40 protein-coding genes (2 of these 40 only partly in view) are annotated in these 57,671 nt (G+C 64.2%); 14 read left to right on the forward strand and 26 right to left on the reverse strand.

Translation table 11 applies throughout. The features are described from left to right. Positions 1-222, forward strand: the 3' portion of a protein-coding gene (paaX, locus tag CAF78_RS20695; RefSeq protein ID WP_177408555.1) for a phenylacetic acid degradation operon negative regulatory protein PaaX. Its footprint begins 702 nt before the window's first position; the window shows 222 of its 924 coding nt (coding positions 703-924); its start codon lies beyond the left edge, outside the window; it ends in the stop codon at positions 220-222. Between the two features lie 10 nt (positions 223-232). On the opposite strand, the gene fetB is transcribed toward paaX, so the two are convergent. Both fetB and CAF78_RS20705 read right to left on the reverse strand, forming a co-directional pair. After that, on the reverse strand, positions 233-1,027 hold the full coding sequence (gene fetB, locus CAF78_RS20700) for an iron export ABC transporter permease subunit FetB (RefSeq protein WP_085677524.1): 795 nt from the start codon (positions 1,025-1,027) through the stop codon (positions 233-235). Continuing rightward, complete coding sequence (locus CAF78_RS20705) at positions 1,024-1,719, reverse strand: ATP-binding cassette domain-containing protein (RefSeq protein ID WP_256573959.1); 696 nt, start codon at positions 1,717-1,719, stop codon at positions 1,024-1,026. The genes fetB and CAF78_RS20705 overlap by 4 nt, the downstream gene beginning before the upstream one ends. 183 nt (positions 1,720-1,902) lie before the next feature. On the opposite strand from CAF78_RS20705, the gene CAF78_RS20710 reads away from it, so the two are divergent. Then, positions 1,903-2,178 carry a hypothetical protein gene (locus CAF78_RS20710; protein WP_143515077.1) on the forward strand — a complete coding sequence of 92 codons (276 nt, stop codon included), beginning with the start codon at positions 1,903-1,905 and terminating at the stop codon, positions 2,176-2,178. 18 nt (positions 2,179-2,196) lie between these two features. On the opposite strand, the gene CAF78_RS20715 is transcribed toward CAF78_RS20710, so the two are convergent. The 11 genes from CAF78_RS20715 to CAF78_RS20765 form a co-directional block, all read right to left on the reverse strand. Further along, positions 2,197-3,789: a glycosyltransferase family 39 protein gene (locus CAF78_RS20715; protein WP_177408556.1), complete on the reverse strand. Its 1,593-nt coding sequence runs from the start codon at positions 3,787-3,789 to the stop codon at positions 2,197-2,199. Next, positions 3,789-5,162 (reverse strand): UDP-glucose/GDP-mannose dehydrogenase family protein, encoded by a 1,374-nt coding sequence (locus CAF78_RS20720; protein WP_085677527.1) that lies wholly within the window; start codon positions 5,160-5,162, stop codon positions 3,789-3,791. Before CAF78_RS20720 ends, CAF78_RS20715 begins: the two co-directional genes overlap by 1 nt. After that, positions 5,159-5,572, reverse strand: coding sequence for a 4-amino-4-deoxy-L-arabinose-phosphoundecaprenol flippase subunit ArnF (arnF, locus tag CAF78_RS20725; protein WP_085677528.1), 414 nt, complete (start codon positions 5,570-5,572; stop codon positions 5,159-5,161). The genes CAF78_RS20720 and arnF overlap by 4 nt, the downstream gene beginning before the upstream one ends. Beyond that, on the reverse strand, positions 5,569-5,913 hold the full coding sequence (arnE, locus tag CAF78_RS20730) for a 4-amino-4-deoxy-L-arabinose-phosphoundecaprenol flippase subunit ArnE (protein ID WP_085677529.1): 345 nt from the start codon (positions 5,911-5,913) through the stop codon (positions 5,569-5,571). The genes arnF and arnE overlap by 4 nt, the downstream gene beginning before the upstream one ends. Further along, positions 5,910-7,559, reverse strand: a complete 1,650-nt coding sequence (gene arnT, locus CAF78_RS20735; RefSeq protein ID WP_085677530.1) for a lipid IV(A) 4-amino-4-deoxy-L-arabinosyltransferase — start codon at positions 7,557-7,559, stop codon at positions 5,910-5,912. Before arnT ends, arnE begins: the two co-directional genes overlap by 4 nt. Continuing rightward, a complete protein-coding gene (gene arnD / locus CAF78_RS20740) occupies positions 7,556-8,440 on the reverse strand; it encodes a 4-deoxy-4-formamido-L-arabinose-phosphoundecaprenol deformylase (RefSeq protein WP_085677531.1) in 885 nt (294 codons plus the stop codon). The genes arnT and arnD overlap by 4 nt, the downstream gene beginning before the upstream one ends. Further along, positions 8,440-10,446 (reverse strand): bifunctional UDP-4-amino-4-deoxy-L-arabinose formyltransferase/UDP-glucuronic acid oxidase ArnA, encoded by a 2,007-nt coding sequence (arnA, locus tag CAF78_RS20745; protein ID WP_085677532.1) that lies wholly within the window; start codon positions 10,444-10,446, stop codon positions 8,440-8,442. Before arnA ends, arnD begins: the two co-directional genes overlap by 1 nt. After that, on the reverse strand, positions 10,443-11,465 hold the full coding sequence (arnC, locus tag CAF78_RS20750; protein ID WP_085677533.1) for an undecaprenyl-phosphate 4-deoxy-4-formamido-L-arabinose transferase: 1,023 nt from the start codon (positions 11,463-11,465) through the stop codon (positions 10,443-10,445). Before arnC ends, arnA begins: the two co-directional genes overlap by 4 nt. Then, positions 11,462-12,613 (reverse strand): UDP-4-amino-4-deoxy-L-arabinose aminotransferase, encoded by a 1,152-nt coding sequence (gene arnB, locus CAF78_RS20755; RefSeq protein ID WP_085677534.1) that lies wholly within the window; start codon positions 12,611-12,613, stop codon positions 11,462-11,464. The genes arnC and arnB overlap by 4 nt, the downstream gene beginning before the upstream one ends. 484 nt (positions 12,614-13,097) lie before the next feature. Beyond that, positions 13,098-13,628 (reverse strand): hypothetical protein, encoded by a 531-nt coding sequence (locus CAF78_RS20760; protein WP_085677535.1) that lies wholly within the window; start codon positions 13,626-13,628, stop codon positions 13,098-13,100. Between the two features lie 86 nt (positions 13,629-13,714). Continuing rightward, complete coding sequence (locus CAF78_RS20765; protein ID WP_085677536.1) at positions 13,715-14,620, reverse strand: transporter; 906 nt, start codon at positions 14,618-14,620, stop codon at positions 13,715-13,717. A gap of 126 nt (positions 14,621-14,746) precedes the next feature. On the opposite strand from CAF78_RS20765, the gene CAF78_RS20770 reads away from it, so the two are divergent. The 12 genes from CAF78_RS20770 (at position 14,747) to CAF78_RS20825 (ending at position 31,751) form a co-directional block, all read left to right on the forward strand. Further along, on the forward strand, positions 14,747-17,026 hold the full coding sequence (locus CAF78_RS20770; RefSeq protein WP_085677537.1) for a tetratricopeptide repeat protein: 2,280 nt from the start codon (positions 14,747-14,749) through the stop codon (positions 17,024-17,026). Between the two features lie 63 nt (positions 17,027-17,089). Further along, a complete protein-coding gene (locus tag CAF78_RS20775; protein WP_085677538.1) occupies positions 17,090-18,064 on the forward strand; it encodes a MoxR family ATPase in 975 nt (324 codons plus the stop codon). Positions 18,065-18,067: 3 nt separating this feature from the next. Next, positions 18,068-19,009 carry a DUF58 domain-containing protein gene (locus CAF78_RS20780; protein ID WP_085677539.1) on the forward strand — a complete coding sequence of 314 codons (942 nt, stop codon included), beginning with the start codon at positions 18,068-18,070 and terminating at the stop codon, positions 19,007-19,009. Next, positions 19,006-19,512 (forward strand): DUF4381 domain-containing protein, encoded by a 507-nt coding sequence (locus CAF78_RS20785; protein ID WP_085677540.1) that lies wholly within the window; start codon positions 19,006-19,008, stop codon positions 19,510-19,512. The genes CAF78_RS20780 and CAF78_RS20785 overlap by 4 nt, the downstream gene beginning before the upstream one ends. Further along, positions 19,499-20,479, forward strand: coding sequence for a VWA domain-containing protein (locus CAF78_RS20790; protein ID WP_085677541.1), 981 nt, complete (start codon positions 19,499-19,501; stop codon positions 20,477-20,479). Before CAF78_RS20785 ends, CAF78_RS20790 begins: the two co-directional genes overlap by 14 nt. Before the next feature lies 1 nt (position 20,480). Then, positions 20,481-22,073, forward strand: coding sequence for a VWA domain-containing protein (locus CAF78_RS20795; RefSeq protein WP_085677542.1), 1,593 nt, complete (start codon positions 20,481-20,483; stop codon positions 22,071-22,073). Then, on the forward strand, positions 22,070-23,371 hold the full coding sequence (locus CAF78_RS20800) for a BatD family protein (RefSeq protein ID WP_085677543.1): 1,302 nt from the start codon (positions 22,070-22,072) through the stop codon (positions 23,369-23,371). The genes CAF78_RS20795 and CAF78_RS20800 overlap by 4 nt, the downstream gene beginning before the upstream one ends. 29 nt (positions 23,372-23,400) lie before the next feature. Then, positions 23,401-24,396, forward strand: a complete 996-nt coding sequence (locus tag CAF78_RS20805) for an HAD family phosphatase (protein ID WP_085677544.1) — start codon at positions 23,401-23,403, stop codon at positions 24,394-24,396. Positions 24,397-24,532: 136 nt separating this feature from the next. Beyond that, positions 24,533-26,071, forward strand: a complete 1,539-nt coding sequence (locus CAF78_RS20810) for an arylsulfatase (RefSeq protein ID WP_143515082.1) — start codon at positions 24,533-24,535, stop codon at positions 26,069-26,071. Between the two features lie 73 nt (positions 26,072-26,144). Continuing rightward, positions 26,145-28,679, forward strand: a complete 2,535-nt coding sequence (locus tag CAF78_RS20815; RefSeq protein ID WP_143515078.1) for a fused MFS/spermidine synthase — start codon at positions 26,145-26,147, stop codon at positions 28,677-28,679. Positions 28,680-28,705: 26 nt separating this feature from the next. Then, the gene (locus CAF78_RS20820) at positions 28,706-30,106 is read left to right on the forward strand and encodes a DUF2252 domain-containing protein (protein WP_085677546.1); all 1,401 of its coding nucleotides are present in this window, start codon (positions 28,706-28,708) and stop codon (positions 30,104-30,106) included. A gap of 7 nt (positions 30,107-30,113) precedes the next feature. Then, a complete protein-coding gene (locus tag CAF78_RS20825; protein ID WP_085677547.1) occupies positions 30,114-31,751 on the forward strand; it encodes a mechanosensitive ion channel domain-containing protein in 1,638 nt (545 codons plus the stop codon). 2 nt (positions 31,752-31,753) lie between these two features. Here the strand turns inward: CAF78_RS20825 and CAF78_RS20830 are convergent, their stop codons facing one another. From CAF78_RS20830 to CAF78_RS20890, 13 genes are all read right to left on the reverse strand, one after another. Beyond that, positions 31,754-33,262 (reverse strand): TolC family protein, encoded by a 1,509-nt coding sequence (locus tag CAF78_RS20830; RefSeq protein ID WP_085677548.1) that lies wholly within the window; start codon positions 33,260-33,262, stop codon positions 31,754-31,756. 35 nt (positions 33,263-33,297) lie between these two features. Further along, positions 33,298-43,833, reverse strand: a complete 10,536-nt coding sequence (locus CAF78_RS20835; protein ID WP_085677549.1) for a VCBS domain-containing protein — start codon at positions 43,831-43,833, stop codon at positions 33,298-33,300. A gap of 53 nt (positions 43,834-43,886) precedes the next feature. After that, a complete protein-coding gene (locus tag CAF78_RS20840; RefSeq protein WP_085677550.1) occupies positions 43,887-45,977 on the reverse strand; it encodes an HlyD family efflux transporter periplasmic adaptor subunit in 2,091 nt (696 codons plus the stop codon). Next, positions 45,977-47,323: an efflux RND transporter periplasmic adaptor subunit gene (locus tag CAF78_RS20845; RefSeq protein WP_085677551.1), complete on the reverse strand. Its 1,347-nt coding sequence runs from the start codon at positions 47,321-47,323 to the stop codon at positions 45,977-45,979. Before CAF78_RS20845 ends, CAF78_RS20840 begins: the two co-directional genes overlap by 1 nt. Continuing rightward, positions 47,310-48,071 (reverse strand): efflux RND transporter periplasmic adaptor subunit, encoded by a 762-nt coding sequence (locus tag CAF78_RS20850; protein ID WP_085677552.1) that lies wholly within the window; start codon positions 48,069-48,071, stop codon positions 47,310-47,312. The genes CAF78_RS20845 and CAF78_RS20850 overlap by 14 nt, the downstream gene beginning before the upstream one ends. 96 nt (positions 48,072-48,167) lie before the next feature. Beyond that, positions 48,168-49,187, reverse strand: a complete 1,020-nt coding sequence (locus CAF78_RS20855; protein WP_085677553.1) for an AraC family transcriptional regulator — start codon at positions 49,185-49,187, stop codon at positions 48,168-48,170. Positions 49,188-49,260: 73 nt separating this feature from the next. Continuing rightward, entirely contained in the window at positions 49,261-49,929 is a 669-nt protein-coding gene (locus tag CAF78_RS20860) for a DUF3313 domain-containing protein (protein ID WP_085677554.1), read from the reverse strand. Positions 49,930-49,973: 44 nt separating this feature from the next. Then, positions 49,974-51,272, reverse strand: a complete 1,299-nt coding sequence (locus CAF78_RS20865; protein WP_085677555.1) for an OmpP1/FadL family transporter — start codon at positions 51,270-51,272, stop codon at positions 49,974-49,976. Between the two features lie 108 nt (positions 51,273-51,380). Further along, positions 51,381-53,126, reverse strand: a complete 1,746-nt coding sequence (locus CAF78_RS20870) for an alkyl/aryl-sulfatase (protein ID WP_256573960.1) — start codon at positions 53,124-53,126, stop codon at positions 51,381-51,383. 533 nt (positions 53,127-53,659) lie between these two features. Beyond that, positions 53,660-55,348 carry an aspartate-alanine antiporter gene (gene aspT / locus CAF78_RS20875; protein WP_085677582.1) on the reverse strand — a complete coding sequence of 563 codons (1,689 nt, stop codon included), beginning with the start codon at positions 55,346-55,348 and terminating at the stop codon, positions 53,660-53,662. Between the two features lie 222 nt (positions 55,349-55,570). Beyond that, positions 55,571-56,182, reverse strand: a complete 612-nt coding sequence (locus tag CAF78_RS20880; protein WP_085677557.1) for a class I SAM-dependent methyltransferase — start codon at positions 56,180-56,182, stop codon at positions 55,571-55,573. Between the two features lie 230 nt (positions 56,183-56,412). After that, complete coding sequence (locus CAF78_RS20885; RefSeq protein ID WP_177408557.1) at positions 56,413-57,588, reverse strand: MFS transporter; 1,176 nt, start codon at positions 57,586-57,588, stop codon at positions 56,413-56,415. Between the two features lie 81 nt (positions 57,589-57,669). Then, positions 57,670-57,671: a 2-nt sliver of an alpha/beta hydrolase gene (locus tag CAF78_RS20890; protein WP_085677559.1), read on the reverse strand. Its footprint extends 1,027 nt past the window's final position; just 2 of its 1,029 coding nucleotides fall inside the window; its start codon lies off the right edge, out of view; the stop codon is cut by the window's right edge — 2 of its three bases fall inside, at positions 57,670-57,671.

Consider the following 57,671-nt stretch of genomic DNA (forward strand, 5'->3'; position numbering starts at 1 on the left):
ATCCACGAGTACCGCCGCTTGCTGCTGCGCGACCCGCAACTGCCGGACGAACTGCTGCCCGGCGACTGGGAAGGCCGCGCCGCCCGCCAGCTGTGCCGCAACCTGTACCGGCTGGTGTGCGCCAAGGCGGAAACCTGGCTCGCCAGCGCCCTGGAAACCGCCGATGGGCCATTGCCCGACGTCAACGAAAGCTTCTACCGGCGCTTTGGCGGCCTGGCCTGACCTTGCCCGCTCAGCGGCGCCTGGCCAGCTTGTGCGCCATGAACTGGTGGGCCGGTGAAAACAGCCGGTTGAAGGTCAGCAGCACGGCGCTGACCGTGCCCAGCGCCGACGCCGCAGCGATCAGGAACATGATCACGATCTGGTAGCGCACGGCGTCGCCAGGCGCCTGCCCAGCCAGTATCTGGCCGGTCATCATGCCCGGCAGGCTGACGATGCCAACCACCGACATCTGGTTCAAAGTCGGCATCATGCCGGCCTTCAGCGCCTGGCTCGCCGCGGCGCGGGCCGCCTCCCAGCGCGTGCCGCCAAGCGACAGGATCATGTCCACCACCGGGCGCTGGGCGCTCAGTTCACGGGTCATGCGGTCGATGCCCAAGGCAACGGCGGTCAGGGTATTGCCCAGGATCATGCCCAGAATGGGGATGGCGTATTGCGGCTCGTACCAGGGGCGCACGCGCAGCACCACCAACAGGCCGATGGCGGTGACCAACCAGGCACTCAGCCCCACCGACAGCACGCTGTCGGCCAGCAGGCCGCGATGGCGCTGCTGGCCCCTGCCTGCCGCAGAATGGCCGGCGATCAGGGTCATGCCCAGCATCAGCGGCAGCACGATGTACCACTGGGCATGCTGGAACACCCAGCCAAGGATATAGCCGATGGCCAGCAGCTGGGCGATGGTGCGCAGCGATGCCCACAGCAACTGGCGCTCCAGGTGCAGTTTCAGCAGCAGCGAAAGCAGGCCGTTGACCAGGATCAGCGCAGCAGCAATCGCCACGTCGGTGTAGGCAAGGTTGTGGTAGTTCATGTCGACAAGGCGCCTTGGTGCAGGGTCAATGTACGCGTACTGATGCGCCGTGCTTGTTCAGGGTCGTGTGTAACCCACAGCAACGCGCGAGCCTTGGGCGATTCGTCAAGCCAGTTCATGACCAGCGCTTCAACGGCAGCCACCGATTGCGGGTCGAGGGCCGAGGTCGGCTCATCGAGCAACAGCACCTGGGGTGCCAGCAGCAAGGCCCGCACCAGCGCAACCAGCTGCGCCTCGCCGCCGGACAGGTCGAAACCGGCCTTGTCGAGAAAACCGCGTGGTTTGCCGGCCAGGTCCAGACAGCGCGCCGCCGTGGCGGCATCGAAGCGGTACTGGCGGTTGTGCTTGAGCGTGAAGGGCAGGCGCAGGTTGTCCAGGACACTGCCCTCGACCAGCGCGGCACGCTGGGTGAGGTAGCAGGCGCGGGAGCGAAAATGCGGGATCAGGGGTGGGGTTACCGGTTCGCCAAGCCACAGCACTTCACCTGAGCTGGGTGCATCCAGCAGGGCCAGGGCGCGCAGCAAGACACTCTTGCCCGAACCTGACGCACCGGTGAGCGCTATGCGTTCGCCAGCGAGCAGGGACAAGTCGGTTGGTTTCAGCAACGTGGCCTGGCGTTGCAGATCGACGCGGCCCAGTTGCCTGGCTTCGAGCAAGACAGCTTCGCCGCGAGCGTTCTGCAGGCCTTTCAATAGAGAGGTTCCTTGGCTTCGAATAGGAAAAACGACATTTTAAACGGCACAGGCATGAGGTCAGGTTTTTTTGACAGAACTTTCATGTTGAATGGCTTAAACCCACCGTAACGGTATGCGTCTACTTGAGCAGGGTTACCGAGCATGCACACTTCGATGTTCGTTCATCATTTAGTGTTCCTGATGTTGTTCATCGCCTCCGTGGTCAGCTGGCTTTACCTCTGGCTGGTGGGGTTTCTGCACCCGTCCGTGGCGAGCAGCGACTGCCCGGTGCTCAAGCCGGACGCCTTGACCATCCTGGGGCTGCTGTTGACCCTGGGCTGCGCCGTGCTGGAATTCTTCAGCCCGTTCGAAGGCATCACGCTGTTGCTCGTGCTGCTGGTGATCGGCCTGATCATGCCCTGGGGCGGTGCATTGGGCGGCCGCTATCACGAGCGCTTGCGTACCCGCAAGTCATAGGCAAACCCCCGCTGATCGTCAGTGCCCAAGGAACACCAGCACATAGTCGTTGTTGTCGAAGCGCCCGCGCAGGCGTGGCTGTAGCGTTTGCAGCGGTGTCCCTTGCAAGGCCTGGAAATCGTGCTCATCCATCATCAGCCAGGCAGGCCCCTGCATGGCCTGAAGTTGCGCGGGTGTTTCAGTGAACAGTGGTTGCAGGTCCTGGTCGAGGTTGACCATGAACTTGATGGCCTTGGCGTCCTGGCCCAGCCGGTGCAGCACCAGCGGGGCCGGTTGCTGCGAAACCTGTGCGAGCACGGCCTGGGTGAAGCTGCGGGTGTCATACAGGCGACGCTCCACCGGTTCGAACACCGCGACATACACCAGCCACAATGCCAGCACCGCGCAACCGGCCGTGACCTCGGCACGCCAGCGCGGCTGCACCAGGCGCGACAACGCCCACAGCTGCAAGGCCGCCAGCACCACCATCAGTACCGTGATGCTGCCGATGTCCTCGGGGAAGCGGCGCTGAGCCACCAGCAAGGCGACCATCATCAGCCCCGGCGTCAGCAGCCAAAGGCCCTGGATTGCCCCCCGCAACACGGCGAACAACCGCCCCTGAGTCACCTGGAACGGGTACGCGGCGATGATCGCCACCATCGGCAGCATCGGCAGCAGGTAGCGGGCCTTCTTGGCCAGCGGGATCGACAGGCCGACCATGACCAACAGTGCGCCCGCTGCACAGTAACCGACCAGTCGCAGCGCCGGCCCCTGCAGATGCGCACGGCCCAGCCAGGCGGCCAGCAGTGCCAGGATTGCCAGTGGGTAGGCCAGCGCGTAGTTGCCCAGCGCGCTGGTGAAGTAGTACAGCGCGCTGCTGGCGCCCTCGCTGCCGTCCATGCGCCCGATGAACTGCATGCGAATCACGTCATCCAGAAGCGCCTGGCCACCGCTGGCCTTCGCCATCCACAGCAACAGGCCGACACTGGCAACCAGCAGCAGGCTGGCCAGCGCCGCAAACAGCAACAACCGTCGCCATTGGCCGGTGAGCAGGTAGTAGCTGCACAGGATGCCGGTCGGCACCACCAGGCCAATCGGCCCGCGAATGCCGAAACCCAGCAGCAACAGGCCGAACACCAGCGGCCAGCGGCGCCCGGCGCCATGCTGGTCGTGGGCATAGCCCAGATAGAACACGCTGAAGGCGACGGCCGCCAGCATGAGGTCTTGCGACACCGCCCGGACTTCGCTGACGAAGGTGACGGTCAGCAGCAGCATGGCAATGCTGCTCCAGGCCCACCGCAGCGAAAACGTCGCCAGCAGCCGGTACATCAGGGTGATGATGAGCGCGCCGGCGATGGCGCTGGGCAGCCAGGCCGCCAGGCTGTTGACCGCGCCGAACGGCAGCGACAGCAGCCAGATGAACAGCGTCGAGAGCGAGGTGTAGTCGGCGTAGGGGTGCCCGTAGGTAGTCGGGAATACGCTTGGCCCATGGCGCAGCATTTCCTGGGCGAACAGCACGAAGCGCGAGTCGAAGCCGATCGGCGCCTGCCCGTACACCCCGGCGCAGAACAGCAGCAGCGCCAGCAGCCCTGCAAGCAGTGACTGCCGGCGCACAGTGACTGACAGTGTCATCACGCCGCTTTGGAACCCTGGCGAGGCAGTTGCGGGGCAACCGGCAACTGGCAGGAATCGCCGCGGCCGATCGGGAAGTACTTGAAGCCTCTGCGCGACAGGCGCTCGGCGTCGTACAGGTTGCGCCCGTCGAAGATCACCGCTGCCTTCAGGCGTTGCTGGATCAGGTCGAAATCCGGCGCCTTGAACTGCTGCCATTCGGTGCAGATGATCAGCGCGTCGGCGCCGGACAGCACCGACTCCGGCGTCCCCATCAGCATCAGCTTGTCTTCATCCGGGTACAGGTGCTGGGTTTCCTGCATGGCTTCAGGGTCGAAGGCACGCACGTGGGCGCCGGCAGCGAACAGCGCCTCGAGCAGCACGCGGCTGGGGGCGTCGCGCATGTCGTCGGTGTTGGGCTTGAACGCCAGGCCCCACACGGCAAAGGTCTTGCCGGCAAGGTTGCCGTTGTAGAACGCATTGATGCGCTCGAACAGCTTGTGCTTCTGGCGCTCGTTGATCGCCTCGACGGCCTGCAGCAGGTCGCTGGAGCAATGCACCTGCTCGGCACTGTGGATCAGCGCGCGCATGTCCTTGGGGAAGCATGAGCCGCCATAGCCGCAGCCAGGGTAGATGAAGTGGTAGCCAATGCGGGTGTCGGCACCGATGCCTTGGCGCACCGATTCGATATCGGCCCCCAGGTGTTCGGCCAGCTCGGCGATCTGGTTGATGAAACTGATCTTGGTGGCCAGCATGCAGTTGGCGGCGTACTTGGTCAGTTCGGCGCTGCGCAGGTCCATGAACATGATGCGGTCATGGTTGCGGTTGAACGGTGAATAGAGGTCGCGCATGACGTCGCGCACGTCTTCACCTTCGCAACCGATGACGATGCGGTCCGGCCGGCGGCAATCGGCGACGGCCGAGCCTTCCTTGAGGAACTCCGGGTTGGAGACGATATCGACACGCAGTTCGCGGCCATCGAGGGCGGCGTTGATGTGGGCGCGCAGGGTGTCCCCGGTGCCAACCGGGACGGTGGACTTTTCGACCAGGATCAGCGGTTGCTGGCGGTGACGGGCGACCGCGTCACCAACCGACAGCACATACCTGAGGTCGGCCGAGCCATCAGCGCAGGAGGGCGTGCCGACGGCAATGAAGGCGACGCGAGCATGCTCGACGGCGAACTGTTCATCCGTGGTGAATTGCAGCCGACCGCCGTCCAGGCCATCGCGCACCAGGCTCGAAAGCCCCGGCTCGAAGATGCTGACATGGCCTTGGCGCAACGACTCGACCTTCTTTTCATCGATATCCATGCACACCACATCATGGCCGACCTCGGCCAGCACTGCGGCTTGCACCAGGCCGACGTACCCGCTACCAAACACAGTAATTTTCATGGAGCACTCCTTAATGCAGGCGAACGGGCCGGACGCGTATTGATCGTGATGACGCCGAGCATGACCAGTGCCACGCCCAGTGTTTTGCTCAAGCTGAAGGATTCGTCGAACAGCGGCAGGCTGGCCGCCAGCAGGTAGACCAGGGCGTAGCTCAGGCTCAGCAGCGAGTAGGCCCGGCCCAGCGGCAGGTCACGCAGGGCCAGCAGCCAGCAGAGCATCGACAGGCCATAGGCGGCGATCGCCGCCAGCACCACGGCCACCGCGAGGGTATCGATGCCTTGACCGCTCAACGTCGACAGCCATTGGCCGGGCGGCGGCAGACGGGTCATGCTCCAGCGCATGGCCAGCTGGGCGGCGCTGGCCAGCAGCACGCTACCGAGCGCGAAGGTAATGCCCAGGCGCTGGTTCATGATTGCTGCCCCAGCAGGGCGACACCGGCGATGATCAGGGCTACGCCCAGCCAGTGGCGGCGATCGACCGGTTCATGGAAGCCGAAGCGGGCGATCAGGGTGATCACCACGAAGTTCAGGCTGAGCATCGGATAGGCGATACCCACCTCCATGCGCTGCAGTACCAGCAGCCAGACCAGCAAACCGCTGCCGAGGGCGAGCAGGGCCAGCCACAGCCAGGGCGAGCGCAACTTGCCGGCCCACGGCCCCGTTTGCCCGCGCCAGCTTTCCACGGCGAACTTCTGCGCCACCTGCCCCAGGCAGGTCAGCAGGCAGGCCGTCAACAGCAGCAGCCCGCTCATGGCGCAACCCTGGGCAGGATGAGGATCACCATCTTGCCTTGTTCGTAGCGGGTGCCATCGTCGGGCAGCAGGCCGAGTTCACGTTGCTCATCCGCCCCCTTGACCCGCATGACCACGGCGACCGTGCCACGTTGGCGAGCGTTGTCGACCCATTGGCGGACGTTCTTGTCGTTCAACCGGCGTCCCTGGCCTTCCGGGGTCGCCAGCCCGTACTTCAGCTCACCGACCGTGTTATAGAACGCCACGTTCGGCTGTTTCAGGCGCCAGGCCAGTGCCGATGCTGCACCGAGGTCGTTGCTCAGCAGGTGGGTGGCACCGGACAGCTCGTCAAGGTGCTGCAGGATGAACTGGTCCGGCATCTTGTTGCCCTCCACCGACTTGGGCAGTGCCGCCGGCAGCAGGGCCATCAGCACCAGGCTGCCCAGTACCGGCGCCGCCCAGCAGCGCAGCGGCGACAGGGCCTGGGCCAGGCTGGCGACCGTCCACCCCGTCAGTGCCACGCATATCAGCAGCAAGCCGGTCAGTTCGTGGTCGTACACGGGCTTTTTCAGTTGCAGCCAAGCCAGGGCGATCAAGGCGCCCACGCCCAGCGCCACGTTGATCCAGCCGTTGATGCCCAGCGCTCGGCCGTGATTCAGGCGTAGCCGTTCTTCCACTGCGTGGCCGATCAGCAGGGCCAATGGCAGCAGGCACGGGAAGATGTAGGTTGGCAACTTGCCCTTGCTCAGGCTGAAGAACAGCAACGGCATCAGCAGCCACAGCAGCAGGAACACGACCTTGGCATCGCTACGGCGTTGCCAGGCCAGTTTCAGGGCCGGCGGCAGTAGGGCGATCCAGGGCAGGCTGTAAGCCACCAGCAGCGGCAGGTAGTACCAGAAGGGCGCGCTGTGCTGGGCATCGTCACCGGCAAACCGGCGGATGTGCTCATGCCAGAAGAAGAACCGCCAGTAGTCCGGTTCCTGAACATGCACCGCCAGCACCCAGGGCAGGCTGACGACGATCGCCACCACCACGGCCACTGGCCCGTACACCAGCAGTTCGCGCCAACGTTTCTGCCAGAGCATCCACGGCAGCGCGACCAGCACCGGCAGCAGCCAGGCAAGGAAGCCCTTGGTCATGAAGCCCATGGCACAGGCCAGCCCCAGTACCGCCCAGGCTGCAAGACGCTGGCCCTTGCTGCGGCTGTCCACTGCGAACCACAGGGCCACCAGGCTGAGGTTGACCCACAGGGTGAACTGTGGATCGAGGTTGGCATAGACGGCCTGGCCCACCATGACGCAGAAGCTCATGTAGATCAGGGTGCAGACCAAGCTCTTGCGCGGGTCGTTCCACAGGCGGCGTGCCACCAGGTAGCAGAGGATCAGGCTCAGGCCGACGCTCATTGCCGAGGCAAAGCGCACACCGAACAGGTTCTGGCCAAACAGACCCTGGCTGAGGGCGATCATCCAGTAGCCGGCGGCGGGTTTTTCGAAATAGCGCAGCCCCATGAAGTGGGGCGATACCCAGTTACCGGTCAGCAGCATCTCTTGGCTGACCTGGGCGTAGCGGGTTTCGTCGGGGATCCACAGGCCATGGCCACCCAGTGGCATCAGGAAGGCCAGCACGAACAGGCCTAGCAGCAGCGGTAGCGTCCAGCGTCTGCTCATGAGCCTTGCACTCCCAGCCAGCCCTCACGGCCTTGCAGGGTGCCGCGCTGCACACTGGCAACGGGCAAGGTGTCGAGCGAGGCGGGGAGCAGCTCACCCAACGGTTTGAACGCAATCTCGCGCTGGCGTGCATCGGCCAGCAATTGGCGGAAGTCCTGGGCCATCAGAATCCCTTCTACCTCTGCATGGATGGTGTAGACGTTAAGTGCCTGCGGGCGAAATTGCCCCAGGATGAATTCGTTGAAGTGCGCGGCAGCCACCTGCGGGCCCACGACCTCGTCGAAGGTCGGCAGGTCCACTGGTATCTGCGGCGCCCCGAGCGAGCCGTCGGCCAGCCTGGGGCGGAACAGATGGGTACCTCGGCAATCACTGTTGTAGCGAAAACCAAACGCCTGCTTGGCCTCGATCACCCGCGCGTCCGCACGCCAGCCGGCGACGGCCGAACACTCGACCGGTGCGCCGAGGATGTCACTGAGGGTGTCGACGCCCTGACGGATCTGCTCGGTCAGCTGCGCCATGCTCCAGTGCCCGGCATTGGCCTGCCAGCCGTGGTGGTCCCAGGCGTGCAGGCCGACCTCGTGGCCGGCGGCCCGGGCCTGACGCATCAGGTGCCCGAGGTCGCGGCCAATCGGCTTGCCGGGCCAGGCGGTGCCGGCCAGCAGAATGTCCCAGCCGTACAGCCCGGCGGCATTGGAGCGCAGCATCTTCCACAGGAATTGCGGGCGGATCAGGCGCCACAGGTGGCGCCCCATGTTGTCCGGCCCGACACTGAAGAAGAAGGTCGCCTTGACCTGCGCCTCGTCGAGCAGCTCCAGCAGGCGCGGCACACCTTCACGGGTGCCGCGGTAGGTATCGACATCGATGCGCAACCCTGCCTGCATCAGCGTGCCTCTTCTGCCGGGCGGGCCTCGATTTCACGCATCGCTTCACGCAGGAAGAAGTCCAGCGTGTTGCCGATGGTCTCGCGCATCTCCACAGTCGGCTGCCAGTTCAGCAGGCGCTTGGCGTTGGCGATGCTTGGCTTGCGATGGGACACGTCCTGGTAGCCGCCGCCGTAGAACGCCTTGCTCTCGACATCGCGGAAACCAGCGAACGGTGGGAAGTGGCTGCGCAGCGGGTGGGCTTCGAACTGGCGCAGCAGCTCTTCGCCCAACTGGCGGATGCTGGCTTCGTTGTCCGGATTGCCGATGTTGATGATCTGGCCGTTGCAGGCATCGTTGTCGTTGTCGATGATCCGTGCCAGGGCCTCGACGCCGTCGGCGATGTCGGTGAAGCAGCGCTTCTGCGCGCCACCGTCGAACAGGCGAATCGGCGTGCCTTCCACCAGGTTGAGGATCAGCTGGGTGATCGCCCGGGAACTGCCGATACGCGCCGAGTCCAGGCGGTCCAGGCGTGGGCCCATCCAGTTGAACGGGCGGAACAGGGTGAAGTTCAGGCCTTTCTGGCCATAGGCCCAGATGACCCGGTCGAGCAACTGCTTGGACACCGAGTAGATCCAGCGCTGCTTGTTGATCGGGCCGACCACCAGGTTGGAGGTGTCTTCATCGAAGTTCGGATCCTGGCACATGCCGTAGACTTCCGAGGTCGACGGGAAGATCACGCGCTTGTTGTATTTGACGCAGTAGCGCACCAGGCGCAGGTTTTCTTCGAAGTCCAGCTCGAACACGCGCAGCGGGTTGCGGGTGTATTCGATCGGCGTGGCGATGGCCACCAGTGGCAGCACCACGTCGCACTTCTTGATGTGGTACTCGATCCACTCGGAGTGGATGCTGATGTCGCCTTCGACGAAGTGGAAGCGCGGGTGGCTGCGCAGGCGCTCGATGGCATCGCAGCCGATGTCCAGGCCGTAAACCTCGTAGCGCTCGTCGCTGAGCAGGCGCTCGGACAGGTGGTTGCCGATGAAACCGTTGACACCGAGGATCAATACCCGGGTGCGGCGGGTGCTGCGGCGGGCATCGGCACCGCGCAGCAGCGAGCCTTCGACCAGACCCAGCTCGTTGGCCAGCTGCGGGCCGCTCAGGTACAGGCCGTTATCGTTGCGCTGGCCGGCGCTGATCACCAGCGAATCCTCGCCACAGGCGATGCGCAGCGGGTCGGTGCTGATCACCCGGCCCGGGGCCAGGCCATCGTTGCCCTTGACCACCTCGGCGCTCCAGACGATCAGCTTGTGCTCGCCGACCTGGCAGAAGGCGCCCGGGTAGGGCTGGGTCACCGCACGCACCAGGTTGAACAGGGTTTCAGCCGGCTGTTGCCAGTGCAGGCGGCCATCGGCTGCGGTGCGGCGGCCGAATACCGTGGCCTTTGCCTCATCCTGTGGGGTTTCGCTGACCTTCCCCAGGCGCAGGTTGGGCAGGGTATCGCGCAGCAGGTTGGCGGCGGCGGTGCGCAGCTTGCCATGCAGGCTCAGCGCGGTGTCGCTGCGTTCGATGGCCACCCGCAGCTGGGCGACGATGGCGCCGGCATCGGCGCGCTTGACCATGCGGTGCAGGGTAACGCCGGTTTCGCTTTCGCCGTTGACCAGCACCCAGTTGGCCGGTGCACGGCCACGGTAGCGCGGCAGCAGCGAGCCATGCAGGTTGAACGCGCCCTTGCGGCCGGTGGCCAGCAACGTTTCGCTCAGCAGGTTGCGGTAATAGAACGAGAACAGGTAGTCGGGCTCGAGTTGGCTGATGCGCTCGACCCACAGCGGGTGGTTGACGTCCTCCGGCGCATGCACCGGGATGCCTTTGCGGGCACACAGCTGTGCGACCGAGGCGTAGAAGGTGTTTTCCTTGGGATCGTCGGCATGAGTGAATACCGCTGCAATGTCATAGCCGCTGTCGAGCAGGGCTTCAATGCCGGCGCAGCCGATGTCGTGGTACGCGAAGACAACTGTTTTTGCACTCATGAGTGAACCTGACCAGAAGTAGAAGAATTGAAACCATCAACGGTGACGTTCTGTGCCGGCACAGGCGGTGGGCCACTGCGCAGCACTTTTTCGATGAAGAATCGCGGGCGGGCACGCACGTCGCTGTACATGCGCCCCAGGTACTCGCCCAGCAGGCCCATGCCGATGAACTGGCCACCGGTGAACACGAACAGCACGGCGAACAGCACGAACAGGCCGTTACCGGCCCAGCCCGGGCCGAACGCCAGGCGCAGCACGATCAGTGCGAAGGCGAACAGCACACCGAGCGCGGCCATGCTGAAGCCGACGATGCTCAGCAGGCGCAGCGGCGTGGTGGTCATGCAGGTGATCAGGTCGAACATCAGGCTGATCAGGCGCATCGGGCTGTACTTCGAATCGCCGTGTTCGCGCTCGGCGTGGGTCACCAGGATTTCGGTGGTATGGCGCGCAAAGCTGTTGGCCAGGATCGGGATGAAGGTGCTGCGCTCGCGACAGGCGAGCATGGCGTCGATCACCGTGCGCCGGTAAGCGCGCAGCATGCAGCCGTAGTCGCTCATGGCCACGCCGGTGGAGCGCTTGACCGCGTAATTGATCACCTTCGACGGCCAGCGGCGCAGGGCCGAATCCTGGCGGTTGCTGCGTACCGTGCCGACCACGTCGAAGCCGCGTTCGGCTTCGGCGACCAGGCGCGGGATTTCTTCCGGCGGGTTCTGCAGGTCGGCGTCGAGGGTGATCACCACGTCGCCCTTGCACTGCTCGAAACCGGCCATGATCGCCGCGTGCTGGCCGTAGTTGCGGTTGAGGATGACTGCCACGAACGGGCTGTTGTCGGCCTGGGCGGCGTCTTCGAGGATTTGCGCCGAGTTGTCGCGGCTGCCGTCGTCGACCAGCACGATTTCATACGGGTGACGCAGCTGCTGGCAGGCCGCGCCCGTGCGGCGCAGCAGTTCGGGCAGGCTTTCCTGCTCGTTGTAGACCGGGATGACGATGGACACGCAGTTGATTGGGTAAGGTCTCACGGGCGTTTCCCCACAACCTGTTCAATGGCGGTGACGACCCGGTCGAGGTCCTGGTCGGTCATGTCGGGGAACAATGGAATGGAGCACAGCCGTGCCGAGTTCCATTCGGTGTTCGGCAGCGAGAGCTGCGGATCACGCTGGCGGTACCAGGTGTGCAGGTGGGTGGCGATGAAGTGGATGCCAGTGCCGATGCCGCGTTCCTGCAGGCCTTTCATGAAGGCTTCGCGGTCCAGGCCACAGCGCTCGCTGTCGATGCGCAGGATGTACAGGTGCCAGGCGTGTTGCTGCGGATAGGCAGTCGGCACGGCCAAGGGCTGTACTGGCAGGCCTTCGAAGCGTTGCTGGTAGCGCGCGGCCAGCTCGGTTCGGCGGGCGTTGATCGCGTCCAGGCGCTTGAGTTGCACCAGGGCGATGGCGGCGTTGATGTCGGCGAGGTTGTACTTGAAGCCGGGCTCGATGACCTGTGCCTGGGGCTTGCGGCCGTGGGTCATGCGGTCGTAGGCATCGACACCCAGGCCGTGGAACTTGAGCATGCGCACGCGGCTGGCCAAGGCTTCGTCGTCGCTGACGAACATCGCGCCTTCGGCGCAGGTCATGTTCTTGATCGCATGGAACGAGAAGATTGCCGTGCCACGGGCACCGACAGGGCGGCCCTTGTAGCGGGTGCCGGCGGCATGGGCGGCGTCTTCGATGACGGCGATGCCATGCTTGTCGGCAAGTGCGTACAGTGGGTCGAGGTCGAAGGCCGCGCCGGCGTAGTGCACCGGAATGATGGCCTTGGTCCGCGGGGTGATGGCCGCTTCGATGCGTGAGGCGTCGGTCATCAGGGTGTCGCGGTCGACATCGACGAATACCGGCGTGGCACCGAGCAGGGAAATCATGTTGGCCGTGGACACCCAGGTCTGCGACGGGGTGATGACTTCGTCCCCAGGGCCTATGCCCAGTGCCAGCAAGGCGATGTGCATACCGCCTGTGGCCGAAGACAGGGCAACCGCATGGCGGCAACCGACGTAGTGCGCAAACTGCTCTTCAAGTGCCTGGTTCTGTGGCCCGGTAGTGATCCAGCCGGAACGCAGGACGTTGGTTACAGCCGCAATTTCTTCTTCGCCCACACTCGGACGCGAGAAAGGGAGAAACGCCTCACTCATGAGCACCTCGGTGATACAAAATAATGACAGAACCCATTGATCTAATAGGTTCGATTGCCAGCGTAGACGCAAAATGAATGTGTGCATCAAGTGCACAGGAAAAAGCGGTGGCTATTGCTTCAAGTCAGGTTTTCTGCGGGCTTCCGCCATCCTTGCCGTTGTGATGGTCGGTGTCTTATTCAGTAAAGGTTATGCTCGTTTTTGTGAAAGAAGTATAAAAAATAGGTCGCCTTCTCATGACATTGCACACCCAGACAGCTGAGGTTCAGGTTGCTGTCGAAGTGCATGCCTTGTAATCAATTGGATATTGAAAACATCCATTCGGATGAACGTGCCAAGGTGTGCCGGTAGTTGACCGGAGAATAACCGTTACTTGCCGGTCTGCGGACGAGCAGCGGGGGAGCGCAGGCGCCAGGCAGCAACTGCACGAAGCGCAACGCGGCTTCTTTCAGCATGGAACGCCCTTGAACTGCAACCCTGTAGATCAGGCGTCTTCCGGGGCCCTGCTGTGCATGACCGGCAATGGGCCGATGAACATTCGCTTGAGGCGTTCACGGCCAATGACACGCGCGAGCTCATCGATGACGCAATACATGAAGATCAACATAATCAGCAGGATCTGAATCGCCCAGAAACGCGGCCAGTTCATGGACGACCACAGCAGGGCATTGGCATCGACAAACCCGGGCGCCTCTTTCCAGTAATCGTACAATCGCTCCAGGTAGTGAACGATCAGCGCGACCAAGGCATACATTGCGGTTTTCCATGCAACGTTCCAGATCAGCGGCTTGTCGGGAAACCGATTGATGAAGGGCAGCATGTCGGCAACGAGTACCGACTTGCCAAGGACCATGGAGGCGATCAGTACCGATGCTGAAACAGGCAGCTCGACCCCTGACCCCTTGATCATGAGTGCACGAATCAGCGCCACGATGTGCAGGATCACAAAGAAGAACAGGGTCGGGGGAAGCACCTTCATGAACTCATGTTTGATCTTTGGCATGACTGTTTTCATCGCGGCCTCCTTGAGTGAGCGAATCACCTGGAATGACGTCAATTCAATGGTGCTCTCGTGGCTGGCTGCTCCCGAACCCGCAACGGTTACCAGACATACTGCAGCCGCAGTGTCCAAGTATTCACATCCGGCGACCCGGTGCGTTCTGACACGGTGTCAGAGTAGGCCACCAGCCCCCCGAACTGCGGGGACAGCATGAAGCCCAGGCTGGCGCCCAAGAGCACGTTTTCCTGCTTGTTGTCCTGGCCATCCCCATCGATGCGGGTTTCCCCGCCGGTGCTGTAGGTGCTGTCCAGTGACACCCACAACGCCCGGTTGACCGTATAGCTGTAGTGGCCCTCGATCGCGTACAGCGGCTTCTGCTCCAGCTTGCTGTTGCCCTGGTACTCATCGTTGTCGCCGTACAGTGAGACATAGCCGTTGATCTCCAGCCAGGTCGGCCCGATCGGCGTGCCGAAGGCGATCTCAGGCTTGACCACCCAGCGGTTGGCGCCGATGTTGATGACCCGGTCCTTGTCATAGTCGCCAGTGGGCGCAGTCAGCCACAGGGCACCACTGAAGAAGGTGTCCGGTTTCCAGTTGGCAAACTCCGCGGCGGTCAACGCCGGGGCGCCGTAGAAGTTGTGTGCGAAGACAATCTGGATATCGCCCATGCCACCGTTGTGCTTGGTGCCGCTGAAGAACCGCCCGTTGTCGAACGAGGCCGCGACGTCGGCATACGGCTGCAGGACCTGGATCGCCGAGTTGCGCCCGTCCAGGCCGAACGAGCGGGCATAGCGGAGGATGTACAGGTCGGCATTGAGCGACAGGCCATCCAGCGGCAGCGAGGTGTCAATCGGCGTGTTGGTGTCGATCAGGCTGTAGTAGCCGAACACCATGTTCAGGTCGATGGGCGTGTTCTGCCAATCGCGGGCGTTATCGGCCAGGGCCGGCTGTACGCAACAGGCGATCGACAAGGGCACTAGCAGGCGTGAGCAAGGGTGGGGGCTCATGGTGGCTCCATGCGCAGGTTGTTCATCAGTGATAGCTCATGTTCGCAGCGTGTCCCGATAAATTTGCTAGCCTCAGATCCGCAAGGGTCCGGTACAGGGCCTATGGAACCGGCCGTGGAGCATGGAATGGGGAAGCCGATCAGAGGCGTTGTCCGTGGGCTGCTGGGCGCCGTGCTGCTGGCGTGGCTGGGGAGCGCGGCGGCAAACCGCCCGCCGGCCCAGGCGCAACCCGCCGAGGGCTATGTCGCTGCGCAAACCTGCCTCGGTTGCCATGCCGACCAGGCCAGGCAATGGAAAGACTCCGACCACGGCTGGGCCATGCGCGATGCCACGCCGGCCAACGTGCTGGGCAACTTCAGTGACGCCCGCTTCGATGAAGCCGGGGTGACGGCGCGTTTCTTCCGCAGGGGGCAGGGTTTTTTCGTCAACCTGGAGGGCGAGGACGGAAAACCGGCCGACTTTCAGGTGCGCCGGACCTTTGGTCATTATCCGCTGCAGCAGTATCTCGTCGACTTGCCGCGCGGGCGCCTTCAGGCGCTGACCATCGCCTGGGACAGCCGGCCCAAGGGCGAGGGCGGACAACGCTGGTTCTCGCTGTACCCCGGGCAGCGCTTTGCCCCTGACGACCCGCTGCACTGGACCGGCCGCTACCAGAACTGGAACGGCATGTGCGCCGACTGCCATTCGACCCGCCTGCTGAAGAACTACAACGACCGCGACGACAGCTACGCCTCGACCTGGCAGGAGCAGAACGTCGGCTGCCAGAGTTGCCATGGCCCGGGCAAGGCGCACGTCGACTGGGCCAAAGCGGGCAAAACCGGCGAGAACAACGGCCTGGCCGTGGACTACAAGGCGCTGGGCAGCCAGGGCCTGGTCGAGCAGTGTGCGTACTGCCACAGCCGGCGCCAGACCCTCGGCGTCGGTATGCTGCCGGGGCATCCGCAGCTGGATCAGAGCCTGCCGGCGACCCTGCGCACCGGCCTGTACCACGCCGATGGCCAGATCGACGGCGAAGTGTATGAGTACGGCTCGTTCACCCAAAGCAAGATGTACGCCGCCGGCGTCGGTTGCACCGACTGCCACAATCCGCACACCGCCAAGGTGAAGATCGAGGGCAACGGCCTGTGCCTGCAATGCCACAACAGCCAGCCACCACTGGCGCGCTTTCCCAGCCTGCAGGCCAAGGACTACGACAGTGAAGCGCACCATCACCACCCAGCCGGCTCGCCGGGGGCGCAGTGCGTCAGTTGTCACATGCCGACCAAGACCTACATGGTGGTCGACCCGCGCCGTGATCACAGCTTGCGCATCCCGCGCCCGGACCTTGCGGGCAAGACCGCCAGCCCCGACGCCTGCACCACTTGCCACCAGGACCGTCAGCCGCAATGGGCGGCGGCCGCCATCGACGGCTGGTTCGGTGCGCGCAAGCGACCGGCGCACTACGGCGAGAACTTCCAGGCGGTGCGCAGCGGCCACGGCATCGCCCTGAGCGAGTTGAACGCGGTCCTTGCCGACAAGGGCAAGCCGGCGATCGTGCGCGCCACCGCCGCGCAGCAGATGGCCGAACTGGGCACGCGGTCGGTAATCAGCCTGGGCTGGGCCTTGAAGGACAACAGCCCGCTGGTGCGTGCCTATGCGGTAGCCGGGTTCGCCAGTGTGCCGCCCGAACAACGCCTGCAACCGTTGTTGCCGCTGCTCGAGGATCCCGCCCTGACGGTGCGCGACGAAGCGGTGCGTGTGCTGGCCGGGGTGCCCGCTGCACAGGTGCCGGAGCAGGCCCGTGATGCGTTTGCCACGATGCTGGCCGATTACGAGCGCCGCCTGCGCGGTAACGCCGACCTGCCGGGCGGGCGCCTGAACCTGGCGGTGCTGCTCAGCCGCCAGGGCCGTGACGCCGAGGCCATGGGCGAGTACCGCCAGGCTTTACGGTTCGATCCGTACTTCGTACCGGCGCGGGTCAACCTGGTGACGCTCGCCAGTGCCGCGCAACAGTTCGATGAGGCCGAGCAGGTACTGCGCGAGGGCGTGGCGCTCGACAAGATGCCCGCCAGCGACCACGGCAACCTGGCCTACATGCTGGCCTTGCTGCTGGTCGAACGCGGCCAGCAGGACGAAGCGCTGCAATGGATGGAGCGCGCGGCCGTGGCACTGCCGGGCAATACACGGATTCGCTACAACCAAGGGCTGTTGCTGGCGCGGCTGGAGCGCCGCGACGAGGCCATCGCCGCGCTGCGCAGCGGCCTGGAACAGTCGCCCGACGACCCGGACCTGCTTTATTCGTTGATCTACCTGCATGCCCTGGCCGGTGAGCGCGCCGACGCCTTTGGCTACGTCAAGCGGCTGCGCCAGGCGGCGCCCGACGACCCGCGGTTACAGGCGATTGAACCGTACTGGCAAAAACCCTGAGCTGGCGAAGCCATCAGGCGCTGCTAGATTTAGCCCATACCAAGGCGACCAGGGAGCCAGAGCGTGAGCATACGCGAGGAAATTGCGGCGCTGGAGGCGCGTGTCGCCGAGCAGGTCCTGGGGCAGGCCGAGACCATTCGGCATGTGCTGCTGGGCCTGTTGGCCAACGGCCACGTCCTGCTCGAAAGCTTGCCGGGGCTGGCCAAGACCCGCACGGTCAAGGCCCTGGCCACGCACCTGGACGCCAAGATGCGGCGTATCCAGTTCACCCCGGACCTGCTGCCCTCGGACATCACCGGCGGCGAGATCCTGCAGCAGACCAGCGACGGTAACCAGATCAGGTTCCAGCCCGGCCCGCTGTTCGGCAATGTGATCCTGGCCGACGAGATCAACCGGGCCCCGGCCAAGGTCCAGGCGGCGCTGCTTGAAGCCATGGAAGAGCGGCAGATCACCGTGGCCGGGCAGAGTTACGCCATGCCGGCACTGTTCATGGTGATGGCGACACAGAACCCGATAGAGCAAGAAGGCACCTATCCGCTGCCCGAAGCGCAGATGGACCGCTTCCTGATGAAGTTGCAGCTGGATTATCCCAAGGTCGAGGATGAAGCCTTGGTATTGCGCCTGGTGCGCAATGAAGAAGCCCAAGGCCGCGTGGGCACGCAAACCCCTGAGCAACTGGCGCAGGAGGTGGTGTTCGCTGCTCGCGCCGAAATTGCGCAAGTGCATGTGGCCGAGACGATCGATCGCTACCTGGTCGGCCTGGTCAATGCCACCCGGCACCCGGCCGACTACGATGACGACCTGGCGCGCTGGATCCGCATCGGCGCCAGCCCGCGTGGCGGCATCAGCCTGGACCGGGTGGCACGCGCCCATGCCTGGCTGGCCGGCAACGCCTTCGTCACCCCGGACGATGTGCGTGCGGTCGCCCACCCGGTGCTGCGCCATCGCTTGCAGCTCAGCTATGACGCGGTCGCTGAAGCCGTTACCGCCGACCAGGTGATCGACCGCCTGCTCGATCGCGTGGCGATCCCGGCCTGAGCCATGGCCCCGACCGCCGACGGTTTCGTCTACGCCTCGCTTGCACAGCTGATGGCGTTGGAGCAGCGCATCGGCGCGCTCAGCTTCGTCGCTCGCCAGCCGCTGTCCAGCATCCTGGCCGGCGGCCATGCCTCGCGCCTGCGAGGGCGCGGGCTGAGCTTCGACGAACTGCGCCGCTACCAGCCGGGTGATGACCTGCGCCACCTCGATTGGCGCGCCTCGCTGCGGTTCGGCAAGCCGTTCGTGCGCACTTTTACCGAGGAGCGGGATCGCCCGACCTGGCTGCTGGTGGACCAGCGCATGAGCATGTTCTTCGGCTCGCAGCGCAGCTTCAAATCGGTGGTGGCAGCGGAACTGGCGGCCATCTCGGCGTGGATGGCCTTGCGCGCGGGTGACCGGGTGGGCGGGCTGGTGTTCGATGACCAGCAGGTCCGCCAGGTGCGCCCCTTGCGCAGCCGCGCCCGGGTGGAAGCGCTGTGCGCGGCCATTGTCGGCAGCAACCAGGCCTTGTCCGCCACCGGCCCCGACACCGAGAACGAGCGGCAGCTGGACACCGCCTTGCGCCAATGCATCGCCCTGACCGGGCATGATGCGCTGGTGTGCATCATCAGTGACTTTGCCGGGGTATCGACGCACACCTTGCAGTTGCTGCGTCAGCTCAGCGCGCACAACGATGTGATCGCCATGCAGGTCTACGACCCACTGGCCCTGAGTTTGCCGGCACAGGGCCGGCTCACCGTGACCCAGGGCGAACTGCAGGTGGAGATGCAGATCGATCGTCGCCAGGTCAGCCGCCCCCTGGGGGCGTACCTCAGCGGGCGCTTGCAGGAGGTGGCAGACCTGCTGCGGCGCAGCCAGATTCCGCTGCTGATGATCAGTACCGCCGAAGAGCCGCTGGTGCAGTTGCGCCGTGAACTGGGGCGACTGCCCGGTGGCAGCCGGTGAGCGCGCCAGTGGTGCCGGATATCGCCCAGCTGCAGGAACTGCCGCTGGCGGTACCGCCGTTCAGTTATGTGCCGCAGACCTGGGGTTGGTGGGTGCTGCTTGCTGTACTGCTGCTGGCCGGCGTGGCCTGGGCGCTGCGCCGCCGTTGGCGTTGGCAGCGGGAGCGCTACCGGCGCGAAGCACTGGCTTGCTGCGCCCAACTGGCACAAGGGGCAAACGAGCCGCAGCAGCGATTACAGGCGCTGCGTGAGTTGCCGGTGTTGCTCAAGCGGGTTGGGCTGTCGATGCCCGATGCGCCGCCCGTGGCCACACTGGCAGGCGAGCAATGGCAGGCTTTTCTGGTGGCGCGTGCAAAGGCGCCGTTACCCGCGGATTTCGCGGCCCGCCTGCACGCGCTGAGCTATGCCCCGGCCAGTGACCTGCTGGCCATCCCGCAGTCGGAGGTCAACGACTTGTTCGCCCTGAGCCGGCAATGGATCGAGACCCATCATGTGGCAGTTTGACTACCCGTGGGTATTGGCCGCGCTGCCGCTGGCGTGGCTGGCCTGGCACTACCTGGCAGCCTACCGCGAAGCACGCAGTGCCGTGCGCGTACCATTCTTCGCCGCCATGAGCCGGGCAGCGGGGCTTACCCCGCGCACCGATAGCGGCGGGCGGCGCTGGCAAACCGTGCTCAACCTGGTGGTCTGGGCCCTGCTGACGGCGGCCTGTGCGCGGCCGGTGTGGGTCGAGCAAGCCATCGAACACAACCAGCCGGTGCGCGACATGATGCTCGCCATCGACATCTCGCAATCCATGGAAACCCGTGACTACACGGCGGCCGATGGCACCCGCAGCGACCGCCTGGGCGTGGTCAGGGACGTGGTGCACGGCTTCATCACCCGGCGCAAGGATGACCGCATCGGCCTGATCGTGTTCGGCACAGGCGCCTACCCACAGGCGCCGCTGACCCTCGACCATGCCAGCCTGCAATTGCTGCTGGACCAGGTGGGCATCGGCATGGCCGGCCCGAACACCGCGCTGGGCGATGCGATCGGGCTCAGCATCAAGCTGTTCGCCCAGGCCCATGAGCAGGACAAGGTGCTGATCCTGCTCACCGACGGCAACGACACCGGCAGCGCCATCACCCCGGCCCATGCGGCGCAACTGGCCAAGGCGCAGGGCATCGTGATCCACACCATCGGCATCGGCGACCCCCAGGCCAGTGGTGAAGCCAAGGTCGACCTGGGGTTGCTGCAGGACATTGCCCGGCAGACGGGCGGGCGGTTCTTCCGCGCCGATGACCGCGACGCGTTGCAGCAGGTGTACACCACACTCGACAGCATCACCCCGCACGAGGTGAAGACCTTGCGCCACCAGCCCAAGCGCGACCTGTTCTGGTGGCCGTTGGGCGCGGCGCTGGCGTTGCTGGTGGTCAGCCATGGGCTGGGCGCCGCGCTTGGCAGCCGATCGCTGGTGCGAGGAGGGTAGGATGGAGTTCGATTTCAGCGCGTTCCACTTCTTGCGTCCTTATTGGCTGCTGCTGATGGTGCCGGCGCTGTTGCTGCCATGGCTGTGGACGCGCCGGCATGACCTGAAGCGCCAGTTGGACGGGGTCATCGCCCCGCACCTGGTTGCCGCACTGGTCATCACCCCCGAACAGCGCCAGATCCTGCGCCCGGTGCACCTGCTGGCGCTGCTGCTCGGCCTTGGCGCAGTGGCCGCTGCGGGGCCGACCTGGACCGAAGACCGGCCAGGTTTTCTCGACAACCGCGCCCCGCTGATCCTGGCCTTCGACCTGTCGCCGTCGATGGACGCCGACGATGTGCCACCGTCGCGGCTCACAGCGGCCAAGCACAAGATGCACGACCTGCTCAAGCGCCGTGCCGGGGCGCGCACGGCCTTGATCGCTTACGCCGGTAGCGCCCATCTGGTGCTGCCAGCCACGCAAGACCCCGGCCTGCTGGACAGCTTCATGCAGGCGCTGGACACCTCGCTGATGACCCGCGCCGGCAGGGACGTGCCCGGTGTGATCGACCAGGCCAAAACGCTGCTGGCAGCCGAAAAGGTACCGGGAACCCTGGTGCTGATCACCGACGGCGCCGATGCCGCGCAGTTCGACGCCATCAGCGAACACCTGAAGGGTAGCGACCTGCAAGTGCTGGTGCTGGCCGTCGGTAGCCAGAACCGTGGCGTGCTGCATGACCGCCAGGGGCGCCCGCGGGTGGGCAGCGATGGCCGGCCGTTGCTGGCAAATTTCGACGCCGAAGGCCTGAAGGGCCTGGCCCACGCCGCCGACGCACCGCTGGGCAGCCTGACCCTGAACGATGACGACCTGGACTGGATCGAGCTGCATGCCCAGCGGCATTTTCAGGCGGTGCAGGACGAAGGCAAGCAGGTGCACTGGAAGGACGCCGGCTACTGGCTGTGCTGGCCGCTGGCACTGATCGCGCTGTTCTGCGTGCGTCGAGGCTGGCAGGTGCACTGGCTGGCAGTGGCACTGATGCTATTGGCCGGCGCACCGCAAGCAGCGCGGGCAGGGGCGCTGGTCGATGCGTTCATGACCCCTGACCAGCAAGGGCGCTGGGCCTTCGAGCATGGCCACTTCCCCGAAGCGGCGGCGCACTTCCATGACCCGTACTGGCGTGCTGTAGCGGCCTACCAGGCTGCCGACTACCAGGCCGCGCTGGCCGACTTCGCCCAGCTGGACTCAGCGCCGGCGTATTTCTACCTGGGTAATATCTACGTGCGCCTGTTCAAGTTCCCCGAGGCGATTACAGCTTACCAGCAGGCCTTGCAGCGTCAGCCGGACTTTCCCCAGGCCAGCGCCAACCTGGCCCTGGCGCAAGCCTTGCAAAACGACTACGACGATCAGCAGAAGGCCGGCACACCCGACGAAAAGGCCGACAAGCTGGTCGAGGACCAGACTTCCAGCAAAGGTGCCCAGCAGCGCGAACAAGTGACCACAAAGGCCGCTTCCGACGACGCCTGGCTGAACAACCTGACGACGTCGCCGGCACAGTTCCTCAAGCGCAAGTTCGCGTTGCAGGATGCCGCACGCCAACCTTCCGGAGCGTCGCCATGAGCCGCCTGGCCTGCCTGTTACTGCTGTGCCTGCCGTGCCTCGCCTGGGCAGACCCGGATGTACGGGTCCAAAGCCGCCTGGTACCGGCGGACGGCGCCCTGGTCGGCGGGACCGTAAGCCTGCAGGTGGACCTGCTGGTGGACAGCTGGTTCACCGCCGCGCCGGTGCTGCCGCAACTGCAGCTGCCGGGTGCGATCATCACGCCGCCAAACGGTGAGGCCCAGCGCCTGAACCAGAAGATCGACGGCAAGGCGTTTTTCGGCCTGCGCTACACCTGGCAGATCACCCCACAGACAGCCGGGACATTTCACATCCCGGCGCTGAGTTATCAGGTTCAACCGGGGCCGGGCAATGTGCCGGTCACGGTCGCTGGCGAACCTCTGAGCTTCAGCGCCAAGGCCCTGGCCGGTGCCGGTAACCAGCCGCACCTGATCGCGAGCCACGTGAAGCTGAGCCAGGCCATACAGCTGTCGCACGACCCGCTGCGGGTCGGCGACAGCATCACCCGCACGCTGAGCCTGCAGGCCGAAGGGGCCCAGGCCATGTCGATGCCGGCACCGACATTCGTCGAGGTCGACGGGCTGAAGCGCTATGTGCAGCCACCGCAGGTCAAGCCGCTGGGCGATGGCCGAGGTGGCACTGTCGGTGGCGCACGGGAGGACAGCGTGACCTATGTGGTCGAGCGGGCCGGCGCGCTCACACTGCCCGCCGTCCAGATGAAGTGGTGGGATCTTGCTGGCAATGGCCATGACGTATCGGCCGACGCGGCGTCATTCAAAGCCTCAGCAGCAGAATACCGAGCGCCGTTCTCCATTGACGACGACTTGCGCGCCCTTGGCCAGCAGGCACGAATCAAGGTCGGCGGGCACTGGCTGCTGATCACCGTGGCCTTGCTCGGGGGCACGCTGTTGGTCTGGCTGTGCCGACGTGGGTTCGAACCTGCCCGTGGTGCGTTGCGTCGCTGGCGTGAAAAGCGCCGGGCGCGCTGGCTGGGCTCGGCGGACTACGCCTGGGCAGGCCTGGTTCGTCAGCTGCGCGAGCGCCCGCCACGGCTGGATGCGTTGTACCTCTGGGTACGACGTGTCAGCGGCAAACGGACGCTGCAAAGTTTTTTTGAACTTTCTCCCGACACAGCTGACGTTCGTTGCCTAGACTTGCTCCAGATTCGCTATAGGGCGGTGTCCGACGACGTCTATCTACCTGCCCCCCTGCTGGAAAACCTGCGCCGTGTGCGGCAGCGCATCAAGCATGAAAACGCCGCCGATCAGCGCCACGCGTTGAAACCGTTGAACCCCTGACACCCTCAGGGCAATGACAAGGACTTGCCATGCATACGCTGCCTCGCCTGCATTGGTTGTTGAGCCTTCTGTTGCTGGCTCCGTTGATCGCCCAGGCAACAGAGCCCTTGCCCTCCTGGAACGAAGGGGCTTCGCGGCAGGCCATCGTCAGCTTCGTCGACGCCGTGACCGAGGCGGGCGGCAAGCAGTATGTGCCGGTGCCGGAGCGCATTGCGGTGTTCGACAACGACGGTACCCTGTGGAGCGAGCAGCCGCTGTATTTCGAGGTGCTGTTTTCTATCGACGAAGTGCGCCGCCTGGCCCCGGAGCATCCCGAATGGAAGACCGAGCAGCCGTTCAAGGCCGTGCTCGAAGATGACCGCAAGGCCTTGGCCGACAGTGGCATGGACGGCCTGCTGAAAATCGTCGCGGCCACCCACGCCGGCGTCAGCACCGAACAGTTCATTGCCCGCAGCCGGCACTGGCTGGCCAGCGCAAAACACCCGAAAACCGCCAAGCCCTACACCGAGATGGTCTTCCAGCCCATGCTCGAACTGCTGGCTTATCTGCGGGCCAACGGCTTCAAGACCTACATCGTTTCCGGCGGTGAAGTCGCCTTCATGCGCGCCTTTGCCGAGGAGGTCTACGGCATCCCACCCGAACAGGTGATCGGCACCACCCTCGATGCACGTTTCGTCGACGCCGACGGCCAGCTCTCGATCCTTCGCCAACCCAAGCTGCTGCACAACGACGACGGGCCGGGCAAACCGGTCAGCATCGATTCGATCATCGGCCGCCGGCCACTGCTGGCCTTCGGCAACTCCGACGGCGACCTACAGATGCTGCAGTGGACCAAGGCCGGACCAGGCCTGCGCTTCGCCGGGCTGGTGCACCACACCGATGCCGCGCGTGAGTGGGCCTATGACCGTGACAGCCAGGTCGGGCGCCTGGACAAGGCGCTGGTCAAGGCCAACGAGCAGGGCTGGACGGTGGTCGACATGGCCCGCGATTGGCGGCGTATCTACCCGTTTGATCAGAGCAGGTAAATGTAACCCGGGACCGCAGGCGCACAGGGACCAGCTAGGCAGTCGGCACTCACGTGCACGTAGTCGTGGCACATGCCAGTAACGTGAAACGGAGAAGTGACCAATGAACTGGAGCAGCAGACGGTGGATCACCACCATGACCCTGGCGGCCAGTACGGCGCTGGGCGGCAGTATTGCCTGTGCCGCCGACAAGCCGAACATCCTGGTGATCTTTGGTGATGACATCGGCCAGACCAATATCAGCGCCTATAGCAAAGGGGTCGTTGGCTACCAGACGCCCAACATCGACCGCATCGCCAAAGAAGGCATGATGTTCACCGACTACTACGCGGAGAACAGCTGCACCGCCGGGCGCTCGACCTTCATCACCGGGCAGACGGCCTTGCGTACCGGCCTGTCGAAGGTTGGCATGCCAGGCGTACCGGTCGGCCTGCAGGCCCGCGATGTCACCATTGCCCAGGCGCTCAAGGCCCACGGCTACGCCACCGGCCAGTTCGGCAAGAACCACCTGGGTGACAAGGACGAGTACCTGCCGACCAACCACGGCTTCGACGAGTTCTTCGGCAACCTCTATCACCTCAATGCCGAGGAGGAGCCTGAGCGCCCATACTGGCCCAAGGATGACGCCGACTTCGTCAAGGCCGCATCGCCACGCGGGGTGATCAAGTCCAGCGCCGACGGCAAGATCGAAGACACCGGTGCGCTGACCAAGAAGCGCATGGAAACCATCGACGACGAAACCACTCAGGCGGCGATCAACTTCATCGACAAGCAGGTCAAGGCCGACAAGCCGTTCTTCGTCTGGATGAACACCACCCGCATGCACGCTTTCACCCACGTGCGCGAGGCCATGCAAGGGCAGAGCGGCATGCTCGGCAACGAGTACGCCGACGGCATGATCGAGCACGATGGCGATGTCGGCAAGCTGCTCAAGACCCTCGACGACCTGAAGGTCGCCGACAACACCATCGTCGTCTACACCACCGACAACGGGCCGAACCAGTGGTCATGGCCGGATGCGGCCACCACGCCGTTCCGCAACGAGAAGAACTCCAACTGGGAGGGTGCCTACCGGGTGCCGGCCATCGTGCGCTGGCCAGGCAAGATCAAGGCCGACTCGGTCTCCACCCAGATGTTCTCTGGGCTGGACTGGTTCCCGACCCTGCTGGCCGTTGCCGGCGACACCGACATCAAGGAACGCCTGCTCAAGGGCGCCGACGTGGGTGGCAAGAACTTCAAGGTGCACCTGGACGGCTTCAACCAGCTGGACTACCTGACTGGCAAGACCGACAAGAGCGCCCGTACCGAGTTCTACTACTTCAGTGACGATGGCGACCTGGTGGGCATGCGCTATAACGACTGGAAGGTGGTGTTCTGCGAGCAGCGTGCGCCGGGCGGCCTGAAGGTCTGGAGCGAGCCGTTCACCTGCCTGCGGGTGCCCAAGCTGTTCAACCTGCGCATGGACCCTTACGAGCGAGCCGACGTCGTGTCTGACCAGTACTACGACTTCCTGACCAAGAACGACTACCTGATCTTCGATGGTGTTCGTCGCTCGGCAGCGTTCCTGCAAACCTTCGTCGATTACCCGCCGAGCCAGAAACCGGCCAGCTTCAGCATCGACCAGATTCGTGCTGAAGTGGACAGGAAGATCGAAGAGAAGATGAAGAAGCAATGAGGTGACGGGCGCCCGCCACTGGCGGGCGCTTACCTTTTCTGCCACTCGGGCCGACACCCGATAAGGTCGTTCGATGCGCGCAGCTGTCAGTCCATCCCACCGTCATGCTGCAGTCGCCGACCCGGCAACCCGCGGCCATCCCTTGCAGGTGCTCGTACCCGCCAGCCTGCTGTTTTTCTCTGGCACGGCGGCGCTGGTGTACCAGGTATTGTGGGTCAAGCAACTGTCCCTGGTCGTAGGGGTGGAGGTGTACGCCATCACTGCCGGGATCAGTGCATTCTTCATCGGCCTGGCCCTGGGTGGCCTGGCCTTCGGGCGCTGGGCCGACAGGCTGGCGCGCCCGGTCAGGCTGTATGCCAGCCTGGAACTGGCGGTGGCCGTGCTGGGCGTGCTGGCAACCCTGGCACTGGCAAACAGCGCAGGGCTGTTCGCCCGGCTGGAGGCGAGCATCGGCCTGCTGGCCTGGGGGCTGCCGTTCCTGTTGGTCGGTGTTCCGGCGTTCTTCATGGGCGGCACGCTGCCGGTGCTGATGAGGGCGCTGACGCCCGGCCAGGGGCAGATGGCCGAGGCGGGCGGGCGCCTGTATGCGGCCAATACCGCTGGCGCCATTGCCGGTACGCTGCTGACGGCATTCGTGTTGCTGCCGGGGTACGGCGTCACCGGCAGCGCGTTGATCGCGGCCGGGCTCAACCTGCTGGCCGCTGGCGGCGCCTGGCTCTATCGTCGACGCGACCAACAGGTGCCGCTCACGCAAGCGCAAGTCCCGGTCAACCGAACGGGCGCGGCGCGCCTGGCCATTGCCCTGTACTGCGTGGCGGGCGGCGTGGCGCTCGGCTACGAAGTGGTCTGGACCCAGTCCATCGTGCAATTCATGAGCACCCGCGCCTTCGCCTTTGCCGTGGTGCTGGCCACGTATCTGCTGGGCCTGATGCTGGGCAGCGCGATCTATGCGCGCCGCGCCGACCGCATGGCTGACCCGTGGGGCCTGTTCGGCCTGTTGATTGCCCTGGCAGGTTTGCTGGCACTGCTGCTGGTGGCCGGGCTGGGGCGTTGGCTGATCGTCGCCCAGACCGAGGTCGAAGCGCTGGTGCTGCAACTCACCGGTAACGCGTTGGCCGGCATGTCTGCGCGTTTCGCCAGCGCAGCGCTGTGCGTGGTGTTTCTGCCGACCACGCTGCTCGGTGCGGCGTTTCCGCTGGTATTGCGACTGGCTGTCGAGCGTGGCCAGGTGGGTCGCGATGTCGGTACCGTGGTGGCGTTGAACACCCTTGGCGGGATTGCCGGGGTGATGCTGGTGGGCTTCGTGCTGGTACCGCAGTTGGGGCTGGTGCGCACCTTGAGCGTGCTGGCGGTGCTGGCCGCCGTGGTCGGGTGCCTGGCGATGTGGCGGGGGCGGGCAGTGCACAAGGGCCTGCGCGTGGCCATCCTCGGGGTCGCCTTGAGCACCTTGGTGGTCGGGGTGCTGACGCCGCCGCAAAAGCTGGCTGAGTTGCTGCCCGGGGCACGCAGCGGCCAGATCACCTTCTATGAAGAAGGGCGCGGCGGCACGGTGGCGGTGGTCAGCCAGCAACGCCCAGGTGGCGCCTTCAACCGCTTGTATATCCAGGGCGTGTCGAACACCGGCGACTCAATGCCTTCATTGCGCTACATGCGCTTGCAGGCCTTGCTGCCGTTGCTGATCCATAACCGCGAGCCGCGCTCGGCGCTGGTGATCGGGTTCGGCACCGGTATCACCGCTGGCGCCATGCTGCGCTACCCGGGCCTGCAGCGCCCGGTGGTGGCGGAGCTGCTGGCGGAGGTGCTGGCAGCGGCGCCGCTGTTCAACGGCAACTATGCGGCGATGAGTGATCCGCGCCTGGAGATCCGCCTGCGCGATGGCCGACGGGAACTGCTGCGCAGCGCCGAGCGCTATGACCTGATCACCCTGGAGCCGCCACCCCCATCGGCCAGCGGGGTGGTGAACCTGTATTCGCGGGACTTCTACGCACTGGCGGCTTCGCGCCTGGAGGCCGGTGGCATCGTCGCCCAGTGGCTGCCGTTGCCGACTCAGAACGAAGATGACACGCGTTCGCTGGTGCGCAGCTTCCTCGATGTGTTCCCCCACGCCAGCCTGTGGACCACCGAGTTCCATGAAACCTTGCTGATCGGCTCGCTTGAACCGATGCAGCTCGACGTTGCCAGGATCAGCCAGCGTTTTGCCCAGCCCACGGTGGCCGGGGCGCTGGCCGAGGTCGGGGTGGATTCGGTGGAGGCGCTGCTGGCCACCTGGCTCACCGACCGTGAAGGCCTGGTGCGCTTCGCCGGGGATGCCGCGGCGGTGACCGATGACCGCCCGCGCATCGAGTATGCGCCGTGGGTACGCGCACGCGAGATAACCCGTGTGCTGCCGCCGCTGCTGGCACTGCGTACGCCACCGCCCTTGCAGGGCGGCGAAGACAGCCTTCGGGCAGGCGTCGAGGCGCGCTGGGGCCTGCTGCGCACGTTCTATGGGGTAAGCCTGCTGGCTTACCAAGGTAACCGCCAGGCGTGGGCGCGGGAGGTCCGTCAACTGATGCAGGCGGACGGCGCGAACCCGTATTTCCGTTGGTTCTTCGCCGGCGGGCAGTGATTTATTCCAGAGGAGTCGATCGCATCATGGCATCCCGACGTGCAGCTGCTCGCAAGCCCAAAGCCGACAGTGTACCGAACCAGATTTTCCGCGCCCGCGAAGAGCGCGTTGCCGATGGCAAGCGTTTGCGCGACACGGTGCCGCGAGAGAGCCATGGCAAATGGAAGCCGGCGCGCCAGCGCGACGTCATTGCCCTGCTGGAAAAGTCCAACCGCGACCGCCTGCAGGACCTGGTGCCCATCCGCTATGGGCGCATGCTGCGCAGCCCGTTCACCTTCCTGCGTGGTTCGGCGGCGCTGATGGCCCATGACCTGGCCCAGGGGCCGAACATCGGCGTCAACGTACAGGCTTGTGGCGACTGCCACCTGCTTAATTTTGGCCTGTTTGCCACCCCCGAGCGCAACCTGGTGTTCGACCTCAACGACTTCGACGAAACCCTGCCCGCACCCTGGGAATGGGACATCAAGCGGCTGGTCGCCAGCTTTGCCGTGGCGGCCCGCGATAATGGCGCGGGCGACGCGCAAGCGCACAAGGTTGCAGTTGCCTGCGCCCGGGCTTACCGCGAGCACTTGCGGCGGTTCTCGAAGATGAAGCCGCTCGAGGTCTGGTACTCGCGCCTGGACGCGCAAACGATGCTGGACACTGCCCCCGACGCCAAGGCCCGCAAGTTCCGCCAGCAACTGTTCGACCGCGCCCGTGAGCGCGTGATGGAAAGCGTGTTTCCGAAGATCGCCGGGCAGGTGGGGGGCCAGCCACGCATCGTCGACCAGCCACCGGTCATCCAGCATGTCGATGATCCGGACTTTCTCGAGCGCGTGCGCAGCAGCCTGGAGGCCTATCGGCTGAGCCTGTCGGACGAGCGCCGGGTGTTGCTCGACCGCTATCGCCTGGTGGATGCTGCGCTCAAGGTGGTCGGCATCGGCAGCGTGGGCACGCGCTGCTATATCGGGCTGTTGTTCTCCGAGGAAAACCACCCGTTGATCCTGCAGTTCAAGGAGTCCTGCCGCTCGGTGCTGGAACCTTATGCCGGCAAGAGCCAGTACGATAACCAGGGCCAGCGGGTGGTGATGGGGCAGCGGCTGATGCAATCGTCCAGCGACATCTTTTTGGGTTGGGTCAGGGGCCCGGCCGGGTACGACTTCTTTGTCCGGCAACTGCGCGACATGAAAATGTCGGTGCCGCTGGAACACATCAACACCACGCAACTGGAGCGCTATGCCGACTTCTGCGGCATGACCCTGGCACGTGCCCACGCCAAGTCCGGCGATGCCGCGACCATTACCGGCTACCTGGGCAAGAGCGACGTCTTCGACCTGGCCCTGGGCGATTTTGCCCTGCTGTATGCCGACCAGACCGAGCGCGACCATGAACAGTTGCTCAAGGCAGCACGTTCGGGTCGGGTAAACGTGATCCACGAAGAGGAATGACGGTGCGATGACGGGCCTGCTCAAATGGCTGTTGCTGTCAGGGTGGCTGTTCGCCGGGGTGGCGAGCGCCAGCGAAATGCCGGGCAGCGCGACCGACGGCGTACCAGGCGTACCCGCCGAGCTGCGGGTGGCCAACCGCACGATCATCACCTTGCAGGCGACCCTGCTCGGCGAAACCCCGGCGAGCAGGGTTCAGCGGGCGGCCGCGGTGATCGATGAGGCACTGCAGGGTACCGATGAGCTGCAGGTGCGCATCGACCCGATCCTCAACAGCCAGCTGGTCATCCTGGCTGGCCGGCGTGCCTTCATCGTTGCGCCGCAGGACCTGGGCGTGGACGGCGGCGATACCCGCGCGGCGGCCGAGCGAGCAGTGGCGAACCTGCAGCAAGTGATCGATGAGACCCGGCAGGCGCGCAGCCTGCATTTTCTGCTGACCGCGGCCGGCTTGTCCTTGCTGGCCACGCTGGTCTACCTGGTGTTGATCAAGGGTGCGAATTTCGCCCGCCTGAAACTGCGCGCCTTGCTGCCCGCGCTGATGCGCAGCCGGGCGCGGGAGATCAAGGTCGGGCAACTGTCACTGTTCGACATGCAGTACGTGTACTTCTTCATCGACCGCCTGTTGCGCCTGTTGTACTGGGGGGTGGTGCTGCTGTTGAGCTACGAATGGCTGAGCTACGTGCTGTCGCGCTTCCCGTATACCCGGCCATGGGGAGAAAGCCTCAACCTCTATCTGTTCGACCTGTTCAGGTTGGTGATGGATGGCGTGGTCAATGCCATCCCGGGTATCGCCGTGGCAGTGATGATCTTTTTCATCGCGCGGGGCGTCAGTGCCTTCAGCCGCCGCCTGCTCGAGCGCCTGTCGCGGCCCGGCACGCTCAAGTGGCTGACGGCGGAAACCCTGCAGCCGACCACGCGCCTGACCTCGCTGGCGATCTGGCTGTTCGCCTTGGTCATGGCCTACCCGTACCTGCCGGGCGCCGGTACGGACGCCTTTAAAGGGCTGTCGGTGCTGCTCGGCCTGATGATCTCCCTGGGCGCGTCCAGCGTGGTGGGGCAGGCGGCTGCCGGGTTGATCCTGACCTATTCGCACACACTGAAGGCGGGCGAGTACGTGCGCGTGGGCGAGCATGAGGGCACGGTGACCGAGGTGGGCATGTTCAACACCACCATCCGCACCGGGCTCGGCGAAGTGCTGACGCTGCCGAACTCGATGATCACCGGCTCGGTGACCAAGAACTACTCACGGGTCGGCCAAGGGAGCGGCTATGTTGTCGACACCGTGGTGACGATCGGCTACGACACGCCCTGGCGCCAGGTAGAGGCGATCCTGATCGAGGCGGCAGACCGTACCGAGGGCATCCTGAGCACTCCCAGGCCCCAGGTGTTCCAGACCGGGCTGTCCGACTTCTACCCGGAATACCGCCTGGTCGCCCGTGCCACGCCGGAGCAGCCGAAACCGCGGGCGGAGCTGCTGAGCATGCTGCATGCGAACATCCAGGACGGGTTCAACGCCTACGGCATCCAGATCATGTCGCCGCACTACCAGGAAGACCCGTCCAAGGACAAATGGGTACCGCGGGAGAAATGGTATTCGGCCCCGGCCCGTCCGCCAGTGGATGGGCCGGATGACCGGACATCGAGCTAGGCCTACCGGTCTGCTGCCAGGAGGTTGTCCCGCGTCTGTTGCTCCACGGTGTGCTGGATTTCCCGGGCCAGCGTCTTCACGTCATGCTGCCCGATCTCCTTGGGCATGACCTCGAAGCCGACCGAGTTGTACAAGCGCCCCCAGGCAGCCTGGGCATCGGAGTAGGCCGCTTCCCGCTGATAGCGTGACAGCAGCAGACGCCCTTCGGCGCGGATCAGTTCCAGTTCGCTCCCCAATGCCGCGCTGCGCGACGATTGCGCATAATCGAGCAGGCTGCGGTCGACGCGCAGGCTTTCGTCGGCAAACTCGACCTCCTGGCGCGCCAGCTGGTAGCGCAGCAGGCCGACACGGACCTGGGTGAGGATGGCCATGGACAAGGCGGTGCGGCGCATGTCGTCGGTCTTTTCCTGGCTTTCTTGCGCTGCAGTGATGTCGGGGTATTGCAGCAGACGCAGCAGGTTCATCGATACGTTGATGCCGGTCTGGTTCCAGTCGCTGTTGTACAGGTACTTGTTGGAGTCGTACTCGTAGCCGTAGTTGAAGCTGACGTTTGGCCACAACTGGGCCTTGGCGATCTTCAGGTCGTTCATGCTGACACGCTTGCGATACCACTCTTCCATGATTTCCGGCCGGCGCTCCAGAGACAGCCGCTCCAGTTTTTCCACATTGCCATCGAGCAAGGGCAGTGGCGGCTCGCTGCTGTCGGCCAGGACCATGCGCGTATTGGGCGGCAGCGACATCAGCGCGGCGAGTTCGGCGCGGGCGAACTCAAGGTCCTGGCGGCGCACGGTGAGCATGTAGACCGAATCGAGCAGGGCGCGCTGGTAGGCGAGGATGTCCTGGCGTGGCAGCAGGCCTTTACCCTCGGCTTCACGTGCCGCCGTCAGGGCGCGGTGGGTGCGCATCAGCAAGCCGTCCACCTCGGGCAACAGACGCTGGGCGCCCAGTGCGCGCCAGTAGGCGTTGCGCACGTCCTGCAGCACGTTCTGCGCGACTTTCTCACGGCGCTCCTCGGCCATCAGGATCTGGTCGTTCTTCTGCTGCGTACGGAAGTAGGCGACCCCGAAGTCCAGCAGGCTCCATGACAGGCCAAGGCTGTACAGGGTGCGGTAACGCTCCTCGGACGTCGACGGGCGCAAGCTGACCTGGCGGTCCTGGATGCCGATGGAGGTGCCGCCAGAGTCGTTGTTACGCCCGGCATAACCGGCCGAGGCCACCAGGCGCGGCAGCATCTCGTGGCTGGAGACATCGCGCAGGTCGGACGCCAGGGCGCTCTCCAGCAGCTTCAGGCGGTAATCGAGGTTGTATTTCAACGCACGGGCCGAGGCTTCGTAGAACGTGATTGGCCCGTTGACCGGCTCCTGCTCCTTGTACATGCGCGCCTGGTCTTCGATGACCCGCTGGCGCATTTCGTCCTCGGTGTAGGGTTTGGGCTCGAAGCTCGAGCAGGCGCTGAGCAGGACGCTGACGGCAGCGAAGCTGCCCAGGGTCTTCAAGGTCGATACTGACATAGGCTGTCCTTGGTCCATCCGTGAATGCTTGGGCTTCATTGGGTGTTGCTCCCGCGGCGCAGGGCGGCTTCGCGCAATTGCGCTCGGAAACCGGGCGCGGCCTGTGGTTTCTTGTCCGCTTGGCCGACCATGTCGGTGTGCGCAGAGGCCCATACCGAAGGGTCCGGCAGCAGGCCATCGGCCGTCAGGCTGATGACCCCATGGCGGCCATCGACCCAGTCCTGGTCTTCAGCGCTGGCACGCCGGCTTTCGCCCACTGCCCGGGCAACGAACTGGCCATTGACCTGGCCAAGCTGGCTGCCGATCGACTGGCTTTCGATCTCGGGCGTGGCGAACAGGCGAACATCACTGCCATCGGCGCCCCAGGCAGACAAGGTCAGTGTCTGGTTGACCCGTTCGACGACCGGCGCCACGAAGATCGCCGGGTTGACGTCCGGCAGCGGCACGCTGGCCAGGCCGGCACGGCTGTCGCGGTCGAAATAGGGGCCAGGCGGAATGTACGGGCTGGAGATATCCAGAGTGATGACCAGCTGGGCCTGGTCGGTGGCACCTGCCAGGTCGCTGATGGTGTAGGTGAAATAGTCCTTGAGCACTTGGCCAAGGCCTGCTGCGGCGAGGACCTCGGGGTTGCTCAGGTCGATGGTGTAGGTGTAGCTGCCGTCGGCGTTCAGCACCAAGGCGCCATAACGGCCGGCGATGGGTTGGCCAATCACCCCGGCGTTACCGCTGGCGCCTTCCTGACCGGCGCGGATGGCGGTCACGCTGAGGCTGTCGCCGCCATCCACGTCGCTGTCGTTGGGCAGTACGTTGCCACTGGTGTGCGGTGCTGGCACCTGGTCGCTGGCGGTGTTGCTGTCGTCGCGGGCCACCGGGTTGTCGTTGTTGCCCTGGATGGTCACCGTCAAGCGTGCGTCGGCAGTGGCGCCGGCGGTGTCGCGCATGCGGTAGGTGAACACTTCACGCAGCGATTCGCTGGCGCTGCGCATGGCCTGCACGGTGGGGTTGTTGTTGTCCACGGTGTAGACGTAGCTGCCATCGGCATTGATCAACAGCGTGCCATACAGGCCTTGCAGCAGCTGGCCGGCGCTGGCGCTCTGGCCGTTTTCAGCGGTGTACTGCAGCACCGTCCTGGTCTCGCCATACTGCACGCCGTCGACGTCGGTGTCGTTGTCCAGCACGTTGCCGCGCGGGTCGACGCCGCCACTGCCGTTGTTCACGCCACCGGCTTCCACGGCAGCGGCGGTGTCGTCGTTGGCCACCGGGAAGTCGTTGCGGCCATCGATGGTGATGGTCAGCAGGCCGTTGGCGGTGCCGCCCCAGAGGTCGGTGAGCAGGTAGGTGAAGTTGTCGGTCAGGGTCTGGCCGCTGACACGCAGCGCCTGCACCGCCGCCAGGCTGTTGTCCAGCACGTACTGCCAGCTGCCGTCGGCGTTCAGCGTCAGCTCGCCGTACTGGCCGCGCAGGGTCTGGCCGACGCCGGTCGGGTTGCCGGGCAACGGCCCATCGCCGCTCCAGAACGCCAGCACTTCGAGGGTTTCCGGGACGATGATGTTGATGGTGTCGGGGTCGCTGTCGTTGTCCATCACATTGCCGGACGGGTCGCTGCCGGGGATGGCGTTGTCCCGGCCGCCGGCTTCGATGGCCGGGCCCAGGTCGGGGTTGGCTACCGGTGGCTGGTTCTCACCGCGGATCAGCACATAGAGGGTGGCGGTATCGCTCAGGCCGCCCCCGTCGGTGACCTGGTAGGTGAAGTGCTGGATGACGAAACCCAGCGGGCCCAGGGCAATGATGTCGGGGTTGCTGGAGTCGACCACGAAGCGGTAGCTGCCGTCGGCATTGATCGTCAGCGTGCCGTACTGGCTGATGACCGTGGCGCTGCCGCTCAGCGGATCGAGGCTCGGGTTGCTGCTTTCGGCGCCCACGCCCACGGCGGTGACGGCCTTGCTGTCGTTGGCATCGACGTCGGTGTCGTTGTTCAGCACGTTGCCCGTGGGGTTGCGCCCGCCGTTGCCATCGTCGTCGGTGGCCACGGCATAGGCCAGGTCATCATGGGCCACCGGGGTGTCGTAGCGCCCCTCGATGGTGATGACGATCTGTGCCTGCGAGCTGGCACCGGCGGTGTCGTGCATGCGGTAGCTGAAGGTTTCCACCAGGCTCTGGCCGGCCTTGAGTGCCTGTACGGCGGCCAGGCTGTCGTTGACGGTGTAGACGTAGTTGCCGTTGCCATCGATGCTCAGCGTGCCGTAGTTGCCGGCCACCACCGTGGCGCCGGCGCTGACCTGCACGAAGGTGCCGCCAGCGGCCAGCGTGCCCAGGTAGATGCCGTCCAGGGTCTTGCTGTCGCCGGCGTCGACGTCCTGGTCATTGGCCAGGGCATTGCCGTTGCCGGGCTGGCCCGGCAGGCCGTTGTTCACGCCACCGGCCTCGACGGCGATGGCCGAGTCGTTGGCGGCAATCGGTGTATCGTTGCGGCCGTGGATGACCACGCTGAAGGTGGCGGTGACGGTCTTGCCGTTGCCATCGCTGACGCTGTACTGGAACACCTCGGTGAGCCGGTCGGCGTCGGTGCGCAGGGCCTGCACGGCGCTGTTGCTGTTGTCCACCACGTAGCGGTAGTTGCCCTGGGCGTCCAGGATCAGGCTGCCGTAGTTGCCGGCCAGCGGCTGCCCGAGGATACCATTGGCACCGGTGGGGCTGAGTACGCCGGTGATGCTCAGGGTATCGCCGTCCGGGTCACTGTAGGCGCCGCGGATGTTGCCGCTGGGGTCGATACCGGGGATGGCGTTGTTCAGGCCGCCAGCCTCGACGGCATCGATGCTGACCGCGTTGACCACGGGCGGGTCGTTGACCCCGGTGACGGTGATGACCAGCTGCGCCTGGTCGGTCAGCCCGCCGCTGTCGTGGATCTGGTAGGTGAAGAGCACGTCCAGGCGCTGCCCGGCTGCCAGGGCGCGGATGGCCGGGTCGGCGCTGTTGACGAGGAAGGTGTAGGTGCCGTCCTGGTTGAGCGTCAACTGGCCGAAGTTGCCGCTGATCAGGCTGTTGTCAGCCAGCCGGGCGATGCTGCCGGTAATTGTCCCCGGGCTGCCACCCGTAACCGGGCTGAGGGCGCCACCGCTGCTTTCCAGCCCGCTGCGCACACCGTCGACCTTGAGCTGGGTGGCGGTCGGCTGGTCGAGACTATCGACGTCGGAATCGGCGCCGACGCCAGCGTTGCCGGTGATCACATTGCCGCTGGCATTGACGGGCGCGGTGATGCCGTCGCTGGAACCGGCCGTGGCGGTGCCATGGTCGTCCACGGCTACCGGGGCGTCGTTTGCACCCTGAAGGGTGATCACCAGGACGCTGATCGATTTCAGGCCACCGGTATCGGCCATCTGGTAGCTGAACTGCTCGACCAGGGTCTGGCCAGGGGAGAGTGCCTGGACGGCAGCGTTGCTGTTGTCGATCACGTAGCGGTAGCTGCCGTCGGTGTTGAGGGTCAGGGTGCCGAAATTGCCCAGCAGGGTGGTCGAGCCGCCAGCGGGCAGCGGGATGATCCGCCCGCCGCCCGGGCCGTCGAAGCGAACGGTCGTGACCTGTCTGGTTTCGCCCAGTGCCACCGCGTCCACATCGGTGTCGTTGTCCAGTACATTACCGATGGCGTCCGCGCCGGGCGTGCCATTGTTGGTGCCGCCGGCTTCGATGGCGGTACCCACGTCACCATGGGCGATCGGTGTGTCGTTGGCACCATGGATGTTGATCTGCAGCACCGCGTTGCTGGTCAGGCCGCCGGTATCGGCAATGGTGTAGTCGAAGAAATCGCTGACGAACTGGCCCGCCGTGCGCAGCGCCTGTACCGCCGGGTTGCTGTTGTCGACCACGTACTGGAAGCCACCATTGGGCCTGATCACCAGGATGCCGTACAACCCCTGCAGCAGGGTGACGCCAGTGGCGCTGACCGCCACACCGTCAGGCCTCAGGTTGTTGGCGATGCGGGTGACGGTGAGCACGTCGCCGTTGGTCTGGATGTCGACATCGGTGTCGTTGGCCAGCACGTTGCCGGTGGGGTTCACGCCGGGGTCGGCGTTGTTCAGGCCACCGGCTTCGACCGCGATCGCCAGGTCAGGGTTGGCGATGGGGGCGTCGTTGACCGGAGTGATGATGATGTTCATCACGTCGGTGTCGGTCAGGGCATCGGCGGGATTCTGCCCGGGGATGCCGTCACCGTTGAGCGGGTGGTCACCGAAGTTGCCCTGGTCGTTGGTCACCATGGTCAGGGTTTCGGCGGTGCGGGCGGTGTTGAAGTCCTGGTCGCCCTTGTAGTACAGCTGGGCGAGCAGGGCATTCAGCTCGCTCAGGGTGCCGCTCAGGACCAGGCTGCGGCCGGCACCGGACGGTGGCGTGGCGTTGGCCGCAGGCGGGGTTGCGGCTTGCCAGAGAACGCCGTGGAGCACCGACAGGGTAATGGTCATCCCCCCTTCGGTGGTATTGCCATTCACGTCCACGTCGCTGATCGCCAGGCCGACGAGGTGCAGTACGGTGTCTTCCAGCCCTTGCTGGTCGGCGACACTGTTGACCGGGGCTTCGTTCAGGTGCACGTAGCCGGCATCGGCAGTGCCGCTGGTGCCTTCGCCCAGGCTCAGGTTGATGCTGCCGAGCCCGCCCGGGGTGGTGCCGGTATCGCTGTCGATACGCAGGCGGAAGTGGTTGTTGGCACTGACCGTGTGGTCCTGTGCCACAACCACCAGGTAGCTGCCCGAGGGCAGCAGGGCAAACTGGTACTGGCCGTCGATGGCCGTGGTGGTGGTGAAGCTGCGGTCGTCGGCGGTGCCGAACTGGCCATCGTCGCCAGCCCAGGTCAAGGTCACGCCGATGCCGCCCAGGCCCGGGCCATCGGGGGTGACGCTGCCCGTGGCGCTGCGGGTGTCGTCCCACAGCGTGCCCCGGACCACACCCATGCCGGCGCCATCGCTGAGGATGTAGTTGTTCAGGCCGCTGGCGCCGTCCTGGCCAGTGCGTTCCCCGGTTGCACCGCCAGCCGTGGCGGGCAGCGAGCCACCCCAGCCATTGGCCTCGAAATCGCTGGGCAGGCTGGTCCAGGTCAGTACTGCCGAGCTGGCCGCGTTGTCGGCGATGGTGATGTTGGGCAGGGTGACGGTGTAGATCACCTGCACGCTGTCGTTGACCGCCAGGCGCGCGAAGTCCAGCGCGATTGCCGTGCCGGCGCTGAAGCTGATGCCGGCCGGCAGGTTGGCCAGGTCCAGCGCCACGCCGTTGAGCAGAATGCTTTGTACCTGGTAGTTGCTGCCGTTGGGGAACTGGTCGGCGAGGTGGGTGTTGTAGGCCGGCACTTCGCCGTTCTGGGTGAAGCTTACCGATACCGTGGCGGTGGTGGTGCCGTTGCCGGGCGCCACGTCGACCACACGCTTGTCCAGGCTGGTGAAGCTCGGCTCGACCACCCGTTCGAACACCGTGTCGCTCTTGCCCCGGTCGACGCCGCCATTGAGGCCGACGTGCTCATGCACGGAAACACCCAGGTTGGCGCCGGCCTGGTTGCTGGCCACGTTGCTGACACGCACGTTGAACTCCAGCACCACGCCTTCGACGTCGGGGTCGTTCAGTTCGGTGTTGGTCAGGTTACCGAGGCTGAAGGTGACCGTCTGGCTGCCATCGGCATTGGTGGTGATGACCAGGCGCCCGTTGTTGGTGTCGAACACCCCGGTGGGGACCGCGCCGGACAGGTCGGCGTGAATGCCCTGGGCCACGTCACTGAGTTCGTTGCCCGGCATGCTCAAGGTACCGCTGCTGATCAGGTTGTTGGCATCGCTGGTCAACCCGGCCGGGGTGTTGGAGAGGAACGCGATCAGGATGTTGTTGAGGCTGGCGGGTATGAACTCCAGGCCTGCGGCCAGCTCGATGCGGATCTGGTAGTCGGGGTTGTCGCCAGTGGGCACCAGCACCGCCACGCGGTAGCGGACGATCTCGCCGACCACCACGTTCTCGGAGACGCCGCTGGTGTCGGTGGCACCGCTGCCGTTGGTGGCGGGCGCAGTGTCGGCCACACCACCGACCCGCGAGATGCGGATACCGTTGCTGACCGGGAAGGCCAGCAGCGAGACCAGCCGGTAATCGTTCAAGGCGCCGCTGTTGAGCACGCCGTCTTCGCCACTGCGCTCGCCCTGGGTGGTGTCGACCGTGTTGTCGCTTCCATCGAGGCTGGTCCAGCGCACGTCCACCGCGTTGCTGAAGGCCGCTTGACCTGCGGCTGTCGCATTCACGGTGCCGCTCAGTTGCAGGACGATGCGCCCGCCGTTGGCGATGTCGATGTTGGCCCCGCTGACGTTGATCAGTCGGCCGCCCTGGATGATGAAGTCGGCTCCGCCGTGGTTGGTGGCGCCGCCACTGTAGGTCACGCCGGTCAGGCTGATGCCGCTCAATTCGGTGGGCAGGCCGTCCACCAGGCTGATGTCGAAGGCGTCGGTGCCCGAGGTGTTGCTGATGACGATCTGGAAGTCGACCACGTCGCCGTCTTCATAGCCGCCGAATATCGGCGTCGAGGTGATCTGCTGGGTGACCGTGAGTGTCGGCTCGACGATGGTCACGCTGGGCTGCTGCGCGCTGTTGACGCTGCGCTCCACGGGGGCGCTGCCGTTCGGGGTGTCGCCGTCCGGGTCGCTGTACACCAGCTGGGCGCCGTTGTTCAGGGTGGTGCCTTGCTGGTTGCCGGTGACGTTGCTGGCCACCAGCACCAGGCGGATGACGAAGCTGTTGTTGCCGGTCGAATTGTCGGCGTTGGCGCGGGCGCTGGCGCTGGCGAACACCAGTTGCAGGTCGGCGCCGTCGCTGCCGTCCGGGGTCATCGGGTTGACGCTGACGCTGCCGTTGAAATCAGCGGCCAGTGCCGCGCTGCCGGCCACCGTGGTGATGATCTGGTAGCCGAGGTTGCCGTTGAAGCGCGGGTCCAGGCGCAGCCCGGGCGGAATCAGGTCGTTGATGCGCAGGTTGCTGGTCACGCCTTCGGGCAGGGTGACGACGATGTCATAGGTCATGCTTTCGCCAATCACCAGGTTGCTGCCGGTGGTGTGCGTGGCGCTGGAATCGTCGTTGCTGAGGCTGCCGTTCTGGTAGGTCTTGGTGATGCCGGGGGCGGCCACCTGCTGGTTGGCGACTTCCACCAGGTCGGTGGGGGTGAAATCCTGGCCACCTTCGACGCTGGCGTAGTGGGTGAGCGCCGCGCTGCTTTGCAGGGTGCTGGCCGCGAGGATGGCATCGTTGACGGTGACGTCGTAGGTGATCACCACCAGGTTGGCGCCGGAGAGGTCGGCGGCAGTGCCTGCGCGCCCTGCCAGCAGGGTGGCCTGGCCATTGGCATCGAGGAAGGTGATGGTGCTGCCGTTGACGCTGTAGTCGATGCCGGATACCAGCAAGGTGCCGTCGCCGCGGTGGATCTGCAGGTTGGCGGCGGCCAGGCTGCCGCCGGCGAACGCCAGGCCAGTGGGCAGGGTGATGCTGGTGCTGACGTCGTAGGCGCCACCGCCGCCGCTGTTCTTCAAGGCAGTGGCCAGGCGCAGGGTGTCGGCGCCGTCGATGCCGCTGACATTGCCGTCCACCGCCGCCAGGCTGGTGACGCTGCCACTGAACGGCACGCCGCCGGTGCCCGGGGCGTTCCAGCTGCCGGTGGTGCCGGTAACCGTGCCGTTGCTGCTGGAGACCACGCCGTGCCTGATGTCCAGCACGGGCTCTGCCACCGATTCGATCACTGCCACGTCCGAAGAAGTGAGCACTGTCTTGTCCACCGTGGTGGTCTGGCTCGATTGCGCCAGCACGTCGAGTTCGCGCTGGTCGGCGAACGGCTGGTCGCCGACCACCATGGTGAAGCGCACCTGCACCGTGCCGCCGTTGAGGCCGCTGGACACGTAGTTGCCAAAGTCGAAGATGATCGAGTTGCCTGGGCCGCTGGTAACGCTGTCCGGCACATCGAGGATGGTGTTGCCGCTGCCGAACGTCCACTGCCCGACGCCGCTGCCGAAGCTCCAGCTGATGCCGCTGGCGTTGAGCAAAGGCAGAGGCAGGTAGGCGGTGAGCTTGAAGTTCTCGTAGTCGGCCACCAGCAGGTCGTAGCTGATGGTGAAGGTCACCACATCGCCTGGGCGCAGTTCGCCGCTGCCGGGCGGGGTGCCGCCGTTGACCTGGGTCAGTTCGATGTCGACGGTGGAGGTCTCGATGGTGCTGAGGGTGCTTGAGCCGTCGGTCTGGGTGCCACCGATGTTCAACGCATCGCGCAGCACGGTCGCGGCCACGGTGGCATTGTTGCCGACGCTGTCGCCTTCGTTGAGCTGGTCATGGGGCGGGTGGTCGCTGGTGTAGGTGGTGTCGATCGTGGCGTCGTAGACGATACGCAGGGTGGTGGCGCCGCTTTGCACGTCATCGTCGTACAAATCGCCGAACAGTGCCGCCACGCCGGGGCCGGCCACCGCCTGGCGAATGGACTCGGCGATGTCGAACACCAGGGTGGTGCTGCCATCGGCATTCACTGCCTGGGTATAGACAAGGGCAATGCTCAGCGATGAGCCGTTGGCCTGCAGCAGCAGGGTGGGCGGATTGGCCAGGCTGAAGGTCTGGCCGTCACTGAGCTGGTCGGTGACCGTGAACTGGCCCTGTTCGAGGATGTTCTCGCCGAACGCGAAGAAGTCGGAAATGGCCACATCCATGGTGTAGCGCAGGGTGTCGCCGGGGGTGAGGCCCGGGCTGCCGACATCGTTCTGCAGGTTGACCTGCTTGAGCAGGGTGATGGACTTGGCGACGAAGGTGATGCCCTGGCCGTTGCCGGTTTCGCTGAACGGGTAGCCATCCGGGTCAAGGGGGCGATCGCGTGGATCGAGCGGGTTCCAGTCACCGGTGACGCTGGCGGTACCGAAGTTGAGGGTGACCGGGTTGCCGCTGGCCGGGTCGAGTACCGGGCGGCCGTTGGCGTCGATTTCCGGCACGTAGAAACTGACCTGGGTTGTGCTGGCCGCGCTGAGGGTGTCGTAATGGACGTCATAGCTGGCCACGAAGGCATTGGGGTTGGCCAGCGCCGCGGCAATCAGTGCCGGGTCGGTCAGCACCGTGCCGTCGTGCAGGGTGACTGAGGCCAGGGTGCCGCCCGGACCGGGGGTGATGGCACTGACATGGACCTGGTCAGGCACGGTCTGGGTCACCGTGACATTGGTCAGGGTTTGGCCAGGGGCAGGGGTCACGGTCACGGTCTGGGTACGGGTGTAGTTGGGGCCGGTGACGGTTTCGCCTTCGGGCATGTTGACCGTTTGCGTGACCTTGAGCAGGGTCGGCGTGACGATGAAACTGTGCAGCGAGGCTTCCACCAGGCTTGGGTCCTGCAGTGGGTTGTTCAGCGAGTCGTTGCCGTATTCGAAGCCGGCGCGGGCGTTGATGGTCAGGTTGGGGGCGCCGTCGGAGTAGTGGGTGTCGGCCAGGTTGCTGAGTAGCCCGGTGACCTGGATGTCGATGCTGGGCTGGCCATTGGTCACGCTGGCATAGGGCAGTTGCAGCACCACCATCTGGTCGCCCGGCTTCATGCCGACGCTGGCGGCGTTGATCACCAGGGCATTGCCACTGGCATCCTTGGCCAGCGGGTGGCTGGCATTGCCGTTGGCATCGAAGGTGATCACGAAGCTGTTGACCGCCTGGCCCAGGTAGGTGGCGGAGACGAAGCTGGCGCCATCGTTGCCGTCGCGGCCGGTGGCCGGCATGAACAGGTCGATGTAGGGGGCGTAGCCTTCCTGGGTCGAGGGGTTGCTGAAGCTGACGGTGAAGCTGAACTGCTCGCCCAGCTGCACGGCGGCGCCCCCGCTGCCGAGGCTGACGGTGGGGCTGGCATCGGCCAGCAGGCCCTGGAAACTGTCGAGCGTGGTGGCTGCCAGCGCGATGTGCTTGTCGACTTCCCCGCGACTGACCTCGAGCCGCCAGTCCCCACCGGCCAAACTGCTGCCAGTGGCATTGCTGGATGCACCGACATCGGCGCCGGTCCAGCGGGCAAGTTGGTCGACCAGAGCCTGGCCGGCGCTGCCTGCGCCGACGTCACAGCCATACAACTGGATGTCCGCTCCCACGTTGAGTTCGCCGCGCCAGGCACTCAGGCGCTCGCCCATCTGCTCCACGGTCTGGCTGGTAAACACCTGGTTACCCAGGGTGAACTGGCCGGCGGCCCCGTGGGAAAACACCTGGATCGAGTCGACCTTGCCCAGTTGTGCCAAGGCATTGCTGATGGCTGCGATGGCATCCTGGCCCGGGTCGACCACCAGTGCGGTGCTACCGGCTGGCAGGTTTGCCGCCAGCTGGTCGCGGTTCTCCACCCGTGCATCGATGACCACCAGGTTGCGTGGGGCCGGGGCGGGTGCCGCTGTCCGGGCTTCGCAGGCGGTGGGCGCCGGATGGGCACTGTCCTTGGCCTCTGGCGCACTTGGGTCACTGTGCTGCTGGTCCACTGCAGCTGCCGCGGCACCGTCGAAAAGGATCCGCTGCTCAAGGGCGACCGCTTGTGACCACGGACGCAAGACAGCGTTGAAACCCGCTCTGCGGTTGGTGTCCATTTCTTTGCCCTGTTTTCTATGACGCTGTTCAGTCAATCGACGCCGGTTTGTCGCTAGAAGCCGCTTTCGCGCAAACCGACCCCTATCAGCCATGTGCCCAGTTCGCCAAGCACGCTGCGTTTTTCCCCGTCGATCTTCAGCTTGCCGCGCGTTTCGCGCACGCTGGCCAAGGGTTCATCCAGCTGAACCAGCACCTGGAACAGTGCCTTGCTGGGGACCAGAGGCTCGCGGGTGGTCGGCACCGGCCCGCCAAAATGCGCAGAAAGCATGCGATGGGCCAGGTGCCCGGCGCGGGTACTGGCGATGGCCAGCACGGTGCCACGCAGCGCGGTGGGCTGGCCTTCGGGGTAAAACATCACGCTGTTGCCCACGGCAAGGTGATGCACCTGGTCCTGGGCGACGTAGGCATCGACCTGCCAGCGCGCGGGGTCGATCAGCATGCCCAGGGGTTCCTGGCGATTCACCCACTGGCCTGCCCGCCAGTCGGGGGGCAGGTCCAGCCACACGCCCGCGAACGGTGCCTGCAGGTTCAGCCGTGCGATTTCACTGCGCGCAGCACGGGCCTCCTCGTTCTGCACGTTCAAGCGTTGCAGGGTGGCGGCGTCCTCGGTCAGGCCGGCAGGGTCGGCCAGCAACCCCGACAAGCGTGCCTGATAGCTGCGGGCACTGGCCTCGCTGCTGCGCATGCGCGCAGCCAGGTCCGGCTCATCGAGCACTGCCAACACCTCGCCGGCTTTGACCTCGCCCGCCGGGTGCAGGTTTTTCAGCCGCGCAGGGTAGGGCGTGTAAACGCGCAGCTGGTGCTCGGCACGGGCCACGCCCACGGCGTCGACCTGGCTGTGCCAAGGCAGTGCCAAGGCCAGCACGCTCAACCCCGACAGCAGGTAGAACAGCCGTTTGCGCTGGCCCGGTATGCGTGTGCGTTGCTGCCACCAGTGGCTGAGCTCGCGCTTGACCGGCAGGGCGATGAACCATGCCAGCTCGACCGTGAACAGGACGATGCCCAGCAGCTTGAAGAAGAACAGGTACACCGCCACGGCAATGCCAAGGAAAAGCACCAATCGGTACAGCCAGGTGGCGAAGGCGAACGCGGCCAACAGGCGCCGCTGGCCGGCCGGGAAGGGTTCGGGCCAGGCTTCATCGAGCCCCAGCAGGCTACGCCGCATGGCAACCCGCGCCACGGCGGATGCGCGCTCGTGCAGGTTGGGAAAGTCCAGCAGGTCACTGAGAATGAAATAGCCGTCAAAACGCATGAACGGGCTGGCGTTGAGTGCCAGGGTCAATACCCAGCTGGTCGTGGCCAGGTACAGCAAGGCATTGCGCAGGGCGCCGTCGTCGCACAGGGCCCAGCCCAGGGTTGCCAGGCCGGCCAGCGACAACTCGGTAATGATGCCCGCCGCAGCGATAGCAAGGCGCTGATGGGCCCGCTTGAGCTTCCAGCTTTCGCCGGTATCGGTGTACAGCATCGGCCACAGCACCAGGAACGCGACGCCCATATGCCCGACACGCAAGCCCAGGCGGGTGGCCACCAGTGCATGGCCGAGCTCGTGCAGGGTCTTGGCCGTGACCAGGGCCAGGGCGAAGCTCAACAGGCCTTCGCTGGAGAATGACTCGACGACGGCATGGGTGAAGGTGTCCCATTGCTGCATCACCAGGATGATGCCCAGCACCGTCATGCCGGCTACCAGCAGCCCGGTGAGGGGGTGGAACAGCCAGCTCAGCGTATCGGCCAGCCGCTGCAGTGCCGCTTGTGGGCGTAGCAGTGGGATACGGAAGAACAGGTAGTGGTGCAGCCACCAGCGCCAGCTCGACCAGGTACGCGCCTCGCTCGCCGCCTGCAACCTGGCAACCTGCTCGGGCCCCGGGCGCAGCAGATGATGGTGCTCGAGGAAGGTGCGCAATGCCAGCACCTGCTCGACGTCTGGCTTGAGTGCGCTGTCCCGGGCGACCTGTTCGCTGATCTGGCGGGGCGTCTGGCCCCAGCGCAGCAGGCATTCGAACTCCAGCCAGCCGATGCGGTAGAACCGGTTGACCACAGCGTCGTGGATCATCCACGCCGGCTCGCCTTCGTGGTTGTCGGCGGCCTCGCACAAGCGCAGGTCTTCGCGCAAGGGCGGCAGTGGCAGGTCGGTAAGGTCAAGCATTACCAGCCACTCCAGGCACGCAGCGTTGCCAGCGGGCGACGCAGCAGGTAGTAGCCGAGCATGACCCGGCCACCGTAGAGCTTGGCAGTGCCATGCAGGCCGAGGCGGGCATGCCCGGCCTGCTGGTCGATACTGGCCAGCAGGCGATAGGCGACCACACCGTCATCACTGGGCCTGGCCTGGTAACTGGTTTCCAGCACTTGGCCCTTGAGCGGGTTGAGCGGGTAGGCGGTGAGGAACAGCGTCACCTCGGCGCCAGGCTCAAGCGCAATGGCATCGGCGACGGCAAGCTGGATCAACATCGCCGGTTGGGCCGGGTCGGCCACATGCATGATGCGTTCCCCGGTCGATACCGGTTTGCCCAGCCAGTCGTTGGGGTCGCTGAACACGGCTACGCCAGCCGTCGGTGCCAGTACCTGGGTACGGCGCAGTTGCGCCTGGACCGCAGCCAGCTCGGCACGGCGTTGCTGGGCGCGGCCCTGCAACAGGGTGAGTTCGCTTTTGCTTTGCGGGTTGTCGAATGCCCGTTGGCTGGCAGCCTGCAGTTCGGCATCGGCCACCGCAACCTCTTTGCCGAGCACTTCGGCGCGGCTGCGCAGGGTGGTCTCATCGAGGGAGAACAACGGTGTACCGGTCTCCACCGGCTGGTTGGGGCGCACCAGCACCTGGGCGATCACACCGTCGATGGGCGAGCTGACGATCTGCGCCTGGCGCGAAACGATCTGGGCAGGCGCCAAAGCGGTCTGGCGCACCGGTAGCAGCAACAGGCCTGCGCCGATCAGCAGGGCCAGCAGCAGTTGGCGCCGGGTCAGGCGCCAGCGGCCACGCTGGCGACGCCGGGTCAGCGCGGCCCAGCAATAGGCCCAGGTACGGACCAGGCCATCCAGCTGCTGGAACACCTGAGGCGGCGGCGGTTGTTCAAGCAGCAGCACCAGCACGCCCAGGCGCTTTGTGCCAGGCGCATGCAAAGGGATGCACCACAGGCCGGTGGGCCACCATTCGCTCCAGCCTTGGACGATGTCTTCGGGGGGCTCGGCATTGCTCAGCGTCAGCCAGGCGGGGCCAGGCTCGGTAAGCCGCTGTGCCAGCCAGCGGCTGGCGCGCCTGAGCCAGACCAGGTAGGGCGAGTCTTCGCTGGGTTTGGCCAGGCCAGACACGCACAGCAACTCGAAACCGACCTTGCCTTGCTCGAACACCAGGGCCTGATGAAACGGCAGCAGCGGGTAAAGGTCGTTGGCCATGCTGAACGCCAGCGCAGCGAGCGTCTCGGCCGCCATGGCCTTGTCGCGCAGGGCGTCAAGCTGCAGCAACAGTTGCGGGTTCGGTAGCGGTCTATTCACTGTCATGGTCGAACCGCGCGGTGCCGCTCATGCCGGCCATCAACTCGGGGAAGCGCTGGTCGAAACGCGCCTCCAGCTCCACCGTCTGCGCGACGGCGTCGACCCGGGCATTGATGATGCTGACTTTTGCCGGGTAGCGCTTGCCCGTTTCGTGCACGGTCACTTGCAGGGGTTGGCCCGTTTTCAGCGTTGCCAATTGGTTGGACGGCACATTCAGCCGCACCTTCAGGGCGCCGTCGCTGACCAGGTCGAACAACGGCGTACCGGCGCTGACGGTCTGGTAGGGTTTGACGTAAACCTTGGCCACGTAGCCGGAGAACGGTGCCAGCACCTGGCAATAGCTCATCTGGGCCTCACCCATTGCCCGGGCCCCGTCGGCTTTCTGGACTTCAGTGTTGGCGGCCGCCACTTCGATATCGCCCACCGCCTCCAGCTTGCGCAGTTGCTGTTTCGCCGCCAGGTTCTGCCGGGCCATTGCCAGTTCAGCGGCCGCCACCTTGCCGCGGGCCTGGGCCTCGTTGCAATTGAAGCGTGCCAGTGTGGCACCCTTGGCCACAGGCTCACCGATACGGGTCTTGAGCTCACCCAATGTACCGCTCATCTGGCTGGACAGGGTGGTTTCAAGGTCGGCGGCCAGCAGTACCCGGATCATCTGCGGCTCTTCGCCGGCGGTATCCTGCTCGGCGTGGGCGACAGCACAGGAAAACCCTGCCAACAGCAGCAGTACGCGATGTGCGACTACGGACATGAGCATTATCAGCCCCTTCTGGCTAGCCAACAGACAACCTTGAACCTGGGTTGCGCGCGATTGATCCCTTCATTAAAGAGCAGCCCGCGAAGCACAGAATTCTCATTTGGCGACAGCGTGCAGATCACGCTCGATATGAATGATGAAGGGTTCGCCAAATGCCTTGCGATGCGCCCGCGGAGTCATGTCGAACCAACGCTGGTGCGCTCTGCAGAAGGAAGTAGGGCGCTTGTATCCCAACTCGCTGGCTATCTGCCTGATGCTCAGGCTGGTCTTGCGCAACATGCGTTCGGCCTGGCTGCGGCGAATGCCATCCAGAAACGCTTCGAACTCCACGCCCCCCTGGGCAAGGTGGCGCTGTAGTGTTCGGGGGTGCAGATTCAATGATTCGGCCACCAGCTCCAGTGTCGCGCGATGCAAGGGCAGGAGCATCTGGATCTTGCGTTTGACTTGCGCGTGCAGATCATCTGAGTGATCACTTTGGGCTTCGAGATAAAAGCGCAGCATCGCGTGCAGTTCGTCATCTTGACCAACGCTGGGTTCAAGCAAGACACCGGACGAAAAAACCAGACTGTCATGCTCCTGCTCAAACAGTACAGGGCATTTGAAATAACGTTGATATCCGGCCGCTTGCCCCAGCGGCGAATGCCTCAAGGTGACCGCTTTGGGTCGAAAACCGCAACCACGCACTTCTGCAATGAGCAGCGTGGCGGCCAATATCGCCCGCTCGACGATGACCGGGTTATCGTGTTCATGGGGCATCAGGCTGTAGAGCAACAGTGCCGAGTAGCCCGGCCTGTTTTCCAGGCGGTAGTGAACGGTCGGCGAACAGCTGTAGATGTAACGCATGATCGCAACGAGCGCTTGCCCGACCGTTGGCGCAGACGTTGCCAGGCAGCGCAGCGCACCCTTGAACACCGCGTCGGGGTGACGGCTCTGCTCCAGCCCATAACCCGGCATCACCCATTTTTGCGCTTGCAGCGCCAAGGCGCCGACCCACTCTTTATAGGCGCAGCCTTCGCCAGGTTCGTGCCCGCCAAGCAAGTCGATCAGTTGCCCATTGAGCGCACCGGCCTGGGCGCCCATTACTGTGGTTTGCGTTATGCCGCGGATACCATCCATAGAATCTAAGGCCCCTTGTTGTCCCCGTTGAAACAGGGGCTCACCGCCAAACCCTGGCAGTGAGCCCATACTGTCATTTTTTCAGTGACTGGAACGACTTGACCATGTCGCGCGCCCAACCATCCAGCACTGCTTTGGCGTCCTTCGCCTGCATCACCTGGGAGGCGTTCTCAAGGTCAGTGCCCGCACCCTTGCGCACCACCTCAGCGACGACCTGGTTCGAGTTGCCGTCAATGAAGGCGGCTTCCGTTGCAACACTGGTGTCCTGATCGCGGATCCCCGTGGCAGTACTGATACCGGCAGCGATCAGCGCAATAGGGATCACCTCGTACGGGCGCAGCCCTTTGGTGGACGCGCTGACGGCGGTAATGGCCGGACGGACGATCAACACATTCGGGCCTGGGCTGGTGGCCAAGGGCAATACTTTGGAGAATTCGTTCTTCAACGCCTGATCGTAGTACTGGGTAATACCCGTCAAGGTGTTCTGCGGGACTTTTTCAGTAGGTTGTGGTTTCGGATAGAACTGGCTCGGCTCTATGAAGACACTGCTGTAGGTGCTGGCATTGATGCCGGGCTTGATCCAGCGCATGACGGCCGCGCCGCTGGGCGATTTCTCTTCCTTCAGGACGCTGTAGTCTTTGAGAAAACCGGAATACTGCTCAGGCTCTACATACTTGCTGGCGCAGCCACCCAGCAACAGGGATGACAGGCATACAGTTGCGGCAATCGACTTGAGTTTCATACATTCTCCCTCTCTGATAGCAAATCCTGTACATCGGTAATGATTCAGAACCGCCAGGTCGCACCGCCGCCGACGATATGCAAGGCGCTGTTCTTGTAGGTGCCGGACAGCGTATTGCCCGAACGTGACTTGGTCTGGTCGACATCCATGTCACCCAGCCACACCAGGGTGTAGGCCAGATGGACGTCCAGGCCTTCCTCGACCTGGTAGTTCACGCCGGTGGCCAGGCGCCAGGTTTCACCCATGGGGTTGTCGACCGTGCGGTCCTTGTCGTCGACTGCCGAGCTGTCGTAACCGACCCCAACGCTCCAGCGCACTTGCCGGGTGGCTTGGTACATCGCACCCACCGACGCGTGCCAGGTGTCCTTGTACTTGCGATCCACCGTGCGACTGACGCCGCCACCATTGGCGTCGACGTCGACCCCGACATCGCCGAAGTCACTCCAGTCCTGCCAGCCCAGGCTGCCGAGCAGCTTCCACTGTTGGTTCAGGTCATGGGCGATGCTTGCAGTGACGGTTTGCGGCACATTCAGGTCCAGCTCCAGCGAATCGACATCGAGGCGATTGAGCCCGGCATTGATGATGGGGTTGGTGATGTTGCGCAGGTGCGGGCTGTCTTCGAACTCCAGTTTGACTTTGCTGGTGTAGGCAAGGCCGACTGCGGTGCGCGGGGAAAGCTGGTAGAGGAGGCCGAGGTTGACCCCGGTACCCACGTCCGTGTCCTTGTATTCCAGTTGCCCGTCCGGGCGATCGAGCACGCCAAGCAGGTTGTTGTTGATTGCCATCTCGGTGCGGTAGTAGCCCAGCATGATGCGCGGGCCGATACCGATCGACAGGTCATCGGTGAACTTGTAGGCCAGCGTGGGCTGAAAGGACACACCGATGATCGCCGCCTCCTGGGTGAAGTAGCGGCCAGCCCAGTCATCGTCATAGTCCAGGGCCAACCCGAAGTTGCCGTACATGCCAAAGCCGATCGCCGAGCGCTCGTCTATCTGATGGCTGATGAACAGGCTGGCACCGGGCAGGTACTGCAGCGCGTTACCGCCTTCATTGCCGTCAAACTGATTGTTGCCATCCCGTGAGAACTTGATATCACCCAGAATGACCTGGGCGTTGGCGCTGATCTGCGTGCCTTTCAACTGGGTAAGGCCCGCGGGGTTGCTCATCAGTACGCTGGGGTCGTTGGCCAGTGCCGCAGAACCCGCGTTGGCCAGGCCGTTGCCTTCCTGGCCGGCTTCGTAGATGAAAATGCCGCCGGCTGCAGCCTGGGCACTGGCCAGCAGCAGCGAGCAAGCCGTTGCCGGGAGTGACCAGCGATGGGCGCAGCGCTGGTATGCATTCATGTCGCTGTTCTCCATTGAATGAAGCGGTAACCTGCCTGCGGAAAAAAGGGGGCAGGGCACCGACACAGTCGATGGCCCGCCCGACGCCTAGGCACGGCAAAGGAGCATTCAGGGCGTTACGATCGGGAACCAGAAGTCGAAGTTGTCCATGTAGCTCATCAACTCTTCCAGCTTGCCTTCTGCGCCGTCGATCTTGATCGAACCGGCACTGACCGCATCCTTGAGCGTGGTTTCCTTGAGCATCAGTTTGTTCAAGGTGTCACGTGTCAACGTCAGCGTGGCGTCGGCGTCGTTGGCCTGCATGCCTTCGGTGTGGTTGAGCACGCCGTTGACCATCTCCAGCGCGTACTTCTGCTTGAGGTCGGTGAAGTCGAGGTTGAGGGTGATGTGCTTGTCGGCCACTTCCGGCCCTTTCAAACGCATGGCCAGGTAATCGAAGAACAAGTCCAGGTCCATGGCCTTGACGGTGTCCGGGCTTGCCGTATTCGGCGTCGGCAATTGCTTGACACCTTCGCGCAGCTCCTTGGCCCCGGTCAGGTAGAAGTTGCGCCATGGGCCACTCTCGGCCTGGTAGCCCAGTTGCTCCAGGGCATCGGCCTGCATGTTTTTCGCAGCCTGGTTGCCCGGTTCGGCGAACACCACATGGTTGACGACCTCGGCTACCCAGCGGAAATCGCCCTTGTCGTAGTACTCCTTGGCCTTCTTCAGGATGGCGTCGGCGCCGCCCATCATGTCGACGTAGCGTTTTGCCTGTTCCTCGGGTGGCAGCTCCCACAGGGTAGCGGGGTTGCCAATGAACCAGCCCAGGTAAAGCACATAGGTGGCTTTGACGTTATGGTTCAACGACCCGTAATAGCCACGGTTGGAAAAGCGATTGGCAATACCCTTGGGCAACTGCACCTGCTCGGCGATCTCGGTCATGGTGTAACCCTTGTTCGCCAGGCGCAGGGTTTCGTCGTTGATGTAGCGGTACATGTCACGCTGCGACGACAGCTGATCGCGGACTTCCTTGTTGCCCCAGACCGGCCAGTGGTGCATGGCGTACATGACCTGGACGTCGCTGCCCCACATCTTCAGGGCTTCGTTGAGGTATTTCGACCATGGCAGCGGTTCGCGGATCTTCGCGCCCCGCAACGAATAGGTGTTGTGCAGGGTGTGGGTGGAGTCTTCGGCCGTGTTCAGTGCCTTTTTCTCGTGGATGTAATAGAGCATCTCTGCCGGCGCTTCACTGCCAGGCGCATACAAAAACTCATAGGTCAGGCCGTCGATCACGTGTTTCTCGCCGGTCTTCTCGATGATGTCAGTCGGCGGGATCAGGGTGACGGTGCCGGCCGACGTGGTAGTCCCGAGCCCTGCACCCAACTGGCCGGTTTCGTTCGGCGGCAGCAAGTTGCCGTACATGTAGCTGGCACGCCGGCTCATGGCAGTACCGGCCATGACGTTCTCGGCGACAGCGTGCTCAAGGAAGCCTTTGGGCGCGTAGATCTTGACCTTGCCGGCCTTGACGTCGGCTTCGTCGACGACGCCGCGCACACCGCCATAGTGGTCAACATGGCTGTGGGTATAAATGACGGCGACCACGGGCTTTTTCGGCCGGTGCTTGAAATACAGGTCCAGTGCCGCTTTGGCTGTCTCGCTGGAAATCAAGGGGTCGAAGATGGTGATCCCTTCCTTGCCTTCGACGATGGTCATGTTCGACAGGTCGTAGTTGCGCACCTGGTAGATGCCATCGGTAACTTCGAACAGGCCGGAAATATTGATCAGTTGCGACTGCCGCCACAGGCTGGGGTTGGTGGAGGCGGGCGCCTCGGTGCCTTCCTGGATGAAACTGTATTTGCCTGGGTCCCATATCATATTGCCACTAGCGCCCTTGATAGGCTCTGATGGCAAGGGTGCGATAAAACCTTTGTGCGCCAACTCGAAAGACGTCTTGTCATTGAAAGGCAGCGCTTTGAGCAACGCATCGTTCGCAGCTTTTGTTGCCGCAGTCGCCGGTTTGGCTTGTTCCGCAGCCCAGGCAGTGGAAGCAAAGGCTACAGCAGTTGCCAGAAGGAAAGCGGAACTCAACTTCCAGATACCAGCGGATTTGTCGAGAGCACGCCGAGTGCCAAAACTAACGGACGGTTTCATCACCAGCTCCTTTTGATGGTTACGCCGTACCGTTTCCGGTAACTACCAGCGATAGCGAAACACTGATTACGCAAGTTAGCCGACATTCGGGCACTTGGCGTACGGGCTGTCATCTCACTTCGCGCCAGGGGAGAAACGAATCAGATTTGCGGTCACAGCTGACTGCTCATGAACTTTAGGCGACATTTCCTCTTCGGCAACAGCGTATTTTATTGCTGAATTGATATAGCTTTTGCACTATGCATTAGGGTTTATCGCTAACTGACTGAAGTCAAAGCGATTATGACTGGCCCGCAGACGGCAAGTAATACGTTGGAAATCGCATAACAAACTGTGAAACCGATCACAGGCGTGTTGCTGCCTGACTGCTCGATGATCTTGTTCATCGAGGCTGCTTCGGTTTGCGCACCGGCCAGCGCGCCGAACAGGATCATCGGGTGCAGGCGCAGCACATAACACCCGAAATACAGGGCTACCAGAGGCGGTATGAGGGTGACCAATGCACCGGCAACCAGCAGGTCCAGCCCTTGTTCCTGTATCGCAGTGAACGCTGCAGGGCCCGCCAAAAGCCCCACCACTGCGCCAAATGCGGTTAATCCAAACTCGGAAAACGCCCATTGTGCAGCCGGGGGCAGGGCGCCGAGTTCGGGGTGCCTGGAGTTGTACCAACCAATCAGCAAACCCGCCAACAGCACGCCGCCGCCGATGCCAAGTTCGATGGGGATCATGCCGACGTGGGTTGAAAGCAGCCCGGCAAGCGAACCCACTACCATGCCCAGCCCATGAATGGCGATGTCGCTCTTGTAGCTGTGCTCCCGAATCCGCCCGAGTTGCCCGGCCAGGGCTGCGACACTTGAGGCGCGGCCAGTCAGCCCGATGACATCACCTCGCCGGAGTACGGTTTCAGGCAACAGCGGTAATTCCAGGCCTTGCCGGGTGATGGTGGTGATGAAACAGCCCATGCGTTCGGCGCCGACCAGCATTGATTTGATGTGGTGAATGGTGTGCCCGGCAAACTGCCCCTGGGTCAGCACGATGTCCGCTGTCCGGGTCGGAAATGACAGGCTTTGAGCATCGTCCACTTCAGGGCCGACCCAGTCGCTCAAATGGCCTACCGAATCACGCAGGGCATAGATACCGAGGATGTCCCCGGCCTCCAGGCGTAGCGCAGGGTCTCGTTCAAGCACCTGATTGCGGCGGATGACCCGCTCGACGCTCAGCGTGGGGAAACGGGCCTCGACTTCGGCAATGCTCAGGTTTCCAGCAGGTGCCTCGAGGCGATGGGCGCGCACAACGATCCGGGTATAGGGAATGCTGATGGCGTTCTCCTGTCGCTCGATGCCCAAGGCCTTTTCCAATTCGCGTGCACTGGCGTGCAAATCCACGCCCAACAGGCGCGGCGCCAGGCTGCCGACGAAGACGACCAGTCCGACGGTACCGAACAGGTAGGTGATGGCATAGGCCACGGCCATGTGGCTGTTGAGCTGAGCCTTGGCAGCTTCCTCCAGCGGCAATTGCGCGATTGCGCTGCTGGCCGTGCCCATGATTGCCGTGTCCGTGAGTGCGCCAGCGCCCAGGCCGGCCGTAAAGCCTGCGTCAAAGCCATACAGGGCGTTCATAGCGAGGATGACCAGCAGCGCTGTAGTGCACAAGACCAGGGAAAGGAAGACCAGCTTGAATGTCCCCCGGTTCAAACTGCCGAAGAACTCCGGTCCGCTCTTGAAACCCACGGCATAGATGAAGAGAGCGAAGAATACCGACTTCAACTCGTGAGGAATGTCGATGCCGATCTGGCCAATCAGCAGCCCCATCAAGAGAGCACCGGCAACGGAGCCCAGATGGAAGGAGCCTAGCCGGACACGCCCCAACAGCACACCAAGGGCGATTGCCAGAAAAACCGCAATTTCCGGGTGAGCACGCAATGCGAACACTACGAGTTCGAACATCGACATTTACACTCCCGCAGCGCATTTAGATGCCAACCTTGAGTTACTAGAGTGTATGGCGACATGCGCAAAACAGGGCTCACTGTCATGAAATGCAAGCACACGCGGAAATGCGGTGAATGTGTAGCGGGCTGAGGGCAAGAACAGGGGTGATGGCGCACAATGAGTATATAACTACACTAAATGGTTATTTAGTGTAGTTATAAAATCAAAGCATATAAGTCAGTGGTGGCGGCGGGCGACCCATACCGTCTGGCCGCCGCACTCTGGGTCTTCGACGATATGGTCCAGGACCTCAAAGCCATGGTCGTGCAATTGCTTAGTGTATTCCTTTGGATCAAGGCTGGCGTGATACAAGGTTTCGCCCTGGAATTCACCCAAGGCTTCACCCAGCGACGTGCCGCTGGTGAACATCAGCAGCGCACCGGGCGCCGCATGCCGCTGAAATACGGGGAACATCCGGCGCTGATCATCGGGCTTGAGATGAAAGTAGCTGTTCCAGGCCAGGATGCCGGCGTACTGACGATCGAGCGACAGTGTACGCATGTCTGCGTGAACCCATGTGTGCTCTGGGAAACGGCTGCGGCACAATGCAAGCATCTGTGCAGAAGCATCCACGCCGGTGACGGCCAGGCCGGCCTCGATCAGATAACGTGCCACGGGCTGGCCGGAACCACAGCCCAGATCAAGTACAGTTGCAGCTGGCGACAGCAAGGCATGAAAGCGTTCGATCCATTTACGTTCGATCAGGCGATTGCCACGCAGCTCATTCCACGTGCGAGCGTGCCGGTTGTAGAGATCGATGATCTGGTCGGCAGACGGATGGTGAGGCATGGCGCGTCCTTGAGTCTGGAGGTGGATCGTCCTGAGCGGTGCCGCTGAAGATAGCGCGTGCAGGCAGGAATGAACATGGATAGCGAGAATGGGGCTTGGCCTGGATTGAAATCTGCCCAACCCACGGCCCGGTGGCCGTATATGAATGTGCGCATAATGCATATTATGTTAAATCACGTATTACGGTACGCCGGGTAGAGATCAACCCGGCGGCCAATTTCCTCTACTGGCTATCTCCGACTTGTGATCACACTCAGCGCGGCGGCGATTAGCAAGAATGCGCCACTGGCAACGAAGGCTGCCCGGTAACCGATGCCGTCGTACAGTACACCGCCCATTGTTGCCCCGGCAGTGATAGCCAACTGAATCATCGCAACCATCAAACCGCCACCGGCTTCTGCATTGTGCGGCTGAACCTTGGCCAACCAGGTGAACCACCCCACGGGTGCACATGTTGCCACCAGCCCCCAGAGGCCTAGCATCAGGGCGACTGGAGCCAGCCAGCTACCCACGGCTATAACAGCGAATGGGATGACACTCATGATTAACGGTATTGCCATCAACACCCTGTTCAAGTGTCGGCTGACCAGAAAGCCGCCCCACATCGTGCCCAGCAATCCTGCGGCACCGATGACCAGCAGCAGGATCGATAACGTGGACACATCGACATGGGTGACCGTTTCCAGGAACGGACGCAGATACGTGAAGAAAGTGAACTGCCCCATGAACAGCAACGCGACGGCGGCCATGCCCAGGGCTATCTTGCTGTCACCCAGCAAACGCAGCGTACCGGTGGCCGAAAAGTCATTCCGCTCGCTCGGCATGGCCGGCAGCGTGAAGGCTTGCCAGATCAACGCCAATACGGCCAACGGCACAACGCAAAGAAATGCCCCCCTCCAGCCAATCATGCCGCCCAGGTAGCTACCAAGCGGCGCCGCGATTGCAGTGGCCAAGGCGGTACCGCCCTGCATCACGGCAATCGCCTTGGGAACCAGCGCTGCTGGAGCGATGCGCATCATCACGGCGGTGGACATCGACCAATAGCCGCCGATGGCAATTCCAAGTACCGCTCGCCCAACCATCAAGGTCACATAGTTCGGGGCAAACGCCACCATCCCACCGGATACCAGCATGAGCGCCGTTGTGGCCAGCAGCACAGGCTTGCGGTCGATCCCCTGGGTCACGCTGGCCAGCCACAGGCTGGTGATGACAGCAAAGAAACCCGAGATGGAAATGGCCTGCCCGGCTTGGCCTTCAGTCAATGACAAGTCCGATGCAATCGGCGTGAGCAAGCTCACCGGCAGAAACTCTGAAGCCACCAAAGCGAAGGCGCAGAGCGCCATCGCCAGGACGGCGCTCCAGACCTGACGGCTTGAGTGTTGAAGGGGTATTGCTGGACTGCTCATGGCGGTTCTCGTTGTACCCATAAAAAAAGACACGGGTGTACAGCCCCAGCGTGCAGGTGCTGGGCCTGTACACAGCAGGCGTT

The sequence above is a fragment of the Pseudomonas sp. R28(2017) genome (assembly GCF_002112505.1).
In the GTDB taxonomy this organism is placed as follows: Bacteria; Pseudomonadota; Gammaproteobacteria; order Pseudomonadales; family Pseudomonadaceae; genus Aquipseudomonas.

What these genes read in the sequence shown, in the direction of transcription:
- CAF78_RS20870 (WP_256573960.1), bottom strand. Translation starts at nt 53,126, where the DNA reads ATGATATGGGACCCAGGCAAATACAGTTTCATCCAGGAAGGCACCGAG.
- CAF78_RS20720 (WP_085677527.1), bottom strand. Translation starts at nt 5,162, where the DNA reads ATGAAAATTACTGTGTTTGGTAGCGGGTACGTCGGCCTGGTGCAAGCC.
- CAF78_RS20860 (WP_085677554.1), bottom strand. Translation starts at nt 49,929, where the DNA reads ATGAAACTCAAGTCGATTGCCGCAACTGTATGCCTGTCATCCCTGTTG.
- CAF78_RS20820 (WP_085677546.1), top strand. Translation starts at nt 28,706, where the DNA reads ATGGCATCCCGACGTGCAGCTGCTCGCAAGCCCAAAGCCGACAGTGTA.
- CAF78_RS20840 (WP_085677550.1), bottom strand. Translation starts at nt 45,977, where the DNA reads ATGCTTGACCTTACCGACCTGCCACTGCCGCCCTTGCGCGAAGACCTG.
- CAF78_RS20805 (WP_085677544.1), top strand. Translation starts at nt 23,401, where the DNA reads ATGCATACGCTGCCTCGCCTGCATTGGTTGTTGAGCCTTCTGTTGCTG.
- CAF78_RS20770 (WP_085677537.1), top strand. Translation starts at nt 14,747, where the DNA reads ATGGGGAAGCCGATCAGAGGCGTTGTCCGTGGGCTGCTGGGCGCCGTG.
- CAF78_RS20790 (WP_085677541.1), top strand. Translation starts at nt 19,499, where the DNA reads ATGTGGCAGTTTGACTACCCGTGGGTATTGGCCGCGCTGCCGCTGGCG.
- CAF78_RS20850 (WP_085677552.1), bottom strand. Translation starts at nt 48,071, where the DNA reads ATGCTCATGTCCGTAGTCGCACATCGCGTACTGCTGCTGTTGGCAGGG.
- CAF78_RS20715 (WP_177408556.1), bottom strand. Translation starts at nt 3,789, where the DNA reads ATGACACTGTCAGTCACTGTGCGCCGGCAGTCACTGCTTGCAGGGCTG.
- arnT (WP_085677530.1), bottom strand. Translation starts at nt 7,559, where the DNA reads ATGAGCAGACGCTGGACGCTACCGCTGCTGCTAGGCCTGTTCGTGCTG.
- CAF78_RS20835 (WP_085677549.1), bottom strand. Translation starts at nt 43,833, where the DNA reads ATGGACACCAACCGCAGAGCGGGTTTCAACGCTGTCTTGCGTCCGTGG.
- CAF78_RS20865 (WP_085677555.1), bottom strand. Translation starts at nt 51,272, where the DNA reads ATGAATGCATACCAGCGCTGCGCCCATCGCTGGTCACTCCCGGCAACG.
- arnE (WP_085677529.1), bottom strand. Translation starts at nt 5,913, where the DNA reads ATGAGCGGGCTGCTGCTGTTGACGGCCTGCCTGCTGACCTGCCTGGGG.
- aspT (WP_085677582.1), bottom strand. Translation starts at nt 55,348, where the DNA reads ATGTTCGAACTCGTAGTGTTCGCATTGCGTGCTCACCCGGAAATTGCG.
- arnF (WP_085677528.1), bottom strand. Translation starts at nt 5,572, where the DNA reads ATGAACCAGCGCCTGGGCATTACCTTCGCGCTCGGTAGCGTGCTGCTG.
- CAF78_RS20800 (WP_085677543.1), top strand. Translation starts at nt 22,070, where the DNA reads ATGAGCCGCCTGGCCTGCCTGTTACTGCTGTGCCTGCCGTGCCTCGCC.
- CAF78_RS20885 (WP_177408557.1), bottom strand. Translation starts at nt 57,588, where the DNA reads ATGAGCAGTCCAGCAATACCCCTTCAACACTCAAGCCGTCAGGTCTGG.
- CAF78_RS20760 (WP_085677535.1), bottom strand. Translation starts at nt 13,628, where the DNA reads ATGAAAACAGTCATGCCAAAGATCAAACATGAGTTCATGAAGGTGCTT.
- CAF78_RS20825 (WP_085677547.1), top strand. Translation starts at nt 30,114, where the DNA reads ATGACGGGCCTGCTCAAATGGCTGTTGCTGTCAGGGTGGCTGTTCGCC.
- CAF78_RS20780 (WP_085677539.1), top strand. Translation starts at nt 18,068, where the DNA reads ATGGCCCCGACCGCCGACGGTTTCGTCTACGCCTCGCTTGCACAGCTG.
- CAF78_RS20845 (WP_085677551.1), bottom strand. Translation starts at nt 47,323, where the DNA reads ATGACAGTGAATAGACCGCTACCGAACCCGCAACTGTTGCTGCAGCTT.
- arnB (WP_085677534.1), bottom strand. Translation starts at nt 12,613, where the DNA reads ATGAGTGAGGCGTTTCTCCCTTTCTCGCGTCCGAGTGTGGGCGAAGAA.
- arnD (WP_085677531.1), bottom strand. Translation starts at nt 8,440, where the DNA reads ATGCAGGCAGGGTTGCGCATCGATGTCGATACCTACCGCGGCACCCGT.
- CAF78_RS20855 (WP_085677553.1), bottom strand. Translation starts at nt 49,187, where the DNA reads ATGGATGGTATCCGCGGCATAACGCAAACCACAGTAATGGGCGCCCAG.
- CAF78_RS20810 (WP_143515082.1), top strand. Translation starts at nt 24,533, where the DNA reads ATGACCCTGGCGGCCAGTACGGCGCTGGGCGGCAGTATTGCCTGTGCC.
- CAF78_RS20795 (WP_085677542.1), top strand. Translation starts at nt 20,481, where the DNA reads ATGGAGTTCGATTTCAGCGCGTTCCACTTCTTGCGTCCTTATTGGCTG.
- CAF78_RS20815 (WP_143515078.1), top strand. Translation starts at nt 26,145, where the DNA reads ATGCGCGCAGCTGTCAGTCCATCCCACCGTCATGCTGCAGTCGCCGAC.
- CAF78_RS20710 (WP_143515077.1), top strand. Translation starts at nt 1,903, where the DNA reads ATGTTGTTCATCGCCTCCGTGGTCAGCTGGCTTTACCTCTGGCTGGTG.
- CAF78_RS20765 (WP_085677536.1), bottom strand. Translation starts at nt 14,620, where the DNA reads ATGAGCCCCCACCCTTGCTCACGCCTGCTAGTGCCCTTGTCGATCGCC.
- arnA (WP_085677532.1), bottom strand. Translation starts at nt 10,446, where the DNA reads ATGAGTGCAAAAACAGTTGTCTTCGCGTACCACGACATCGGCTGCGCC.
- fetB (WP_085677524.1), bottom strand. Translation starts at nt 1,027, where the DNA reads ATGAACTACCACAACCTTGCCTACACCGACGTGGCGATTGCTGCTGCG.
- CAF78_RS20830 (WP_085677548.1), bottom strand. Translation starts at nt 33,262, where the DNA reads ATGTCAGTATCGACCTTGAAGACCCTGGGCAGCTTCGCTGCCGTCAGC.
- CAF78_RS20880 (WP_085677557.1), bottom strand. Translation starts at nt 56,182, where the DNA reads ATGCCTCACCATCCGTCTGCCGACCAGATCATCGATCTCTACAACCGG.